Below are 57671 nucleotides of genomic sequence, written 5' to 3' on the forward strand. Positions count from 1 at the left end.
CTGCCGCGGCGTGGCGAGCCCGCACCCGCGGCGTCGGCCGAGTCGGCGCCTGCGGCGCCGCCGCGCGAGCCGGGTGCCAACCCGCCGCTGCCGCGTCGCGGCGAGAGCGGTCTGCCCCAACGTCGTGGTGTCGACGGCGACGCGGGCGCCCCGCCGCTCCCGCGTCGTGACACCGGATTGCCGCAGCGTGAGCCGGGGCTCTCGCAGCGTGACAGTGGCTTGCCGCAGCGCGAGAGTGGCTTGCCGCAGCGTGAGCCGACGCGAGATCGCGAGCAGCACGAGCCGCAGGACGCTCCGGCGGCGGAGGTGTCGTCCACCGGTCTGCCCAAGCGCAGGCCCGGTGCCAGCGGGATCTCGTCGTACATGCCGTCCGAGGCCCCGGCTGCGCCTGCCGAGCCGGCACCGAGTGATCCACTCACCGACGAGTGGGTGCTGCCGGAGTCCGCGGACACGCCTGCGCGGCCGCCCGAGCAGAAGGAGCCGCGCCACCGGTACCGGTCGAACGCCGCGAAGACGGCGTCGTTCTTCCAGTCCCGCACCGAGGTGCCGCCGGTCGACGGCTCGGCCGATCCCACGCCGATCTTCGCCGACATGATGTCGAACTGGCTCACCGATCCCACGGCGAGCGACACCACGATGGGCGAGTGGCACTCGGCAGGCGACGAGGCGTGGGCCGCGGTCGACCGGGTGATCGCCAAGCCGGTCGAGGTCGATCCCGAGATCGGTCTGCCCAAGCGCAGGCCGGGCGAGCGGCTGCTGCCGGGTGCGGTCGACGACGCCAGCGACACGGGCACGTTCCGCAAGGTCCGCGACCCCGACGCCATCCGCGCCAAGCTCAGTCGGCACCAGCAGGGTGTCCGCAACGGTCGCGCCGGCCGCTCGTTCGGTGCGAACCAGGCGGACCGCGATCACGCACCCGCCGGTACCGGCTCGGCCCCGGCAGGATCCAGTACGTACAGCACCGGCAGCCACAGCACCGAGGGAGAACGATGACCAGCCCAGGATCCGACGTCACCAGGCCACTCGACTGGTTGGTGTCCAACTTCGCGACCGATGTTCCCGGCGTCGCGCACGCCGTCCTGGTGTCGGCCGACGGCCTGCTGATGGCCGCGAGCGCGCACCTGCCGCTCGATCGCGCCGAGCAGCTCGCTGCGGTCACGTCCGGTCTCGCGAGTCTGTCCGCGGGTGTCGCCCGGTTGTTCGACGGCGGCGGCGTGCTGCAGTCGGTCGTCGAGATGCAGAACGGCTACCTGCTGCTCATGAGCGTCGGCGACGGCTCGTACCTCGCGACGCTGACCGATTCCGAATGCGACATCGGGCAGGTCGGTTACGAGATGGCGGTCCTCGTCGACCGCGTCGGCCAGTCCGTGCAGGCCACGGCCCGCACAGCGCAGGGATCCTGACCGAGACCATGTCCAGGGAAGACGACTATCAGGAGCGGACGGAGGGTGGCGGACCGAACATCGTGCGGCCGTACTCCTTCACGTCCGGTCGGACGCGTCCGGCAGTCGAGCTCGCACTCGAAGCGCTGATCCGAGCGCTTCCGCAGTCCGCGGACCGACAGTGGGAGCTCGACGACGTCAACGCCGCGATCGTGACGCTGTGCCAGGAGTCGCCGTCGGTCGCCGAGATCGCCGCGCGCGTGGGTCTGCCGTTGGGCGTGGCCCGGGTCCTGGTGGCCGACCTGGTCGAATCCGGCCACCTGCAGATACTTGCCACGCTGCAGGAGGATTCGACCGATTCCGAACGTCGCGAACTCATCGAAAGGGTCCTCAGTGGACTTCGTGAAATCTGACAACGCGGGCCCGGGTACCGGGCGGGTCACCTCTGCCAAGATCGTCGTCGCCGGCGGCTTCGGTGTCGGCAAGACGACGCTGGTGGGCGCGGTTTCGGAGATCGTGCCGCTGCGTACCGAGGCGCTGGTCACCGACCAGAGCGACGGTATCGACAACCTCTCGAACGTTCCGCAGAAGGCGACCACGACGGTCGCGATGGACTTCGGCCGTATCAGCCTGGCCGAGGATCTCGTGCTCTACCTGTTCGGCACGCCCGGCCAGCACCGCTTCTGGTTCATGTGGGACGACCTGATCCGCGGCGCGATCGGCGCGATCGTCCTGATCGACACGCGGCGTCTCGACGAGAGCTTCGCGGCGGTCGACTTCTTCGAGGCGCGCAACCTGCCGTTCCTGGTGGCCATCAACCAGTTCGACGACGCGCCGCAGTATCCGTTCGAGGACATCCGCGAGGCGCTCGCGGTGTCGCACGACGTCCCGATCATCGCGGTCGACGCGCGCGAGCGGGAGTCGGCCAAGCAGGCGCTGGTCGAGATCACGCAGTACGCGCTGCGCAAGCTGCAGTCGGTCGCCTACTAGACACCCGAGGGGGAGCCGACGGTTCCCGCGGGTTTTCAGGAGTTGGGATGTCAGTCGGAATCGAACAGTTCGGCATGGGCTACTGGGTCGCCGCGCTCGCGGCGGTCACGTCGTTCATCGGCGTCTTCGTCGGTGTCGCGTCGAGCCGCATGGCCTCGGTCACGCGGGCTCCGCGACTGCGCGTCACGTGGATGTTCTGGTCCGCGCTGTCGTTCGGCCTGGTGGGGGCGTGGCTGCCGCACTTCATCGCGATGGCCGGCTTCGGCGTCGACGGCAGCCGGGTGCGCTTCGATCTCGTCTGGGTGCTGTTGTCGCTGATCGTGCCGGTCGTGGGGTCGGGTGCCGCGATCGTGGTGCTCACGCCCACGCCGACGCGGCACAGCCGCTCGTCGGGCGGCGTCGACATCGCCCGCGCCGTCCCGGCGATCCTGCTCGTGTGGCTGGGCCTGGTGGGCATGCACGCGGCGCTCGTGCACGCCGCCCGCATCCAGGGCTCGCTGGACTACACGGTGCCCTTCACGGCGGCGGCGCTCGTCCTTGCTCTCGCGATCTCCGCAGGCATCGTGTTCACGGCGCTGTTGATGGAACGCCGCATCGGTCGGATGGCCGCCGCCCTGGTGCTGGCCGTCGCGATCACCGCGATGCACTATCTCGGTTTCGCGGGCCTCGAGGCGACGCTCGACGACACGCTGCCGGTGCCGGACGGTACCGAGGTCTTCTCGGTCATGTTCCCGGCGTTCGTGCTGGCGATGCTCGTGTCGACGGTGCCGATCACGGCGCTGCTCATGGCGCCCGACCGGGTGTCCGCCCGCCTCGACCGTGAGGCCGACCGGCTCGCGGACGAAGCGAACGACCTCGAGGTACTGCACACCCGCGGTTGAGAGCGTCGAGCTCCCGGTTTACTCGGTTCCGGCGCGCCCCCGAGTCGTGCGGGCGTCAGCTGACCTGCACCTATAGACTCGAGTGGTTGCGCGATGTTCTTCGCGAGCGGTCGCCCGCCCCGGAACGTCAAGGCGAGAGAAGAAGGAGCTCATGACTGACACCACGTTGCCGCCGGAGGGACCGGGCGATCGCGTCGAGCCCGTAGACCTCCAGCAGGAGATGCAGAGCAGCTACATCGATTACGCGATGAGCGTCATCGTGGGGCGTGCACTGCCCGACGTGCGCGACGGGCTCAAACCGGTTCACCGGCGCGTCCTCTACGCGATGTACGACAACGGGTTCCGGCCCGACCGCGGTTACGTCAAGTCGGCTCGCGCGGTCGCCGAGACGATGGGCAACTATCACCCGCACGGCGATTCGTCGATCTACGACACCCTGGTGCGTCTGGCTCAGCCGTGGTCGATGCGTTACCCGCTCGTCGACGGTCAGGGCAACTTCGGTTCGCGGGGCAACGACGGCGCGGCCGCAATGCGATACACCGAGTGCCGGCTCACGCCGCTCGCGATGGAGATGCTGCGCGAGATCGATCACGAGACGGTCGATTTCCAGCCCAATTACGACGGCCGGACACAAGAACCTGTGGTTCTCCCCAGCCGTATCCCCAACCTGTTGATCAACGGGTCCGGCGGCATCGCCGTCGGTATGGCGACGAACATCCCGCCGCACAACCTTCGTGAGGTCGCCGAGGCGGTCTACTGGGCGCTCGACAATCACGAGGCCGACGAGGAAGCCACGCTCGCGGCGTGCATGGAGCGCGTCAAGGGCCCCGACTTCCCGACACACGGGCTCATCGTCGGGTCGCAGGGCATCCAGGACGCGTACACCACGGGCCGCGGCTCGATCCGGATGCGCGGTGTCGTCGAGATCGAGGAGGACGCCAAGGGGCGCACCACGATCGTCGTCACCGAGCTCCCGTACCAGGTCAACCCCGACAACATGATCACGTCGATCGCCGAGCAGGTGCGCGACGGCAAGATCGCCGGCATCTCCGACATCCACGACGAGTCGTCGGACCGCGTCGGCATGCGCATCGTCATCACGGTCAAGCGCGACGCCGTCGCGAAGGTCGTGCTCAACAACCTGTACAAGCACACGCAGCTGCAGACGAGCTTCGGTGCCAACATGCTGTCGATCGTCGACGGCGTGCCGCGCACGCTGCGGCTCGACCAGATGATCCGGCTGTACACGACGCACCAGATCGAGGTCATCCGCAGGCGCACCGAGTACCTGCTCCGCAAGGCCGAGGAACGCGCCCACATCCTGCGCGGCCTGGTCAAGGCGCTCGACGCGCTCGACGAGGTGATCGCTCTCATCCGCCGCTCGGCCGACACGGACACCGCGCGCACGGGCCTGATGGACCTGCTCGACATCGACGAGATCCAGGCCACCGCGATCCTCGACATGCAGCTGCGTCGCCTGTCGGCGCTCGAGCGGCAGAAGATCGTGGAGCAGTTGGCCGAGCTCGAACGCGAGATCGAGGACTACCGCGACATCCTCGCCAAGCCTGAGCGGCAGCGTGCCATCGTGCGCGACGAGCTCGCCGAGATCGTCGAGAAGTACGGCGACGACCGCCGCACGCGCATCATCGCCGCCGACGGCGATGTGGCCGACGAGGACCTCATCGCGCGCGAGGACGTCGTCGTCACGATCACCGAGACGGGCTACGCGAAGCGCACGCGCACCGACCTGTACCGATCGCAGAAGCGCGGCGGCAAGGGCGTCAAGGGCGCCGACCTCAAGCAGGACGACATCGTCAAGCACTTCTTCGTCACGTCGACGCACGACTGGCTGTTGTTCTTCACGACGAAGGGCCGGGTGTACCGCGCCAAGGCGTACGAGCTACCCGAGGCCAACCGCACCGCCCGTGGTCAGCACGTCGCGAACCTGCTCGCCTTCCAGCCCGACGAGCGCATCCAGGGCGTCATCCGCATCAAGTCGTACGAGGACGCGCCGTATCTCGTACTCGCGACGCGCAACGGCCTGGTCAAGAAGTCGAAGCTCACCGACTTCGACTCGAACCGCTCGGGCGGGATCGTCGCGATCAACCTGCGCGGCGAGGACGAACTGGTCGGCGCGGTGCTGTGCTCGTCGGACGACGACCTGCTGCTCGTGTCCGCGAAGGGCCAGTCGATCCGTTTCCACGCCACCGACGACGTGCTGCGGCCGATGGGCCGCGCGACGTCCGGCGTGCAGGGCATGCGGTTCAACGAGGACGACGTCCTGTTGTCGCTCAACGTCGTCAAGGACGGTGTCGGCAACTTCCTGCTGGTCGCGACGTCCGGCGGTTACGCCAAGCGCACGCCGATCGAGGACTACATGCCGCAGGGACGCGGCGGCAAGGGCGTGCTTACCATCCAGTACGACCCCAAGCGTGGCACCCTTGTCGGTGCGGTCATCGTGGACGACGAGGACGAGCTGTACGCGATCACGTCGGGCGGCGGCGTCATCCGCACGCCCGCCAAGCAGGTGCGCAAGGCCGGTCGCCAGACCAAGGGTGTGCGCCTGATGAACCTCGCGGACGGTGTCGATCTGCTGGCGATCGCCCGCAACGCCGACGAACCGGAAGAGCCCGCCGACACCGGAGCTAAGGAGTCCTAGTGAGCACTCCCCACCAGCCAGGCCGTCCCGACGAGCCGACAGGTGCCGAGTCGAAACCAGATCCTTCCGGTGCGAAGGGTGCGGGGGCCAAGGGGAACGGTGCTCCGCAGGGGGCAGGCAAGCCACCCCAGGCCCCTGGCGCCAAGCCACCCCAAGCCCCTGGCGCCAAGCCTCAGCAGGCACCTCCTGCCAAGCAACAGCAGGCCCCGGCCGCCAAGCCTCAGCAGGGTCCGCCCGCCACATCGGCGCAGGCTCCGACAGACGCGAAGAAGGCCGCACCTGCCGCCGACCGGCCGCCGACGAATGGGTCGGCAGTGCGCCCCGAGGCCGCGGCGGGGCCGACGGAGAGTCGCTCGGCCGAGAACAAGGCCGACAATCCGGCGCCGAATGCCGGTCAGCGCCCTGACACGGTGCGCGGCAGCCAGCAGCCGCCGTGGCAGCGCGGCGTGCAGCGCGAGCCGCAGACCAACATCCGTCCTGGTTCGCAGCCTGTCACGGGGGCGTCGTCGACGCGCAAAATGCCCGTCGTCACCGGCACCGCGGCGCCGCAGAACCAGGCGCAGGGTCAGAACCAGACCCAGCCTGCGCCGAACCGGGAGGCCGCCAAGGCGAAGGCGGCGGGCATCGACGGACCGACGCGTCACATCAGTCGGAGCACGTTGCCCACCGACATGCCGGATCTGTCGGAGGCGAAGCACCCGACACCGGCCGAGCGGGCCGCCGAGCAGCGGCCGGCCACCGGGGCCGTCGCGGCACCTACCCGAGTCGCAGAGGCCGACGCACTGCGCGCGACGGTGCAGCTGCGGCGCATCGATCCGTGGTCGACGCTCAAGATCTCGTCGATCCTGTCGGTGTCGTTGTTCTTCGTGTGGATGGTCGCGGTGGGCCTGCTCTACCTCGTGCTCGAGGGCATGGGCGTGTGGGACCGGCTGAACAACGCGTTCACCGACATCGTCGCCGACAGCGGTTCCGGCGGGCTCGTCACGGCGGGGCAGGTGTTCGGGTACTCGGCGGTGGTCGGGCTTGCGAACATGGTGTTGTTCACGGCGCTCGCGACGATCGGCGCGTTCATCTACAACATGTGCGCGGACCTCGTCGGTGGTCTCGAGGTCACTCTCGCGGACCGCGACTGAGTAGGTCCGCGAGCTGCGGAGATGTAGCCGCACCGGGCCCGTTTTGGAATCCCGGGGTCCGGTGCGGTAATCTTCCCACTCGGTTCAGGACGTACTCTGGATATGTCCGAGAACTCGATCGAGGGCCTATAGCTCAGGCGGTTAGAGCGCTTCGCTGATAACGAAGAGGTCGGAGGTTCAAGTCCTCCTAGGCCCACTCCTGGTGTCGAACAAGGAGACCACCCGATGCGTGTTCTGCTCATCATCGGAACCGGCATCGCCGTAGGTCTCGGATTGACCAAGCTGCTCGAGAGCAGGGAGGTCTGGCACGAGGTCACGGGGCCTTAGCTCAGTTGGTAGAGCGCTGCCTTTGCAAGGCAGATGTCAGGAGTTCGAATCTCCTAGGCTCCACATTCACGAAGGGCGCCTCCACGACGGAGGCGCCTTTTTCGTCTGTGGCACGGCTGTGGCCGGCGGGAATGTGCGGCCACTGTTTCACGTGGAACCAGGTGAGGGCCGCTCCAACGTCGAGATCTTGTCGAGAAGGACCGCGCGCTCACGTTCGTTTTCGGTGAGCTGTGCCGCGGCGGCAAGTTCGGCCCGTGCCTCGTCGGTGCGGCCGATCTGCAGGAGAAGTTCCGCGCGCGTGGCGGGCAGGAGCCGGTACCGAGCGAGCCGTCCGCTCGCCGCCAGCTCGTCGACGATCCGCAGCGCCGATTCGGGGCCGTCGGCCATCGCGATGGCGGCTGCGCGATTGAGCTCGACGACGGGGGACGGCGAGACGCGACCGAGCTCGTCGTAGAGATCCACGATGCGATGCCAGTCCGTGGTGTCGACCGAGCTCGCGAGCGCGTGGCATTCGGCGATCGCCGCCTGCACCGCGTACGGACCGCGGGAGTCCTCGAGTTCGTCGGCGCGGGCGAGCGCGGCGCGGCCGCGCGCGATGCGGCCCCGATCCCACAGCCGTCGATCCTGATCGGCGAGCAGGATCGGCTTGCCGTCTGCGTCCAGGCGCGCGGGGAAGCGGGCTGCCGTCAGTTCCATGAGTGCCGACAGTGCGTGCGCCTCGGCGACGCGTGGCAGGCGCGCGGTGAGAACCCGGCCGAGACGCAGCGCCTCGAGGCTCAGGTCGGTGCGCATCCACGAGTCACCCGAGCTTGCGGAGTGGCCTTCGCTGAACAAGAGATACACGACGTTCAGCACCGACCCGACACGTCGCGCGTACTCGCGGCCGGCCGGCATCTCGAAGCGCACCTGTGCGGCGCCGAGAGTCTTCTTGGCACGCACGATCCGTTGCTGAACTGTTGTGGTCGGGACGAGGAAGGCCTTGCCGATCGCATCGGTGGTCAACCCGCACACCACTCGGAGAGTGAGCGCGACCCGCGCCTCTCGGGGCAGCACGGGGTGGCAGGCGACGAAGATCAGCCTCAGGACGTCGTCGGGGTCGTCGGGGTCGACATCCGGGTCCCACGGCATGTCGTTCGCGGCGTCTCGTTGCGATGCTTCGAGGTCGTGGGCGAAACCGGCCATCCGATCGTCGTAGCGCTCGCGCCTGCGCCAATGGTCGATCGCTTTGCGTTCGGCGACCGTCGTGAGCCACGCGGCAGGGTTGCGCGGCACCCCGGTGGCGGGCCATTGCGCGAGTGCGTCGGTGAGGGCTTCCTGCGTCAGGTCTTCGGCGAGCGCGAAGTCACCGACTCGCCGGGTGAGGGCGCCGACGATGCGGGCCGACTCGATACGCCACACGGCCTCGACCGACCGTCGCGCCGACTCGGGGTCGACGCGGCGGTGGCTCGGTGGGCGCTCGGGCACGTGCTCTCTTCTGCTCAGGCGCGGCTCTTTCCTTCGAGTTCCTCGCGCCAGCCGACTTCCTTCTGGATCCACTCGTTGTCCTGAGGGAAATCTTCGACGCCGCTCACCCGGCGGACCTCGATCTTCGATCCGGGACCGAGCGGCACTCGCTTGGCCCACTCGGCGGCCTCTTCCTTCGAGGACACTTCGAGCATCCAGAAGCCGTTGAACAGCTCCTTCGTCTCACCGTACGGACCGTCGGTGACGATCGGCGGATCCTCGTCGAAATCGACGACGAACCCTTCTTCTGCGGGGGTGAGTCCTTCGCCTGCGGCCAGCACTCCGGCCTCGACCAGTTGCTCGTTGAACTTGCCCATCCGGGCGATGATCTCCTCGAACGGGACCTCCTTGGCCGCCTCGATCGCCGCATCGCTGTCGCGCATGATCAGCATGTACTTCATCGTCAGCTCCCAGATCTCTCGTTGTTCGGTCGGTACGTGACATACGTCGAACGAGATCAACAGAAATCGACACATTCTGTACGGAACTTTCGTGAGCGCCGAACAGATCTCCCGGACTATGAGAAATCGCAGGTAGAGCGCACCGGCTCGGTCAGCCCCTTCTGCCCGGGAGGTCCATGCGCGCCAGACGCCCGGGGTCGACAAGCGATTCGACGGCGACGATCTTGCCGTCGGCGACCGTGCACGACATGAGTGCGATCGGGCGGCCGGTCGGGCCCCACGCGAGGATGCCGGGTTCTCCGTCGACGCTGACGCGGCGTGCCTCGACGCGAGCGACGTCGCCGCGCTGGACGGCGGCGAGGACCTCGTTGGGACCGATCACGACCTTGCTGCCGTGCGCGGTGCGGCGCACCCAGATCACCTCGGGATCGAGAAGTTTCATCAGCGCGTCGAAGTCGCCCTCGCGGGAGGCCGCGAGAAATGCGTCGACGACCTCGCGTCGCTGCCGCTTCTCCCCGGTGGGGAGTGGACGATCCTGCACCTTGCGCCTGGCGCGGCTCGCGAGCATCTTCGCGGCGTCGGGCGATTTCCCGACGATCGGTCCGATCTCGGCGAACGGGACGGCGAACATGTCGTGCAACACGAACGCGAGACGTTCCTCCGCCTTCAGGGATTCGAGCACGACCATCATCGCGAGACCGACCGTGTCGGCGCGGCCACCACGTCGTCCGTGCCTTCGACGTCGTCGGCGACGATCGGGTCGCCGTCCGCCCACGGGTCGAGCATCGACTCGGCCCTCGCGGTGCGACTGCGCAACATGTCGATGCAGATGCGTCCGACGACCCGGGTGAGCCAGCCGGCCAGGTTCTCGATCGGTTCCCCGGAGTACCGGGTGAGCCGAAGCCATGTTTCCTGCACCGCGTCGTCCGCATCGGCGCGTGAACCGAGCGCTCGCATGGCGACCGCGAACAGGCGGGGTCGTTGCCGCTCGAATTCGGCGGCCAGGAGTTGCTCGTCCATGGTGTTCGCTCCCTTCGCTGTTACGTCCGCGCTCGCCGGTTCGTCATGAACATGACGCGCCCGGACGGGCGAACGTAACGAGGAGGGCTACCGTCATGAACACCGCATTGTGGATTGTCACCGCCGTACTCGCCATCGCGTACGCGATCGGCGGTGCCACCCAGATTCTGCTCCCACGGGACCGTTATCGGGCGCTTGCGGCGAGTCAGCATTGGGTGGACGAGTTCAGTGCCGCACATATCAAGGCGATCGGCACGATCAAGTTCATCGGGGCTGTCGGGCTCGTGTTGCCCCCGCTGGTCGGCGTCGCGACCGTACTGTCGCCGCTCGCAGCCTGTGGACTGATGCTGTTCATGGCCGGGGCGGCCACCATCCGGTTCATGCGCAGCGAGTGGGGATACATGGTCGGCGACGTGCTGTTCCTGGCGGCGTTCGCCTTCGTCGCGTGGGGTCGATTCGATCTGGCTCCGTACGGCAGCTGACCGCGCCCCTCGTGAGTGAAACCGGCGTGCCTGGACTCGCAAAGTGCTCACGAGGGGTGAGGGGGGCCCGCCGGGTTAGGTCGCAGCGGTGAAAACGCTTGTGGCCGCATCCGTGGTCTCGGTGCTGTGTTTCGTCTCGGTGTGGCTGTTCGTGCTCCCTCAACTGGTGGGTTCTGGGTTGATCGAGCCGGGCCCGCTCGTCGGGGTGATGGTGGTGCTCCCTACACCGATCGGCTGGGTTGCCGCCTCGGTCGGCGCGGTGGCGGGTGTCGTCGTCCTCGCGCGCCGCACTCGCCGACGGGCATGGCTGCCGTTGCTGCTGATGACTATCGGGCACTGCGCGACGCTCCTGCTGGTCTTGGCGATCGTCGTGTGGGCGTTCGCGTTCGCCTCGACAGGATGGGAACTGATCACACTGCCGGCTTCGCTGATGCTGGGCCAGCTGCCGGTTGCGCTCGGCCTGGTGTGGGACGTGATACTTCGGCGTCGTGGTGTCCGGGCGCACGTCATGCCACGCGACGTCGGCAGATGACGACGGCGGCGATGAATTCCGGGTATGCCTCGAGTCGGAACCGTAGAGGCGTTCGTCCAGCGTCTTTGGAGGCATCATGACCGAGCAGAGCGCTCTTCCCCCGATCGTCGACCGGCAGACATGGCGGCAGGCTCTCGACGACCTGCGCACGCGCGAGAAAGCTGCGACGCGCGAACTCGACGCCATCGCCGCGCAGCGGCGGAGGCTTCCGATGGTCGAATTGCCCGACTACACGCTGATCGGTCCGGACGGTCCGATCCGACTGGTCGACGTGTTCGGCGGTCACTCGCAACTCATCGTCTACAACCACATGTGGGTATACGGCGCCGAGTGGCAGTGCGGCGGGTGCACCAGCCTCACGATGCAGTGGACGCGCCTCGGCATCCTCGACAACTACGACGCGCGCTTCGTGATCGTCACCAACGGGCCGATCGACGAGGCGCTTGCGTACAAGGCCAAGGTCGGCAACATGATGGACTGGTACTCGTCGTCGGAGAGCTCCTTCGGAGCCGACGTCGACTCGCCGCCGGGTGGCGTTTTCGCGATCAACGTCTTCCTCCGCGACGGGAACCGCGTGTTCCGTACCTGGCACACCAGCGGTCGGGGTGCGGAACAACTCACCTACACATTCCCTCTGGTCGATCTGCTTCCGTGGGGCCGCCAGGAGGAATGGCAGGACTCGCCCGACGGCTGGCCCCAGTCGCCCACCTACTCGAAGTGGCTCGATTCTCCCGACGTCGCGCGTCTGTACGGGCCGTAAACCTGTTGCGGCCGGAGGCCGGGGCGGGAGAGGCTTCGTTGCATGCCTGCCTCCGCCGGTTACGGCCGTCGTGCCGACGCCTACCCCGATCTGGACTACGTCTACGCCCAGTGCAGCGGACCCGGCGGGTTGCGGCTCGCCGAGCACATGGCCGACGCCATGGAGCTACGGGAGGGTGCAACGCTGGTCGACATCGGCGCCAATCGAGGGTTGCAGACGTGCTTCCTCGCCAAGGAATACGGGGTCACGGCACTCGCGCTCGATCCGTGGAACGATCGCGAGGACGGCCGTCCGATGGTCGACCACGTCGTCGACAATGCCCGCGAGTGGGGCGTCGGCCACCGGGTCCTTGCCCTCGGCGCCGGGGTTCCCGATACCAAGCTGGCGACCGGATCGTTCGACTTCGCCTACTCGACGACCGCATTGGAGATGATCCGCGCCGTCGAGGGACAGCAGGGCTACCAGGCCGCGCTCCGGGAGATCCACCGGATCCTCGCGCCGGGCGGCGTGTTCGGTCTCGGCGAGCCGATGCACCTCGACGTCCCTCTGCCCGACGATCTCCGCCCGTACGTCACGCGCGGCGAATTCTCGTGGGCCGACTGTTTCAGTGACCTCGGAAGCACAGTCGCGGCCGTCGCCGCGGCGGGTTTCGACATCGTGCAGGCGGAATATGCCACCGATGCCACCGACTGGTGGGACGAGTTCGCGCGTCACGACCCTTTCGCCAAGGCCGATCCGGAGGGGGATCCCGCCACCCTTCGCGTCGACGCCGGGCGGTGGACGAGCTTCGGCGTCGTCGTCGCACGCAAGCTGTGACGGGCTCGGGCAGGCGCAGACTCACAGGAACGACGACGCACGTTCGGCGAGATCGAGCAGCGGTTGCGGCAGGATGCCGAGTACGAGCGTGGCGCCGCTGCACGCACCGATCGTGATCGCGACGCCCGCGCCCGGGATCCGGACGGTGGGGGCGTCGTCGGGGGCGTCGGTGAAGTACATCGCGGCGATCACGCGCATGTAGAACACCGCGGCGACGGCGCTGCTCAGCACGCCGACCACGACGAGCACCCATGCGCCGCTGCCGGAGGCGGCACCGAACACCGCGAGCTTCGCGACGAAACCGCTCGTGAGCGGGATGCCTGCCATCGACAACAGCATGAGCGCGAACACGCCTGCCGCGACGGGTGAGCGACGGCCGAGGCCGGCCCACCGGTCGAGTCCGGTCGCTTCGCTGCCGTCGGTCTCGCGGACGAGGGTGACGACCGCGAACGCACCGAGCGTCGACAGCGCGTAGGCGAGGAGATAGAACATCGTGGCCGCGGTGCCCGCGTCGTCGTATGCGACGACGCCGGTGAGAAGGAAGCCGGCATGGGCGATCGACGAGTACGCGAGCATGCGTTTGACGTCGCGCTGCGTGACGGCCGCGACGGCGCCGACCACCATGCTGAGGATCGCGACCGCCCACAGCACCGGTTCGAGGTCGAGGTGGGCAGGGGGCAGCGCGGTGTGGAACACGCGCAGCAGCGCACCGAACGCGGCGACCTTCGTCGCTGCCGCCATGAACCCGGTGACCGGGGTGGGTGCACCCTGGTAGACGTCGGGAACCCACGAATGGAAGGGCACGGCACCGACTTTGAACAGCAGCCCGACGGTCAGGAGTCCGCCGCCGAGCATCGCGAGCGTCGTGTCGTCGCCGCGGGCGGCCGCCTCGCCGATGCCTGCATACGACAGCGTGCCCGCGAATCCGTACAGCAGTGCGACGCCGTAGAGGAACACGGCGGACGAGAACGCGCCGAGCAGAAAGTATTTGAGCGCAGCTTCCTGCGAGAGCAGACGCCGGTGCCGTGCCATGCCGCACAGCAGGTAGAGCGGCAGCGAGAACACCTCGAGCGCGACGAACAACGTGAGCAGGTCGTCGGACGCCGGGAACAGCATCATGCCGCCGACCGCGAACAGGGTCAGCGGAAAGACTTCCGTCTGTACGACACCGGTTTTGGTGGCTTCGCGCTCGGCGACGCTGCCCGGTGCCGTGGAGGCCTGCGACGTGAACGCCTCCGAGCCACGCGCACCGACTCGCTCGGACACGGCCCCGGCGACTGCGGCAGGCAACCGCGCCGACATCAGCAGCACACCTGCCGCGGCGGCGACCAGAATCGTGCCCTGCAGAAACAGTGCGGGACCGTCGACGACGACGGAACCGGCGGCGGTGCGTTCGCGGGTACCGGCCAGTGCGACGACCGCGGCGAACGCGCAGGCGATTCCCGCGAGCGACAGCGTGAGCTGCACGCCGTACCGGTACCGCCGCGGGGCGAACGCTTCGACGAGCACGCCGACGACGGCGACACCGAACACGACGAGCATCGGCGCGAGCGCGGCGTAGTCGATCTGCGGGGACGGCAGGGCGTCCTGAGCGAACACGGTCATCGGTCACCTCTTTCCGCAACGGCGGACGCCGGGCCCCCGACGTCGGGCGCCGGATCGTGTTCTCCGATCGTGACGAGCGTGCCCTCGACGGCGGGGGTCACGACATCGAGGACGGGCCTCGGGAAGAAGCCGAGGACGAGCAGCAGAGCGACGAGCGGTGCGACGACCGCGATCTCGCGTTTGCCGAGGTCGGTGATCGACTCGTTGCCGTCCTTGACGGGGCCGGTCATGAGCCGCTGGTAGAGCCACAGCACGTACACCGCGGCGAGCACGAGCGCGGTGGACGCGACGACGGCGGCTACCGGATAGCGCGTGAACGTGCCGATCAGCACGAGGAATTCACTCACGAACGGCGCGAGCCCCGGTAGCGAAAGGGTCGCGAGTCCGGCGATCAGGAAGGTGCCTGCGAGTACGGGGGCGACCTTGCGTACGCCGCCGAACGCCTCGATCGCGCGGGTTCCGCGCCGCGACACCAGGAATCCGGCGATCAGCATGAGCGCCGCCGTGGAGATGCCGTGGTTGACCATGTACAGCGTCGACCCGGCCTGGCCCTGACTGGTGAGCGCGAAGATGCCGAGCACGATGAACCCGAAGTGCGACAGCGACGTGTAGGCGATCAGGCGCATGACGTCGGTCTGGCCGATCGCGAGGATCGCGCCGTACACGATGCTCACGACGGCGAGCGTGAGGATCAACGGCGTGAAGGTGCGGGTCGCGTCCGGGAACAGGTGCAGGCAGTAGCGCAGCATCGCGAACGTACCGACCTTGTCGACGACGGCCATCATGAGCACGGCGCTCGCCGGCGTCGCTTCGGCGGCGGCGCCGGGCAGCCACGTGTGCAGCGGCCACAGCGGTGCCTTGACGGCGAACGCGAACATGAAACCCAGGAACAGTGCGTTCGCGACGGCGGGGTCGAGGTCGAGGGCACCCGACGAGATCGCGGTCGACAGTGCCCGCAGATCGAATGTGCCGCTGTCGAACGGGCTCGACTCGCCCGCGCTCGCGACGTACAGGCCGATGACGGCGGCGAGCATCACGAGACCGCCTGCGAGGTTGTACAGCAGGAACTTCGCGGCTGCACGGGCGCGTGGTGCGGCGCCCGCGGCGGGACCGAACCCGCCCAGCAGGAAGTACATCGGGATGAGCATCGCCTCGAAGAACACGTAGAACAGCAGGACGTCGAGCGCGAGGAAGGACATCAGGACCATCGACTCGACGGCGAGGAACAGCGCGACGTACGTGTGGGTCCGCCGGGGCCGCGACGCGTCCTGCTCGGCGGGCACGTCGCGCCACGCCGCGAGCAGCAGGATCGGGACGAGTACGACGGTGAGCAGGACCAGCGCGAGCGCGATGCCGTCGAGGCCGAGTGTGTATCCGGTGCCGAACGCCGGTATCCACGAATGCGATTCGACGAACTGGTACTGCTCCGCTCCCGCCGTGGTGTCGAAGGAGACGGCGAGTCCGGCACCGACGCCGAGGGTCGCGAGGGCGGCCACCAGCGCGACGACCCGCGCGGCCTGCGGGGCGCGTGCGGGCACGACCGCGGTCGCGACGGCACCCACGAGTGGCAGCACCCACAGGACGGTCAACCAGGGGAAACTCATCACCAGGTCCTTCCCACGAGCGCGAACGCCAACACGAGTGCGCTGCCGGTGAGCATGTAGAGCGCGTACGAGCGCACGAACCCGTTCTGCAGCCCGCGCAGCGCGCGCGACACCGCGGCCACGGCCGTCCCGATGCCCTCGACGAGGCCGTCGACGCCGCGGCGGTCGGCCGCCGTGAGGACCTGGACTCCGGCGCGTCCGGGAGCCTCGATCGCGCGTTCGTTGAATGCGTCGCCGTAGAGGTCGGCGCGCGCCGCGGTGGTGAGCGCCGAGACGGCGGTCGGCGCGGTCTCCGGAATCGGCGCGGTGCCGTACTGCCGATAGGCGAGTGCGACGCCCGCGAGGACGACGACGAGGGTGCCGACCGTGAGCGTCCACACGGGGACGCCGAGTTCGCCGTGGTGCGCCCCGACGACCGGCTCCAGCCAGTGTTCGAGGGAGCCGCCGAACGCGAGGACACCGCCCGAGGCGACCGACCCGACCGCGACGAGGATCATCGGCCACGTCATGACCGCGGGCGATTCGTGCGGGTGTGCGTCGGGCCGCCAACGCCTTTCACCGAAGAACGTCATGAGCACGACGCGGGTCATGTAGAACGCGGTGATGCCTGCGCCGAGAAGTGCGGCGCCGCCGAGGATCAGCCCTTTCGCACCGCCTTCCGCGAACGCGGCCTCGATGATCTTGTCCTTCGAGAAGAAGCCGGCGAAGGGCGGGATGCCGAGGATCGCGAGGTAGCCGACGCCGAAGGTGACGAAGGTGACCGGCATGACGGCGCGCAGTCCACCGAACCGGCGCATGTCGGTCTCGTCGTTCATCGCGTGCATCACCGAGCCCGCGCCGAGGAACAGCCCTGCCTTGAAGAATCCGTGCGTCAGCAGGTGCATGATCGCGAACGCGTAGCCCGCGGGCCCGAGGCCCACCGCGAGCATCATGTAGCCGATCTGGCTCATCGTCGACGCCGCGAGCGCCTTCTTGATGTCGTCCTTCGCGCAGCCGATGATCGCGCCGAACAGCAGCGTGACGGTGCCGACCACGACGACGGCGAGCTGCGCGGTGGGTGCGAGGTCGAAGATCGGGTTGGCGCGGGCGATGAGGTACACACCCGCGGTGACCATCGTGGCCGCGTGGATGAGCGCCGACACCGGCGTCGGGCCTTCCATCGCGTCGCCGAGCCACGACTGCAGCGGCACCTGAGCGGACTTACCGCACGCGGCGAGCAGCAGCAACAGTCCGAGGGCGGTGACGATGCCGTCGCTCGCGGCGCCTGCCGAGCCGAACACGTCGGCGAACGACACCGACCCGAAGGTCGCGAACATGATCATGAGCGCGACCGCGAGTCCGACGTCGCCGACCCGGTTGACCACGAATGCCTTCTTCGCGGCCGTCGCGGCGGACGGGCGGTCCTGCCAGAAGCCGATCAGCAGGTACGACGCGAGCCCGACGCCTTCCCAGCCGAGGTAGAGGCCGAGGAAGTTGTCGGCGAGCACGAGCATCAGCATCGCGGCGAGGAACAGGTTGAGATAGGCGAAGAACCGGCGCCTGCCGGGGTCTGCCTTCATGTACCCGACCGAGTACACGTGGATGAGCGTGCCGACGCCGGTGACGAGCAGCGCGAAGCACATCGACAGCTGGTCGAGTTGGAGTCCGAAGTCGACGCGCAGTTCGCCGACGGGGATCCACGTGAACAGCCGCTCGTGCACGGCCCGGTCGGCGGTGGGCCGACCGAGCATCGCGACGAACAGCGCGGCCGCGACGACGAACGACGCGGCTGCGGCCGCGACGCCCACGAGGTGGCCCCACCGGTCGGCGCGTCTGCCGGTGAGCAGCAGCAGCGCGGCCCCGGCGAGCGGAAGGGCGGGAAGCAACCAGACGGCCGTCATGTTCCCCCGATCTTGGTCAGTGCCGCAGCAGGTCGGCGTCGTCGATCGAGGCCGATCGGCGGGAGCGGAAGAGGGTCATGATGATCGCGAGGCCGACGACCACCTCGGCGGCCGCGACGACCATCGTGAAGAACGCGATGACCTGGCCGTCGAGGTCGGTGTGCATGCGCGCGAACGTGACGAACGCGAGGTTCGTGGCGTTGAGCATGAGCTCGACGCACATGAACACGACGATCGCGTTGCGCCGCAACAGCACTCCTGCGGCACCGATCGTGAACAGCACCGCCGACAGGTACAGGTAGTTCTCGGGGTTCATCTCCGCTCGACCTCCCCGAGGGGCAGTTCCGGATTGCCCGAGCCGCCGGTGCGTAGGGTGCGGCTGACCGAGTCGCGCGCGTAGGAGCCGTCGGGGAGCAGCGCGGGCATGTCGACCGAGTTGTGCCGCGCGTACACGCCGGGGCTCGGCAGCGGTGTCGGACGGCCCGCGCCGCGGAAACGTGCACGGGACAGCTCGCGTTGGGTCGGTTTGCGTTCGAAACGTTCGCGATGCGCCAGCAGCATCGCACCGAGTGTCGCGGTGATGAGCAACGCGCCGGTGAGCTCGAAGGCCCACACGTACTGCAGGAACAGGATCTCCGCGAGCCCCTCGACGTTGCCCGCACCTGCGGCGGGCATGCCCGCACCGGTGTCGGTGACGGTCGCGGCGCCGATACCGCCCGCGAGGAGAAGGCCGAAACCGATCCCGACGACGACGGCACCGACACGTTGCCCGCGTACGGTTTCCACGAGCGATTCGGCCGAGTCGACGCCGACGAGCATCAGCACGAACAGGAAGAGCATCATGACGGCGCCCGTGTACACGACGATCTGGGCGACACCGAGGAACAGTGCGCCCTGCGCGATGTAGAACACGGCCAGCACGATCATCGTGGTCGCGAGGAACAGCGCCGAGTAGACGGCCTTGCGCGCGAACACGACTCCGAGCGCGCCCAGGGTCGCGACGACCGCGAGGATCCAGAACTGGACGGCCTCCGCGTTCACGATCGTTCCCCCGTCTCGCCGCCGTCGCCGCAGACGCGTCCGGCGTAGTAGTCCTCGTCGGACGCGCCGTCGGCCATCGGGTGCGGTGCCGGCGTCATGCCCGGTTCGAGCGGGGCGAGCAGTTGCTGTTTGTCGTAGATGAGGTCGGCGCGGTTGTCGTCGGCCATCTCGTAGTCGTTGGTCATGGTGAGCGCGCGGGTGGGGCACGCCTCGATGCACAGGCCGCAGCCGATGCAGCGCAGGTAGTTGATCTGGTAGACGCGGCCGTAGCGTTCACCGGGTGAGTAGCGTTCGTCGTCGGTGTTGTCGGCGCCCTCGACGTAGATCGCGTCGGCCGGGCACGCCCAGGCGCACAGCTCGCAGCCGATGCATTTCTCGAGGCCGTCGTCGTAACGGTTGAGTTGGTGCCGCCCGTGGTAGCGCGGCGCCGTCGGCGTCTTGTGCTCGGGATACGACTCGGTGAGCGGCTTCTTGAACATCGTGCCGAGAGTGACGCCGAAACCGGCTATCGGAGCGAAGAAGTCAGGCATCGCTGCCCTCCTGGGACGTGGAGACGGTGGTACGTGCGGGAAGCGGCGGAACGGGATAGCCGCCCGCGAGCGGGTCGAACGGCACCTCGGCGCGCGGCGGCGGCTCGGCGGGCGCGCCGCGCAGTACCCGCCCGGTGGCGACGAGCAGCACCGCCGACACGACGATCCCGCACACCACGAGCGCGGTGACCGCGGGCGCCGAACGCGGGCCGTCGGTGACGGCGCGGATGGTCGCGACGACCATGATCCACACGAGCGACGTGGGGATGAGGACCTTCCAGCCGAGGTTCATGAACTGGTCGTAGCGCAGGCGGGGGAGTGTCGCGCGCAGCCAGATGAACACGAACAGGAACGCCCACACCTTCGCGACGAACCACACGAGCGGCCACCAGCCGGAGTTCGCGCCGTCCCACATGTTCAGCGGCCACGGTGCGTGCCAGCCGCCGAAGAACAGCGTGGTCGCGAGGGCCGAGACGGTGATCATGTTGATGTACTCCGCCGCCATGAACATCGCGAATCGCAGTGACGAGTACTCGGTGTGGAAGCCGCCGACGAGTTCGCCTTCGGCTTCCGGGAGGTCGAAAGGCGCGCGATTGGTTTCGCCGACCATCGACGTGAGGTAGATCAGGAACGACGGCAGCAGTACGAACACGTACCACAGCCGGTCCTGGGCGGTGACGATCCCGGATGTCGACATGGTGGACGACAGCACGAACACGCTCGCGAAGGTCAGGCCCATCGCGATCTCGTACGAGATGACCTGCGCGGACGAGCGCAGCCCGCCGAGCAGCGGGTACGTCGAGCCCGACGACCAGCCGGCGAGCACGATGCCGTACACACCGACGGAGGTGACCGCGAGTACGTACAGCACGGCGACGGGAAGGTCGGTGAGCTGCAACGGGGTTCGGGTTCCGAAGATCGACACGACGGGTCCGAACGGGATGACGGCGAACGCGAGGATCGCGGCGGCGATCGAGATGCCCGGTGCGAGCAGGTAGACCGGCTTGTCGACCGCGGCCGGGATGATGCCTTCCTTGAGCGCGAGTTTCACGCCGTCGGCGACGGTCTGCAGCATGCCCCGAGGGCCGACGCGGTTGGGCCCGACGCGATGCTGCATCCAGCCGAGCACCTTGCGTTCGACGTAGATCATGACGACGGTCGTGCCCATCAGGAATGCGAAGATCACGATGGCCTTGACCACCACCAGCCACCACGGGTCGTGGCCGAATACCGACAGGTCCGTCATGAGTCCGCCCCTTCGCCCGTGATCGCGACGGTCTCGCCCCAGGTGGCGCCGAGCTGCTCGTACACCTCGCTGCCGAGCGAGCGCAGCGGCAGCCACACGACGCGCTCCGGCAGATCGGCGATGCGCAGTGGCACGGTGATCGCGCCGCGCGCCGTCGACACGGTGACGGGTTCGCCGTCGGCGACACCGATCTCGGCCGCGGTACCCGCCGACAGGTGGGCGACGACGGGGTGCGCGGTGCCCGCGAGATTGCGTTCGCCGTCCTGCATGCGGCCCAGGTCGAGCAGCATCCGCCAGGTCGCGAGTACGGCATGCCCTCGGTCGGGGCGCGCATGCTCTCGGGGCGCGCCGCCGTCGCTCGACGGCCGCGGCCCGTCCCAGCGGCTTGCGCGGGTGAGTTCGGCGCGCGCCGAGGCCGGGTCGGCGAGACCGAGCGAGACCCCCATCTCCGACGCGAGGGCGGTGAGCACGCGGTGATCGGGCAGCGTGCCGCTCTCGCGCAGTGCGGTGTCGAATGCGCGGGGCCTGCCTTCCCAGTCGAGGAAGGTGCCGCTCTTCTCCGCGACGGCCGCGACGGGGAACACGACGTCCGCACGGTCGGTGACCTCGCTGCTGCGCAGTTCGAGGCTCACGACGAATGGTGCCGTGTCGAGCGCGGCGCGTGCCGCGTGCGGGTCCGGCAGGTCGGCGAGCTCGACGCCACCGACGACGAGGGCGCCGAGTGTGCCGTCGGCGGCCGCGGCGAGGATCGCGCCGGTGTCGCGGCCCGGCGCCTCGGGCAGCTCGGTGACATTCCACAGGTTCGCGATGCGCCGCCTGGCGTCGGGTTCGGTGAGCGGGTGACCGCCGGGCAGCAGGCCCGGCAGGGCGCCCGCCTCGACGGCACCGCGGTCGCCCGCACGCCGCGGCACCCACGCGAGCCGGGCGCCGGTCGTGTCGGCGAGCCGCACCGCTGCGCGCAATCCACCGGGTGTGCCCGCGAGCCGTTCGCCGGCCAGCACGATCGACCCGGCTGGTAGCAGGTCGGAATCGAGCAATGACTCGAGCGCGGCTGCCTCGTCACCCGGCGGCGTGCGTAGCAGCCTGCCGGACAGTTTCGTGAGGCCTCGCGTCGTGAACGGGGCGATCGAGTGGATCGCGGTGCCGCGCCGCGCCGCTTTGCGCAAGCGCAGGAACACGATCGGCGATTCCTCTTCGGGCTCGAATCCGACGAGCAGCACGACCGGCGCGGTCTCGAGCGCATGATAGGTGACGGGCATCCCGGGACCCGCGACGTGCTCGGCCAGGAACGCCGTTTCCTCGGACGACGATGCGCGCGACCGGAAGTCGACGTCGTCGGTGCGGAGCACGGTGCGGGCGAACTTCGCGTACGCGTACGCGTCCTCGACGGTCGCGCGGCCGCCCACCAGGACGCCCGCACTGCCGCGTGCCGCGGCGAGCCCGCGCGCTGCGACGGCGAGTGCCGCGGGCCACGAGGCGGGTGCGAGGACGCCGTCCTCGCCGCGCACGAGCGGCGTCTCGATGCGGTCGCCCTCCGTCGCGTAGGTGAACGCCCAGCGGCCCTTGTCGCAATTCCATTCCTCGTTGACCTGCGGGTCGTCGCCTGCGAGACGGCGCAGGACCGTTCCTCGCCGATGGTCGGTGCGCTGCGCGCAGCCGCTCGCGCAGTGCTCGCACGTGCTCGGCGTCGAGACGAGGTCGAACGGGCGGGCCCGGAACCGGTAGGTCTCGCTCGTGAGCGCGCCGACGGGGCAGATCTGCACGGTGTTGCCCGAGAAGTACGACTCGAACGGTTCCTCGCCGTACACCCCGACCTGTTCGTTCGCGCCGCGTTCGAGCAGGTCGACGAAGGGATCGCCGGCGATCTGCTGCGAGAAGCGGGTGCACCGCGCGCACAGGACGCATCGCTCGCGGTCGAGCAGCACCTCGGTCGAGAGCGGAATGGGTTTGGGGAACGTGCGTTTGGTGCCGTCGAACCGCGTCTCGACACGGCCCGACGACATCGCCTGGTTCTGCAGCGGGCACTCGCCACCCTTGTCGCACACCGGGCAGTCGAGCGGGTGGTTGATGAGCAGCAGTTCCATCACGCCACGTTGCGCCTGCTCCGCCTCGTCGGAGGTGTACTGCGTGCGTACGACCATGCCGTCGGTGACGGTGGTGGTGCACGACGCGAGGGGTTTGCGTTGTCCCTCGACGGTGACGAGGCACTGGCGGCACGCGCCCACCGGATCGAGCAGCGGGTGGTCGCAGAAGCGTGGGATCTGCACGCCGATCAGCTCGGCCGCGCGAATGACCAAGGTGCCCTTGGGGACCGTCAGTTCGTGATCGTCGATCGTGACGGTCACGAGGTCGGTGGCCACGGCGGCGTCGTGCTCCGCGCGGTTCGCCGGATCGGTGTGCGTCATATGCTGTCCACCCCCGCCATGAGTGTCGATCGGACCGGGTCGAACGGGCACCCGCCGTGGTCGAGGTGCGCGGCGTACTCGTCGCGGAAGTACCGGATCGACGACGTGATCGGGCTGCCCGCGCCGTCACCCAAGGCGCAGAAGGACTTTCCGACGACGCTCGCGGTGACGTCGAGCAGTTTGTCGACGTCACCCGGGTCGGCGGTGCCGTTCTCGAGCCCGCGCAGCAGTTGCACGAGCCAGTAGGTGCCTTCGCGGCACGGCGTGCACTTCCCGCACGATTCGTGCGCGTAGAACTCCGTCCACCGCAGCACCGCGCGCACTACGCATGTCGTCTCGTCGAAGATCTGCAGTGCTTTGGTGCCGAGCATCGATCCGGCCGCGCCGACACCCTCGTAGTCGAGTGGTACGTCGAGGTGTTCGTCGGTGAACATCGGCGTCGACGAGCCGCCGGGTGTCCAGAACTTGAGCTCGTGCCCGGCCCGCACGCCGCCCGCGTAGTCGAGCAGTTCGCGCAGCGTGATGCCGAGCGGCGCCTCGTACTGGCCCGGCTTCTCGACGTGCCCCGACAGCGAGTACAGCGTGAAGCCGGGGGACTTCTCGGTGCCCATCGAGCGGAACCAGTCGGGTCCGTGCGCCAGGACCGACGGCACGCTCGCGATCGACTCGACGTTGTTGACCACGGTGGGGCACGCGTACAGGCCCGCGACCGCGGGGAAGGGCGGTCGCAGCCGAGGTTGGCCGCGTCGGCCCTCGAGCGAGTCGAGCAGCGCGGTCTCCTCGCCGCAGATGTAGGCGCCTGCGCCGGCGTGCACCGTGAGTTCGAGGTCGAAACCGGAACCGAGGACGTCGGAGCCGAGCAGGCCCGCGTCGTACGCCTCCGCGACCGCGCGGTGCAGCCGGCGCAGCACCGGCACCACCTCGCCGCGCACGTACACGAACGCGTGGTGCGCGCGGATGGCGTACGACGCGATGATCGCGCCCTCGATCAGGCTGTGCGGCGACCCGAGCAGCAGCGGCATGTCCTTGCACGTGCCGGGTTCGGACTCGTCGGCATTGACGACCAGGTAGTGCGGGGTGGTGGGGTCGTCCTGCGGGATGAACGACCACTTGGTGCCCACCGAGAAGCCTGCGCCGCCGCGGCCGCGGAGCCCGGACGCCTTGACGGTCTCGATCACGTCGTCGGGTGGCATCGCGAGTGCCGCCCGCAGCCCGTCGTAGCCGCCGTGTTCGCGATAGTTGTCGATCGTCCACGACTGTGGTTCGTCCCAGTGTCGACTCAGAACCGGGGTGAGCCCCGTGCGGGGCGCGGCGGTGTCCATGTGCTCACTCCCTGTTTCCGGGAAGCTCGGGATCGGGTGCGTACATGCCCTTTTCGTGTGCGACGCGGAGTCCGGCGAGGCTCGCGTCGCCCGCGCTCGGGGCGTCGTCGACGCCGTCGCGGGGGTCGGGGAATCCGGCGAGGATGCGTTCGGTCTCCCGGAACGTGCAGGGCGCGACCCCGCGTGCGGGAGTGGGCACGTCGCCCCGGCGCAGGGCGTCGACGAGGGCGCGCGCCGACTCGGGAGTCTGGTTGTCGAAGAACTCCCAGTTGACCATGATCACCGGTGCGTAATCGCACGCCGCATTGCACTCGACGTGCTCGAGCGTGACGGCCCCGTCGTCGGTGGTGCCGCCCGACTCGACGCCCAGGTGCTCCTGCAACGCCGATTCGATCGCGTCGCCGCCCATGATCGCGCACAGCGTGTTGGTGCACACCCCGACGAGGTAGTCGCCGGTGGGGCCGCGCCGGTACATCGAGTAGAAGGTCGCCACCGCGGTGACCTCGGCGCCGGTGAGTCCGACCACGTCCGCGCAGAAGTCGATGCCCGCGGGCGTGATGTAGCCGTCCTCGGCCTGCACGAGATGCAGGAGCGGCAGCAGCGCCGAACGCGGCTGCGGGTAACGCGCGAGGATCGCCGTCGCGTCGGCGTCGAGGCGGGCGAGCACGTCGGTCGGATAGCTGGTGCGGGCGCCGGGCCGCACCAGCTGCACCTGCTCGTCGGGGCCCGCCCCGAAGGCCGTGCCGAGCGCGCCCGGCCCGAAGGACAGCAACACGGGTTCGCGTGCCGTGAGATCGTCGGTCATCGGTCGACACCTCCCATCACGGGGTCGATGCTCGCGACCGAGGCGATCACGTCGGACACCATGCCGCCCTCGCACATCGCCGCGACCGCTTGCAGGTTCGTGAACGACGGGTCGCGAAAGTGCACGCGGTACGGACGCGTGCCGCCGTCGCTCACCATGTGCACACCCAGCTCGCCGCGCGGCGACTCGACCGACGTGAACACCTGCCCGGGCGGGACGCGGAAGCCCTCCGTCACGAGCTTGAAGTGGTGGATGAGCCCCTCCATCGAGTTGCCCATGATGTGGTCGATGTGCTCGGGCGAGTTGCCGAGACCGTCGGGCCCGACGGTGAGATCGGCAGGCCACGCGAGCTTCTTGTCCTCGAGCATCACCGGGCCCGGGCGCAGCCGGTCGAGGCACTGCTCGACGATCTTCAGAGACTCGGCCATCTCGCGCACGCGGATCCGGTAACGCCCGTAGCAGTCGCAGCCGTCGTCGGTGACGACGTCGAATTCGTAGTTCTCGTAGCCGCAGTAGGGCTCCGAACGGCGCAGATCGTGTGGCAGGCCGGTCGAGCGCAGTACCGGCCCGGTGATGCCGAGCGCCATGCACCCGGTGAGATCGAGATAGCCGATGCCCTGGGTGCGGGCGCGCCAGATCGGGTTCTCGTCGAGCATCGCACCGAGATCGGCGATGCGCTTCGGCAGGAACCGCAGCAACTCGCGCACCTTGTCGACGGTGCCGTCCGGCAGATCCTGCGCGAGCCCGCCCGGGCGGATGTACGCGTGGTTCATCCGCAGTCCGGTGATCGACTCGAACACGTCGAGGATCGGTTCGCGATCGCGGAATCCGAACAGCATCGCGCTGACGGCACCGAGTTCCATGCCGCCCGTCGCGAGCGCGACGAGGTGCGACGAGACCCGGTTGAGCTCCATCAGCATGACGCGCACGACGTTCGCGCGCTCGGGTACGTCGTCCTCGACGCCGAGCAGCCGTTCGACGCCGAGGCAGTACGCGACCTCGTTGAAGAACGGCGCCAGGTAGTCCATGCGCGTGACGAAGGTGACGCCCTGTGTCCAGTTGCGGTACTCGAGGTTCTTCTCGATCCCGGTGTGCAGGTAGCCGATTCCGCACCGTGCCTCGGTGACCGTCTCGCCCTCGAGTTCGAGGATCAGGCGCAGCACGCCGTGCGTCGACGGATGTTGCGGGCCCATGTTGACGACGATGCGTTCCTCGCCGATCTCGTGTGCCGCGTCCACGATGTCGTCCCAGTCCTGGCCCGAGGCCGTGTACACGGTTGCCGTGTCGTCGCTCATCAGCTGTAGGCCCTCCTCTCGTCGGGAGGTGGAATGCGTGCGCCCTTGTATTCGACGGGCACACCGCCGAGCGGGTAGTCGCGTCGCTGCGGGTGGCCCTGCCAGTCGTCGGGCATCTCGATCCGCGTGAGCGACGGGTGCCCGTCGAAGACGATGCCGAAGAAGTCGTAGGTCTCGCGTTCGTGCCAGTCCTCGGTGGGATACACGTCGAACAGCGACGGGACGTGCGGGTCGGCGTCCGGCACCGCGACCTCGAGCCGCACGCGCCGGTTCCACGTGATCGACAACAGCGGGTACACCGCGTGCAGTTCGCGGTCGGTGTCGTCGGGATAGTGCACGCCGCTCACGCCGAGGCACATCTCGAATCGCAGGTCGGGATGGTCGCGCAGGGTGCGCGCGACGACGGGCAGGAACTCGCGCCGCACGTGCAGCGTCAGCTCGCCGCGGTGCACGACGACCTTCTCCACCGCCGCGTCGAAGCCGCCGTGCTCGGCGAGCGCGTCGTGCAGGGTGTCGGCGAACTCGTCGAACCAGCCGCCGTACGGGCGAGGGGCGCTGCCGGGCAACATGACCGGATGTCGCAGCCTGCCGTAGCCAGACGTGTCGCCCGTGCCGTGGACGCCGAACATGCCCTGGCGCACACCGATGACGTCGTCGTGCGGCCGCTCGGGCGGTGGGGTGTCGCTCATCGCAGCAGCCCCTTCAACTCGATCGTGGGGCGGGTGTCGAGGGCCGCGGCTTCGGCCGCGCGGATCGCTTCGTCGCGGTGCACACCGAGCGGCATCTGCCCGATCTTCTCGTGCAGCTTCAGGATTGCGTGCAGCAGCATCTCGGGCCGCGGCGGACAGCCGGGCAGATAGATGTCGACGGGGACGACATGGTCGACTCCCTGCACGATCGCGTAGTTGTTGAACATGCCACCCGACGACGCGCAGACCCCCATCGACAGAACCCATTTCGGTTCCACCATCTGGTCGTACACCTGCCGCAGAACGGGCGCCATCTTCTGGCTCACGCGGCCCGCGACGATCATGAGGTCGGCCTGACGCGGCGACGCGCGGAACGGTTCCATACCGAATCGTGCGATGTCGAAACGCGGCCCGCTCGTGGCCATCATCTCGATGGCGCAGCACGCGAGACCGAACGTCGCCGGCCACAACGAGCCCTTACGCAGATAGCCTGCGAGGCTCTCCACGGTGCTCAGCAGGAAACCGCTGGGCACCTTCTCTTCGAGACCCATGGATTCTCACTTCCGAAACACTCTCGGTTCCAGATGGTTTCGCTTGTCCGGTCAACCCCAGGCGAGGCCACCGCGTCTCCACTCGTATGCATAGGCGACCGACACGTTGACGACGAACAACGCCATCGCCGCGAGGCCGAAGTAGCCGAGGGCGTCGAAGTGCACCGCCCACGGGTAGAGAAAGACGATTTCGATGTCGAAGACGATGAACAGCATCGCCGTCAGGTAGTACTTGACCGGAAAACGCTGACCACCGCGCCGGTCGCCCACCCGCTGACGCGCGGTGGGTTCGATACCGCACTCGTAGGCTTCGAGTTTGGCCCGGTTGTACCGGCTCGGACCCACGAACGACCCGATCGCGACGGACACGACGGCGAACGCGACCGCGACGGCTCCCAGCACGAGGATCGGTGTGTAGACGTTCATGCGACCGCCACCTCTCGCCTGTACATCTCGGGAGCCCCGCGACCCTCTCCCTTCGGGAGCCCCGGAATCACGGTGCCGAACCGGTGTGATACAAGACCGACCCTACACATTTTGTGACCGAGCGCACGCGATTGACCGGGCTGTGTCGCACCGAGTGCGAAAAACCAGCCCTCGACGCGTTGACCTGGGCTGATCGGCTTCGCCGACAGGGCGGTTTCTCGGAAATCCACTCGACCGACAGCCGCGAAACCGCCCGTTCGGTGCGCGGGCTAGGAGCGGACGGCGGCCTTGCGGAGCAGGGGGAGTGCCGCGGCCGCGAGATCGATCGGGTCGATGGGCTGCGGCACCGCGGCCTCGGCGCGCGACCAGTGGGCGAGCCACGCGTCGTCGGCGCGACCGGTGAGCACGAGGATCGGCGGGCAGTGCTCGAGCTCGTCCTTGAGTTGCTTCGCGAGGCCGAGGCCGCCGGAAGGGGTGGCTTCGCCGTCGAGGATCGCGAGGTCGATGGCACCCTCGTCCATGTGGTGCACGACCATCGGGGCGGTGGCGACCTCGGCGTACTCGAGGTCGGGAAGATCGGGATGCAGCCGCGTCCCCATCGCCTGCATCACCCGTTCGCGCGTGAGTGCGTCGTCGCTGTAGACGAGCACACGCAGCGGCGCCGACGGGGAGGTGTGATCCGAGGACACAGTGCCGATGTTAACGACACCTGGCGCATTCTGCCCGGCGGCACACCGGAATCATCGGTCGCCGAGCCCCCGACGGAGCGCGTCGACGGTCGTCTCGGGCGACGAGTTGAAGCACAACCGGCTCGACGGCGACAGCTCGACGACCGCGTTGACGATGCGCTCGAACAGAAGAGTGTTCTGCGGCATCATGCGGATTCCGCCGCCAACCATCACGAGCCCGACCTCGCCCTCGGTGCGGCCGGGCAGCGTGGAGTAGTCGAGGAAGTGCGGGTCGATGCCGATCGACAACACGCGCGTGTTCATGCCAGCTCCTTCCGGACAGGTCGGTGCCGTCGACGACGGGTGTCAGCGGCCTATCGCGCTCTCACACCAGGAAGTCGGCCACGAGCAGCGTCCCTGCCGATAATGCGGCGGCAGCGGGGAAGGTCGTGACCCACGCGGCCACCATGTTTCCCGCCACGGCCCAGCGCACCGCCGACGTGCGCTTCGTCGAACCGGCGCCCATGATCGCCGACGGGATGACGTGCGTCGTCGACACCGGCGCGCCCATTCCGGCCGACGCGACGTACAGCACCGACGCTGCGGTCGCTTCGGCCGCGAAGCCGTGCGGTGGGTCGAGCTCGATGATCTTGCGCCCGAGCGTGCGCATGATCCGCGTGCCGCCCGTTGCCGTGCCGAATGCCAGAACGGCCGCGGTCACGAGAAGGGTCCACATCGGGATCGAATAGTCATCCTGGTACCCCGCGACGACGAGTGCGAGCACGATGATCCCGACGGTCTTCGCGGCGTCCTGCATGCCGTGCCCGAATGCCATCGCCGCAGCCGACAGTGTCTGCGCGCGGCGGAATCCCCGGCCGGTGCCCGCCGGTGAGCGTTTACGGAACAGCCACAGGATCGCGATCATGACAGTCGCGCCCAGCACGAATCCGATGACGGGAGAGACGATCATCGGCACGAGGATCTTGTCGAAGACGCCGGTCCACAGCACGGTCATTCCGCCCGCGAGGGCCGCGCCGACCATGCCGCCGACGAGTGCATGCGACGACGACGACGGCAAGCCGAACCACCACGTGACGAGGTTCCATCCGATCGCGCCGACGAGTGCACACGCGACGATTGCGAGTGCGTACGGCCCGACCTCGAGTTCGATGATCCCCTCACCGACCGTCGACGCGACCTTGGCGCCGAAAAAGAAGCCGACGAGATTGCCGATCGCTGCCATCGCGAGCGCCGCTCGCATCGTGAGTGCACGCGTCGAGACCGATGTGGCGATCGCATTCGCGGAATCGTGGAACCCGTTGGTAAAGGTGAACACCATCGCCAGACCGATCACCACGATCAGAAGGAACACGGTCGCTCACGACTCCTTGAGCACGATTGACTCGACGACATGCGACACCCGCTCGAATGCGTCGGCGGCGTCTTCGAGTTCGTCGGCGATGTCCTTGAGCTTCATGACCGTGAGCGCGTCGACGTTGCCGTCGAACAGTTCGGCGAGAAAAGACCGGTACATCTGGTCGGCACGGTTCTCGAGCGCGTTCATCTCGATCCAGTACGGCTCGAGGTTCTTCATCGTCGCCAGGCGCGGCATCGCATCCGACGTGACCTTTGCGCAGTTGTCGAGGACGCCGATGACGTCACACAGGTGCGGTGGGATCCGCGGTACGCGGTACAGCGTCGCGAGGTGTGTCGCGGCCTCCATGTGGTCCATGACGTCGTCGAGGCTCGACCCGAGCAGATAGATGTCCGAGCGGTCGAAAGGCGTCACGAAACTCGAATTGAGCGTGCGGAAGGGCTCGTCGGTGATCCGGTCGCACTCGTGCTCGAGCTCGACCATACGGGTGGCGATCGCAGCAATGTCCGCTTCGGGATCGAATAGTTCGGCCAGCACCTTCGTCGCCGTGGCCAGGGTGTGGGCGGATGACGAGAAGAGGTCGTAGAACAGGTCGTTCTTGGGTTTGAATCGGGAGAACGCGAAAGCTCCTTTACGCGTGCGTGTTCGCGGTGCGTGCCGAATGGGCAGAAGGGTCGGGATGCCGACACGTGAGGGGGCGTGCCGGCATCCCGAGTTCATTGGTCGCGGGCCGCGTCGAGCGCGGTGCGACGTTGGTCGATCCACGACTGCATCGTGTCGACGCTCGAGCGCAGGTCCTCATCGGTGAGGCCGTCGCTGGTCGGCACGGATTCCGCGATGTCGTCGAGAATCGCGCTCGCCGTACCGCTGCCGTACATCTGGTCGTAGAGCTTCCAGTACTGCTCGTCGTAGACCTTGCGCAGCTCGTCCGACGCGAGGAAGCGAGTCTTGAGTTCGTTTCCACCAAGAGAATGCCCACCGGCACCGCCAGGCATTCCCTGCTGCTGCGCGTCACCGCCGGTCTCGCCGTCGGCGGGCGGCTGCATGCCTTGCGGCATTTCTCCCTGGGGCATGTTCCCCTGCGGGCGCATCCCGCCTTGGGGTGGCTGCATACCATTCGCCGGGCGCTGCATGCTGCCCTGCTGACCCGTGTCTTCGCCTGTCTGCGCGGCATCGGGAGCCTGGTCCTGGCGGCCGCCGCCCATGCCGCCTCCCATAGCACCGGGACCCATCGAGACGGCCTCGTCGGGCCCCGTGGTGGCGTCGCCCTGCATCGCCATGTTGAGATCCCACGAGACGACAGACAGCTTCTCGGTCTCGAGGTCGTACCACAGGTAGTAGTTCTGTCCCGGTCCCGCCATGTCGTCGGCGTTGACGATCAGGTTCTGCGTGGCAAGGTATTTCGCGAACGACTCGACGTCGACCCAGTCGCCCAGATGCTGTTCGAACTCCTCGTCGCTCGCCGAGTCCATCCACTCGAGGAAGTTGACGATCGGCTGCAGGTTGCCGGAATCGGCCGCGTTGATCTGTGTGAACTGCTCCGAGTAGTCGGACTGGTCGCGTCCCACGTACTCGAACCGTGACGACGCGTCCGCCTTGTACAGGTAGCCGTCCGAGTCGAACAGTTCGTTCGCGTACGTGTCGTCGGGATGTGCGAGCAAAAGGCGGGTCGCGGTGGCACCGCCGTTGATCGAGTACACGGCGTACGCATACTGCTGCGTCGGCTGATCCGTCGTGTCGGTGAGCGACAGCGCCATCGCCTCGTTGAGCACCGGGCTGCCCGGGCGTACCGAGATCTCCGTCATCCCTTGGTACGCACGGCCGTCCGCATTCTCGTCGAAGCTGAGCAGCAACGGCAGCGACGTCGGGTCGTCGGCGGAGGCCTGCGAGACCGTGCCCATACCGCCCATGCCTTCACCCATCGCGGCGGGGTCGAACCCTTCCGGCAGCTCCATCCCTTCCGGAGGCTGGAAGCCTTCGCCGCCAGGTCCGGCGCCGTCGCCGCGCACGCCCATCAACGTCGAGTTGCCCTTGAGTCGCACCGCGACATCGGTGACGACGGTGCCGTCGATCGTGACGGTCGCGTTGACCCACTTCTTCTCGCCGGTCGACTGGAACGACGTGATCATGTCGTCGTACTCGGCGTCGGTCATGTCGATCGAGAGCTCGTGGTCGACGGACGTGTCGAACAGGTCGACCGTGCCGGTGATGTTGTCGGTGATCGGCGACGCGATGACGGTCGCGTCCCCCGTGATGTAAGGCCGGATGGACACGCTGCCGAAGACGCCGCCGAGCACGGCCAGGACCGCGGCCAGCGCCACCACGAGCTTCCAGTGCTGTCGTACCGACTTCGGAATACGATGCCGAAAAAGTGTTCTCGGTTGCGGTGGGCCGCCACCGTGCGGCGCGGTCATCAGATGTCCGTCTGGTCGTATCCGGTCAGGACCGTGACACGCTGGCCGGTGTTGATGTCGCTGAGTGCCGCGATGAGATCGGCCGGTTTCTTGCTCTTCTTCAGTTGCGCCGTGTAGTACAGCTCGTTGAGCGCACCGGAACGGACGGACTCGGTGGACACGAGTTCGTAGTCGGTGCAGTAGTCGATCATGATGTCCTCGACGAGATTGGTGTAGCCCGGCTCCGGCGGCACCTGCACCTTCACCACCTGGCGCTGCACGTCCAGCTTGAACCAGCTGAACTTGTACATCAGCAGCAGCACGAGGCAGATCACAGCCGTCGCGACGATCGCGAGCAGGTAGAAACGGGTGCCCGTCGTCATACCGATGGCCATCACGAAGAAGATGAACCCGACATCGCGGGTTTCCTTGACGGCGTTGCGGAATCGGACCACCGACAGCGCACCGACGAGTGCGAACGCGCGGGCGATGTTGGAGCCGACCACCAGCATGATGATCGACACGATCATGCCGACCATCACGAGGGTCTGCACGTACGACTGGCTGTACGAGACGTTCTTGTGCGTGTAGCGGTAGACCCAGCCGATGATCGCCGAGAGGACGAAGGACAGTACGAGCGAGGCCACGATATCGAACGTCGTGAACGTCCCACTGAGGTCTTGGATGTCGAGGTTCATGAGTTCCTGTATCTGGTTTCGGGGTATCCGGTTGTGGTGGAGCGCCGGGTTCAGCCGGCGAGCGACGAGTCGAAGACGCGCGAGTCGACTCGACCGTCGAAGTCCGCGGGGAGGACGAGTTCGGGAGCGCCTGTGCGTGAGCGCGGTGCGAGGCCGAATGCCTCGACGGACTGGCAGTACTTCGACACGCGGATCACCGACATGTTCAGGCGCGCCGTCAGATCCGTCGCCCAGTAGGGCACCCGCTCGTTCGCCTTGAGCTCGACGATCGCGAGTTTCGGCGGGATGATGTAGCGGTTCTCGGCGCCCGAGGCGAAGTGGAAGTCGCGGTCGCGGCCGTGCACCTTGTGGTCGATCGTCATGCGCAATCCCAGGTCCGAATCGCGGCCGACGAATGCCTCGCGCAGGTAGCCGGTGGTCACGATCGGGCGCAGGTCGAGGTTGCCCACGAGTGTCGTCACCTCGTTCACGAACCCACGCTGCGACGCGTCGTGCTCGATCTCTTCCCGGCCGTTGAGCCAACGCTGCGCGAGTCCGTACGGCATTGCGGTGCGGCGCTTCTGTGTCACGCGGTTGACGCGCTGCTTGATCTCGACCTGGACGGGGGTGTCGTCGGTGCACTCGGCAGGCGGGCCGTACAGCCGCAGCCGTACCTTGCGGCGAAACTTGAGGCCCTCGATCTTCTCCCAGTAGAAGCGCAGGTCCGCGGTGTCGTAGTACAGCGACGTCACGGGGTAGCCGCCGTGGGGCGAGAACGGATCGCTGTCCATGCGGGCCGTGAGTTCTTCACGCAGCTCCGGGACACGCAACTCGTCGACCAGGTACTTGATCTCGTACCGGTTGAACGAGTGCAGCTTGCTCGCGGTCTGCTGGTACCCGGTGGGGCCGACCGGCGCGTCCTCGACCCGGAGGTCGTCGGTTCCCACGCCGTCGCCGGACGCGGACGTGCGGAATCGGTCGAACATCCCCATACATACCAGCCTCTTTCCCACACGCTGTGGCGGTCGAAATCGAACTTCACCAGTACAGCGGGCGGTACTCACGGGAACGTTGGGGAAAGCTGGCAGTTTCCTGGGAAGGCGTGGGCCGACCTGTCACACGCCCGCGAGTTCGGCGTCGGCCCGGCCGTGCTCGGACAGCGGCCGCAGGTGCGTGCACCGGCGGCGCAGCGCGATCAGGTGCCGTGCGTGTTCGTCGAGCGCCAGGTCCTCGGCCGACACCGGAATCCACGGCGGCACCGGAACCGGCGTGCCGTCGGGCCCGACGGCCGCGCACACCGCGAGGCAGTGCGTCGTGAGTTCGAGGGCGCCGGTGCACGGATCGCCCGCGCGGACGTGCACCGACACGTGCATGGTCTGTTTCCCGGTGTGGACGAGCCGCGCCGACACCTCGACGACGTGCCCGATGTGGATCGGCCGGTAGAACCGCACGCCGCCCGCGTACACGCTGGTCGTGGGCGTCCCCGCCCACCCGGTCGCGCAGGCGTTCGCGGCCTCGTCGATCCATCTCATCGCCGTGCCGCCGTGGACCTTGCCGCCCCAGTTGACGTCGGACGGCGACGCGAGGAAACGCATCGTGCATTCGGGTGCCGTGCCCGCCGACGAGTAGATCTGCTCGGCCATCGCCTGTTCGATGTCCTTGCGGAGGCCGATGCGGGTGATCGCGCGGTCCTGCTGGAAGCGGTCGACCGTGGACTGCGGCGTCCACGCGGGTACCGCCGCGGGTCTTCCGTCGGCCATCGAGATGAACACGACGAGGCACTCGCAACACTGCACGAACTCGCGGTCGACGGGATCGGCGGCACGCACCTCGCAGTGGATGTGCATGCTGGTCGACCCGGTGTGCACGAGCCGCGTCTCCACCTCGACGAGCTGACCCGAGTGCACCGGGCGGTGGAAGCGGACGTTGCCGACGTACGCGGTGACGCAGTACGTGCCGCTCCACCCCGTGGCCTGCGCGTACGCGGCCTTGTCGATCCATTCGAGGATGCGGCCCGAATGGACGGCGTCGTCGCCGAGCGAACCGACGTCGCCGGGGGCGGCGAGAAAGCGGAGCGTGGTGTGGCGCGGTCGTGCGGGCACGGAACCTCCTGCTGCGGGAACGGGGCGACCACCGTGACGCTAGGCACAGAGCGTTTCCGGTCCGCTACGGCGATGTGAGGAACTGTTCTCCTTCGCGTCGTCGCGGGCGTGAGGGGCGTCTCATGCCCGCGGCTCGTCGTCCCGAGTTTCCGCCTCCACCGCGTCTTCGGCGACCGCAAGCGGGCTGGCCGCCGGGGGGAGCAGCGGCTCCGGTTCGGGTTCACGCATGTCGCTGACGAGGACGTTGGCCCAGCGTGTGGCCGGGTCGATGTCGAGGAGCATCGACTTCGCGAACAGTGTGAGCGGGATCGCGAGGATCGCGCCCAGCGGGCCGAGCACCCAGGACCAGAACACCAGCGCGAGGAAGGTCATCGTGACGGTGATCCCGACGGCGTCGCCGACGAACTTGGGCTGGATGATCGACTGGATGACGAAGTTGATGACGCTGTAGACGACGATCACCCACACCATCAGCGACGGCCCGCCCTCGAGCAGCGCCAGCAGCGCGGGCGGGATGACGCCCAGCACGAAGCCGATGTTCGGGATGTAGTTGGTGATGAACGACAGCACCGCCCACGCGAGCGGAAGCGGAACACCCATGATCCACAGCGCCGTTCCGTCGAACACCGCGACGATCAACCCGAATGTTGTCGACACCGTCAGGTACCGGCGGGTGCCGAGGGTGAAGGTGGTCAACGCGAACCGGATGTCGGGGCGGAGCCGGCCGATGATGTCGAGTTTGCGACCGATGTTCATGCCGTCGACCGCCATGAACAGCAGCAGCGCGAGGACGAACAGCAGATTGGACACGACCGACAGGATTCCGCGCAGTGCCGATTCGAGGAATGCCACCGCGTGCGCGAGGTCTACGTCCCGCAGGAGGTTCTGGATCTGGAAGTCGTTCACGCCCGCTGCGGCGAGCGACGACCGCACGCCGGAAAGGAGGTCGTCGAAATCCTCGGCGTAGTCGGGAAGCACCGACGCGAGCTGGGCGGTCGTGACGACCAGCGCGACGACCAGGGCGAGCAGGAAGGTGTACACGGCGAGGACGGCGGCGAGCATGCCTGCCCACGTCGGCCAGCGCTTGCGAGCGGCCCACTCCTGGACGGGATGCATCGAGATGGTCAGCATCAACGCGAGGAATGTGGGTGCGACGATGCCCGCGAGGGATCGGATACCCGCGATCGTGACGACGGCCGCGGCGGCGGTCAGCAGCACGATCGAACCGCGGGGAATGGACCATGCGCGCCTTTCGGCCTGCCCCGACGCGGTCTCGGCGTCGTGTGGCACCGGGGTGTGGTCGGTGGATTCCACGGCCGGCTCCTCTCGTCGGGGTGCTGCCACGCCTGCGGCCACGACTCAGCTTCCCCCACGGTGTGTTTCGCCGCACCGGAAATCGAATACCGGGAATGCCGTGGTCCGCTCGCGTAACGTGCCCGGCACCAAGCAGGCTCGCGAGAGGACTTCGGAGATGGCGTCGACGTCGGTTCGCCCACCGAGGTGGCGGGATCCGGCGAGGAAGCTGTTGCTTCGCTCGCGAGCGCATCCGCTCGGCCGCGCCTTCGTGCGCACCGTGCGGACCCTCGCGCGTATCGAACTGGTCGACCGCGCGACGACCCTTGCGGCGCAGATGTTCACGAGTGTGCTTCCGGTGCTGATGGTCGCCCGCACGATGCTCGATTCCACTCTGCTCGAGTCGACCGCTCTCGGCGCCAGCCTCCGGCACCGCTTCGGCATCGACACCACGGTCCTGCCGTTGCCGGACTTGCAGGACGGCACGCAGGCCGCAGCTTTCGGCATCGTCGGCGTCCTGATGGTCCTGATCGGCGGCACGTCCTTCGCGCGTGCGCTCGGCCGGATGTACGGCAGGGTGTGGCGGACGACGAGCCCCGGGCTCGCCCACGCATGGCGTTGGTTCGCGGTGCTGTTCGTCGTCGCGGCGTCGACCGTGCTCATCGGTGCGGCGCAGCTGATCGCCGTTCCGGCGCTGCTGGTGGCGTGTCAGTGGTGCGTGTGGGCGTCCGCGTGGACGCTGTGTCCCTACCTGCTGGTGTCGGACCGGGTTCCCACCCGCGTCGTGCTGGGCACCGGCGCGCTGACCGCGACTCTGCTCAGTGCACTCGACGGCGTGAGCCGGGTCGTGATGCCGAGCGTGATCGCCGAGTCGTCCGCCCACTTCGGGACGCTCGGCCTCGTCTTCACCGCGATCGGCTGGTTGTTCGCGGTCGCACTGGTCCTGGTCGTCGCGCCGGTGCTCGTGGAGGCCACGCTCAGGGCGTGACGATCGCGAAGTCCGGGTCGGGCCGGTCGAGGTGGGAGACCAGCTTCTCGAACGAACCCTGCGTGCCCTCCGCGAGGATCGTGCCGTCCGCGACGAGCGGACCCGGGTCGGCGCCGCCGAGAACGACGTCGATGAGCACCGGGCGGGTGAGCGTGATCGTGGTGTCCGGCGCCGGCAGCGAGCCGTCGGTGTCGAAGTGCACGAGCAGGCCGTTGCGCAGTTCGGTGCGGTGGAGGACGTTCTCGTCGGTGATGCGCCAGTCGATCGTGAGTTTTGCCGACCATGCTTTCGGCCCGTCGACCAGCAGTGCGACGGCGTCGAAGACCTGTTCGACGGTGAGTGCGCCCTGGATGTCGGGGGCTGCGGCGACCGTGGGGGTGCCGACTCCGCCGTGGCGGAGTTCGTACGCGCCCATCAGGAAGAAGTTGCGCCACGTGCCGTTCTCCGAGCCGTAGCCGAGTTGGTCGAGGGTGTCGGCCTGCAGTTCCCTCGCGTCGGTGTTGCCGGGGTCGGCGAAGATCACGTAGTCGAGTACCTGCGCGACCCATCGGAAGTCGCCTTCGTCGAACGACTTTCTGGCCTTCTCGAGCACAGCGCCGGCACCGCCCATGAACTCGACGTGCCGTTTCGCCGACTCGACCGGTGTGTGCTCCCACAGCCGGGCAGGATTGCCGTCGAACCAGCCCATGTAGCGCTGATAGATCGCCTTCACGTTGTGGCTCACGCTGCCGTAGTAGCCGTGCGTGTGCCACACGTTCTCCACGGCGGGCGGCAGCTGGAAGGACTCGGCGATCTCGATGCCGGTCGCGCCCTTGTTGATTGCCCGCAGCGTCTGATCGTGCAGGTAGCCGTAGAGATCGCGCTGAACGGAGAGGAATTCGGTGAGCCGGTCGGTGTCCCATGTCGGCCAGTGGTGCGACGCGAACAGCACGTCGGACCGGCGGGCGTAGCGGTTGATCGACTCGGTGAGGTACTGCGACCACACGTGCGGATCGCGCACCAGCGCGCCGCGGAGGGTCAGCAGATTGTGCAGTGTGTGCGTGGCGTTCTCGGCCATGCACAGGGCCCGCAGGTCGGGGAAGTAGAAGTTCATCTCCGACGGTGCTTCGGTGCCGGGCGTGAGCTGGAACTCCACCACGACGCCGTCGACGGTTTCGGTCTGCCCCGTGTGGTCGACGTCGATGGTCGGTGGAATCAGCGTCGGCGTGCCGGTCGACGTCGTGGGCCCGAGCCCGGCGCCCACCGCGCCGCGCGGACCGCGGGGCAGTGCAGCGCCGTACATGTAGGCGGCGCGCCTGCCCATCGCGGTGCCGGCGTAGACGTTCTCGGCGACCGCATGCTCGACGAACCCGGTGGGCGCGAGGACGGGGCACCGTCCGGCGGCGACGTCCTCCTCGGTGGTGACCCCCTTGACGCCGCCGAAGTGGTCGATGTGGCAATGCGAGTAGATGACTCCGGTGACCGGACGGTCGCCGCGATGCTTCCGGTACAACGCGAGCCCCGCTGCCGCCGTCTCGGCGGAGATCAGCGGGTCGATGACGATGACGCCGGTGTCCCCTTCGACGAGTGTCATGTTCGACAAGTCGAGACCACGGATCTGGTAGATCCGGTCGGTGACCTCGAACAGACCTTGCCGCGCACACAGTCGCGACTGTCGCCACAGGCTCGGGTTGACGGTGGGCGGGCACTGTTCGTCGAGGAAAGCGTACGAATCGCTGTCCCACACGACGTCGCCGTTCGCATCCTTCACGATGCCGGGCTCGAGTGCGGCGACAAACCCGCGTTCGGAGTCCGCGAGGTCCTGCTCGTCGGAGAACGGCAGCGCCTTCACGGCATCGGCGTTCTGGGTCGAGATCTGCGTGCTGACGTCTGTGTCGGTCATGAAAGTCCTTCTACTCGTGCGAAGAAGATGATCTCGAAATCTGCGAGACAGCTAGATCTCTCGGCTGTCCCAGGTCGCGATGGCCCAGATGACGACGATGTCGAGGGCGATGACGAGGATCGCCCACAGCGGGTAGTAGGGCAGCCACAGGAAGTTCGCGATGATCGACAGTCCGGCGAGGGTGACGGCCGCGATGCGCGCCCACGTTGCGCCGGTGAGCAGGGCGAACGCGGTGACGACGACGAGGGCGCCGACGATCAGGTGTACCCAGCCCCAGCCGGTGACGTCGAAGGCGTAGGTGTACTCGAGGCCGGTGACGAACAACTCGTCGGCGGCGATCGCGGCGATACCCTGCAGGACCGAGATGACGCCCGCAACACCGAGAATGACGGCGGCAGCGACGGTGGTGCCCGCCGCGAAGCCCTGCTTCACCGGGCTGGACTCGGGTTGCGCCTCGTGCCGCGCTTCGTGCCGGGGCTGGTCGGAAGTGGTGCTCATCGTGGCGTCCTTTCGGGTGGTCCGGATGTCGTGCGTCTTGTGACTACGGTTGTGACGCCGTTGAATTCGTCTCGAAAGGCGAGATCATGCAGGTATTCTGACAGCGCCGAGTGTGCCGCGTGCGGCTTTCGGCGAATCCGCCGTGCGATCTTCGTCCCCCGCCTCAGCTCGTGAGGTCGACGACACCGCGGATCGTGAACAGCAACCCGAATCCGAAGAGAACGGACAGCGTGAGGGCGTGGCCGTGCGCGAGCATCCACGTCTGCACCCTGTGCAGGAAGGCTTGGCCGCGGCCGCCCGTCACGACGACGAGGCCGACCGGAATCAGCAGATCCGCGACCGCGGCGACGAGCAGGACGAGTGTCGCGAGCAGCGCTCCGAACACCGAGGTGTCGGCCGCCGCCACCGTGCTCACCGCGGAAGCCATGATGAAGATGTTCGGATTGAAGACGCCCAGTGCGCCGCCGATCAGCAGGGCTCGTCGCGGGCCGACGTCGTCGGAGTCGAGGAGCCCGGGGCGACCACCCGCCGCAGGCCGCCGCGTCGCCGTCCAGATGCCGATGAGCAGCAACAGGATGCCGACCACGAGGCCGACACCGTGCGATGTCTCGGGTGTCGTGGACTCGGGATCGCCTGCGCCGCCGAGCAAGGCGGCGACGACGATCATGACGTACACGGTCATGAAGCCCGACGTGAACGCGAGCGCATTGCGGATCGGCGCCGCCGACTGCAACAGGATGATCGAGCCGACAACGGCCCCGGGCGTGACGAGCAGCCCGACGATCTCTGGTGCGAGATCGAGGAGAAGGGAACTCGTCACCCTCGACGGCCCCGGCGCCACCTGACGAGGACGCCTGCGAGCCAGCCGGCGACGAACATCACCAGCAGCACGAGCCACATCGGGGAGCCGACCTCGATCTGCAAGAGGTGGATCGTCACACGGTCGCGATTCTGCAGCACGAAGACCAGCGCGAGGACGGTGACGACGAGCGCGACCCACTGCGCGACCGACACTCGCGAGAGCCAAGAGGTTTTCGAACGGGCCGGCTCGGTGGGCGAGTGGCCTGTGGTGGACTCGGACATCGTGCGTCCCTTCGCCGAGAGATACCTGCCCGGACTGTAACTCTGCGACCGCGCCGGGATGCCGGAACGCGCAAACCTGTCGCACCGTCGTGCTGCAGTCTCGGTCGTTCGCCCTTGCGTCCGGCCTGCGAGTGAGATGCTGGCGGGCATACGCAGGCGGGAGTGCACGACAAGAAAGGGAACACCCGATGGCGGGAACACTGACCGTGTGGAAGTTCCCCACGGCGAGCGGTGCGGACACCGCCGTGGCGACACTCGAAGACCTGCAGAAGCATCGGCTCATCACGGTGCACGATGCCGCGGTGGTCAGCTGGCCGGCCGACGCCAAGAAGCCGAAGACCCGCCAATTGCACAGCCTGGCCGGGGCGGGTGCACTGGGCGGTGCATTCTGGGGCCTGCTTTTCGGCTTCGTGTTCTTCGTTCCGTTGATCGGCGCCGCGGTCGGTGCCGGAATCGGGGCGGTCACCGGCGCACTCACCGACGTCGGCATCGACGACGACTTCATCGACGGGCTGAAGGAGAAGATCACTCCGGGCACGTCGGCACTGTTCGTGCTCACGTCCGATGCGACACTCGACCGGGTGCACGAGGAGTTCCACGGGCAGAGTCTCGAACTGATCACCACCAACCTTTCGCATGACGAGGAAGCCCGGCTACGCGACGTGTTCTCGGAGTGACGGCGTGCCGGCTCCGAACCCCGTGAGGCGGCTGCTGCGCTCGTGCGGTGGATGGGTGCGGTCCCGGCTGCCCGGACGTCGTACGTGGAAAACCGATCTGTTGGCGGGTATTCCGGGTGCGATCGCGAGCGTCCCCGACGGCATGGCATCGGGCGTACTCGCAGGGGTGAGCCCGATCCACGGCTTGTACGCGGGTATGGCAGGCCGCGTGTTCGGTGGCCTCCAGACGAGCACCAAGTTGATGGTGATCACCACGACCGGGGCGTCCGCACTCGCCGCGGGCTCGGCCGTGGCAACGGTCCCGGAGGCCGACCGCCCCGCGGCACTGGTGATGATGACGCTGGTGGTCGGGGTGATCATGATCGTCGCGGCAGTGCTCCGGCTCGGCCGCTACACGCATTTCGTGTCGCACTCGGTCATGACGGGCTTCCTCACCGGAGTCGCGGTCAACATCCTGCTCGGCCAGCTCACCGACCTCACGGGGGCGTCGGCCGACGGCGCCGTCGCGCTCACCGAGGCGGTCGATCTCGCACTGCACCTGGGAACGGTCGACGTGCCGTCGCTGCTGATCGGGCTCACGGCCGCGGCGATACTGGTCGCCTTGGGGCGTCTGCGCCGGTTGGCGCTGGTGTCCGCGCTGCTCGCGTTGATCGTCACCACGACGCTGGTCGCGGTGCTCGGGCTCGACAGTGTGGCGGTGGTGTCCGACGTGGGCTCGATCCCGGCCGGATTCGTCGTCCCGGGCGTGCCGGACATCACCCTGCTGACGCCGTCGCTCGTCGGCGGCGCGGCGTCGGTCGCCGTGCTGATCCTCGTGCAGGGCGCGGGCGTGGCCGAGGCGACGCCGAATCCGGACCGGAGCCGTTCGGACGTCGACACGGATTTCACCGCGCAGGGGGTCGGCAATGTCGCCGCGGCGGCCTTCTCGGGCATGCCGGTGGGCGGGTCGCTCGGCCAGACCGCGGTCAACGTCGCGGCAGGCGCACGCACCCGGTGGGCCTCGGTCTTCTCGGGCATCTGGGTGCTCGTGATCCTGGTGGCGTGCTCGTCGCTCGTGGCCCGCGTCCCGATGCCGACGCTCGCCGCGGTGCTCGTGGTGGCTGCGGTGGGCTCGCTGCACCCGGCCCAGATCGCGTCGGTCTGGCGCAGCGGCACGACGGCGAGGATCGCCCTCGTGGTCACTTTCGTTGCGACCCTCCTGCTTCCGGTGACGGCGGCGATCGGGATCGGCGTCATCGTGTCGCTGCTGTTGCAGCTCAACCGGGAAGCACTGGACCTGCGCGTCGTCCGGCTGCGAGTGGAAGGCGACCGGCTGGTGGAAGTGCCGGCGCCCGCGCGTCTGCGCGACCACGAGGTCCTGATCCTCGACGTCTACGGCAGCCTCTTCTACGCGGGTGCCCGCACCCTCCAGACACACCTGCCCGACCCGGCCGATGCCGTCGCACCGATGGTCGTGTTGCGTCTGCGCGGGCGAAGTACGTTCGGCGCCACGTTCTTCACTGTCGTCCGCGAATACGCCGCGCGCCTCGACGAGAACGGCGGCCACCTGTATCTCAGCGGTATCGCGCCGATGGCGCGCGCGTTCTGGAACGACGAGCGGCTCGCGGCACAGGGCGTCGCCCTCGACACCTTCACGGCTACCGCCACGGTCGGCGAATCGACTCTCGCCGCCTACGCCGACGCCCGGGTCCGGGTGGCCCGGGACGAGTCCCCGGACGAGGAAATGTGAAAGCACGAGCAGCGACGGTGAGCAAGTGCAATGGTGACGGAGTTGCCGATTGATCGGAGATTCGGATGTGCCAGGGAGCAAAGCCGCCGACACCCTCGACCGTATCGCTCAACCGAGACGCGGTGGCGCGGTACGACATGGCGGACCGCGAGGATTTCACCACCGCCCGGCGAGGTCTGATCGCCGAGTTGCCCGGCAACGTCACGGGCGCCGACGGGTCGGTGATCTTCGACCCGAGTGAATTCGACTTCATCCGCGACGACGTCGAGGCACCCGACTCGGTCGAACCCAGCCTCTGGAGACAGTCCCAGTTGCTGCGCGAGGGCGGTCTGTTCGAAGTGACCAAAGGTCTCTACCAGGTTCGCAACAACGACATCGCGAACCTGACGGTCGTCGAGGGCGAGGACGGGCTGATCGTCGTCGACTGCATGTCCGGCGTCGAGGCCGCGCGCCAGAGTATGGAGATGATCCGTACGCACGTGAGCGACAAGCCGGTGGCCGCCGTGATCTACACGCACACCCACGTCGACCACTACGGCGGCGTCAAGGGCGTGGTCGACGCCGACGACGTCGCGTCGGGCAAGGTGCCGATCATCGCGCCGGGCCATCAGTTCGACAAGTATGCCCTGGGCGAGAACGTGATTGCCGGCAACGCCATGGCGCGGCGCAGCTTCTACGCGTTCGGGCCGCTGCTCGATCACGGCCCGCGGGGTGCGATCACGTGCGGTATCGGGATCGCTGTCGGCAACGGTCCGTCGGTGTCCTACATTTCGCCGACCGACCTGATCACCGAGACCGGGGCGCGACGGGAGATCGCCGGCCTCGAGTTCGAGTTCCTCTACGCCCCGGACACCGAGGCCCCCGAGGAGATGCACATCTGGATCCCGCAGCTCGCGGCATTGACCTGCGCGGAGAACGCGAACCACACGCTGCACAACGTCCAGACCCTGCGCGGGGCGCGCACCCGCGACGCCCGCAACTTCGCCCGGTATCTCGACGAGACCCTCGAACGGTGGGGCGCCGAGGCGCAGGTGCACTACGGGCCGCACACGTGGCCGGTGTGGGGCAACGACGACATCGTGTCGTTCCTCGAGTCGCAACGCGACACCTACAAGTACGTCCACGATCAGGCTCTGCGGCTCGCCAACAAGGGCTACACGCCTCTCGAAGCCGCCGAGGTGGTCGAACTGCCCGACGAACTCGCGCGCAACTGGGCGAACCGCGGCTATCACGGCACTCTTCACCACGACGTGCGTGCGGTGTTCACCAAGGAACTCGGGATGTGGGACGGCGATCCGGTGTCTCTGCACCCGCATCCCCCGGTGGAGTCGGCGAAGCGATTCGTCGCGTTCGTGGGTGCCGACAAGATCCTCGACGAGGGCCGTCGTGCGTTCGAGTCGGGCGATTACCGTTGGGTGGCCGAGATCGTGCACCCACTGGTCTTCGCACAGCCGGACAACGCCGCGGCGCGAGAACTCCAGGCCGACGCATACGAACAGATGGGGTACCAGGCCGAGGGGCCGCAGTGGCGCGGCATCTTCCTCAGCGCCGCACTGGAACTCCGTGAGGGCATACGTCCCGCCCCGTACCGCGCTGCGGGCGCGGACACGGTCGCCGCGATGCCGATCGACATCCTGTTCGACTTCGTCGCCGTCCACATCGTGGGTGAGAAGGCGGCGAACGCGGACATCCGTATCGACTTCGACTTCGCCGACGAGGACGTCCGCTGGACGATGTGGGTCCGCCGAGGTGTGCTGCATGCCCGCAAGGGCACGTCGGATCGGGCACAGCTCACCGTCCGGGGCCCGAAACAGGCGCTCACCGGCGTACTCTTGAATCCTGCTCTCGCACAACAGTTACAGAATGCCGGTTCTGTCGAACTGGAAGGAGATCCGCAGGTGTTGGTCCGGCTGGGGGAGCTGCTCGATTCCTTCGATCCGCGCTTCCCCATCGTGACGCCGTGAGTGGGCTCTTCGCGTCGCTGCGCGGCTACGACCGCCGCTGGCTGCGCCCGGACGTCGTGGCCGGTCTCACGGTGTGGGCGGTGCTGGTCCCCGAGGCGCTCGCGTACGCGTCGATCGCAGGCGTCACTCCCGTCGTCGGTCTGTACGCGGCGGTGCCCTCGCTCGTGCTGTATGCCGCCGCGGGCAGCTCCCGGCACCTGGTCGTCGGTCCGATGTCGGCGACCGCCGCGTTGTCGGCGGCGATGGTCGCGCCACTCGCCGGTGGGGACGACGGACGCTATCTCGCGCTCACCACGGCTCTCGCGATCATGACCGGGCTCGTCGGACTGCTCGCGGGACTGCTGCGGCTCGGCTTCGTCGCATCGTTCATCTCCGAACCCGTCATGAAGGGATTCATCGTCGGTCTGGCGCTGACGATCATCATCGGCCAGGTGCCGAAGCTGTTCGGTGTCGAGAAGCACGACGGCGAGTTCTTCGAGCAGGCGTGGGGCGTCGTCACGAAACTCGGTGACACACAGGGGTGGACGCTCGGCGTCGGCGTGATCAGCCTCGTGGTCGTGCTCGGGCTGCGCCGGTGGCTGCCGCTCGTACCCGGGTCGCTGGTGGCGGTGTTGCTGGGTATCGGTGCCGTCGCGCTGTTCGGCCTCGACGACAAGGGCGTCGACATCGTCGGCACGATCGACTCCGGGCTGCCGCCGCTCGGCCTGCCCGACAACCTCGCGTTCGGCGACTACCTCGACCTCGCCGGTCCCGCCGTCGGCATCCTGCTCATCGGATTCGCCGAAGGCCTGGGCGCGGCGAAAACCTACGCCGCGAAGGCCGGCTACGAGATCGACGCCAACCGCGAGCTCGTCGGGCTCGGGGCAGCGAACATCGGGTCGGGTCTCGCGTCGGGGATGGTGGTCAACGGCAGCCTGTCCAAGACCGCCGTCAACGGCGGTGCCGGCGCCAAGTCGCAGGTCAGTGGCCTCGTGGTGGCGGCGATGACGGTGCTCACGCTGTTGCTGCTCACCGGCCTGTTCGAGCAACTGCCCGAGGCGACGCTCGCGGCTGTCGTGATCGCGGCGGTGATCGACCTCGTCGACTTCGCCGCGCTGCGGCGCCTGTACCGCGTGTGGACGCGGCGTCTCGGCAGCATCTACGGGTACGCCGCGCGCGCGGACTTCGCCGCGGCTGTGGCGGCTCTCCTCGGGGTGCTCGTGTTCGGCACTCTCCCGGGCCTGGTGATCGGCATCGGTGTGGCGATGCTGTTGCTGCTGTACCGGTCGTCGCGCCCGCACGTCGCGAGTCTCGGCAAGGACAACGGAATCTGGGTGGACACCGCCCGTGGACCCTCCGCGGACACACGGCCCGACGCGCTGGTGGTGCGCGTCGAAGCGGGCCTGTTCTTCGCCAACGCCGATCACGTCCGCGAGCAGATCGAAGCCCTCTGCACGGAGCGGACACGGGTCGTCGTGCTCGACGCCGAGACGTCGCCGTTCATCGACGTCAGTGCTGCCGAGATGCTGGGACAGTTGCGAAACACTCTGCAACAGCGTGGGATCGACCTGCGAATCGCACGTGACATCGGCCAGGTGCGCGACGTCCTCCGCGGGGTCGACGGCACCGCGCAACTGCGGGTGTTCGACACGATCGACGATGCCCTGTCCGGCAACACCGGTACGAATTGACATCCGATCGAGCAGAAGGGCTGAACATGGGTGCTGTCATCGGAGATCTGTTGCCGTTGGCGATCGGCGTCGCGGTCTCGCCGATCCCGATCATCGCCGCGATTCTGATGCTGCTCTCGACACATGCGGGAACCACGAGCGTCGGCTTCGCGGCGGGCTGGCTCGTGGGAATCGTGGTCGCCACGGTGGTCTTCGTTCTGCTCGGAGGCGTCGTGGACTCGTCCGGCGAGCCCTCGGCGGCGTCGTGGATCAGGATCGTCCTCGGCGTGCTCCTGCTGACGCTCGGCGTGCGCAAGTGGCTCGCTCGGAACGAACCACACGAGACGCCGAAATGGATGACGGCGATCGACGGCATGACGGCAGTGAAGGGCGCCGGACTCGGGTTCGGTCTCGCGGCCGTCAACCCGAAAAACCTGCTGATGTGCGCGGGTGCGGGCGTCACGATCGGGTCCGCCGCGCTGTCGGGCGGTGCCGTCGCGGTCGCAGTGGCGCTGTTCTCGGTGCTCGCGGCGATCACGGTCGTCGTCCCGGTGGTCGGCTACCTCGTCGCCGCCGATCGCTTGCGTCGCCCGTTGTCCGAGCTGAAGGAATGGCTGCAGGACAACAACACCGCCGTCATGGGAGTTCTCGTCCTGGTGATCGGCGTCATGCTCGTCGGCAAGGGCATCGGTGGGTTGAGTTGAGGCCGCATACGTGGCTCACCGTACGTTCGTGCGGTCGGTTAGGGTTACCTCCGAACAGGAGGTAGGTCGTGTCCATACGTGTGTTCGGCTTCGGAGCGGTCAGGTCGGCAGGAGCGCTTGCCGTGGCAGTGGGGGTGGCGTCGGCCGCGGGCTCGGGGGTGGCCGTCGCCGCGCCGACCGTGCCGAAGAGTACTGCGATTCAGGCTTACCTCGCCGACGGCACGCGCGCCGACGGCAAGTCGGTGCGTGCGGGCGACACCATCACCGTGCACGGCCAGGGCTTCGACCCCGGCGCGAACCGCGAAGGGCTTCCGCTGCCGGTGCTTCCGGGCACCCCGCACGGCGTGTTCGTCACCTTCGGTGCCTTCTCACCGCACTGGCGCCCGTCCGAGGGCGCACCGTCCGACGCGCGGGGTGAGCAGCGCTCGAACACGGCGTGGGTACTCGACGACGACGCGCTCGCCGCGGTCCCCGACGCCCCCTTCGACTTCCGTCGCACGATCCGGCAGCAGTGGGTGCCACTGAACGACGACGGCTCGTTCACCGCCGAGATCACGGTGTCCGAGGTGAAGGACGCGCCCGACGACGCGCGCTACGGCATCTACTCCTATGCGGGTGCGGGCGCTGTGAACGCCGCCGAAGAGCATTTCATCCCGGTCGACTTCGATCCGGCCCCCGGCCCGAACACGCCGCAGCCGCCCGCGCAGGATCTCGTGTGGGAGCTCGCGCCCGGCTACACGGACATCGTGAAAACCCGCCTGCAGGGCGGTATCTCCACCTCCGACGGCGCGTCGCTGCGCGGCGACGGCCGGCTCACCTTCGAACTCGACGAGGTGGCACTCGACGACGCGGGCTTCGGCACCGTCCGCTATCGGGGAACCGCGGTGTCGTACACCAAGTTCCATCTCGCCGAAGTCGCGCTCGTCGATCCGTGGATCGAGTTCACGCCCGACGGCACCTTCCTGTCGGCGGAGACGTCGACCACCGATCAGAACGGCACCGACGCGACGGCCCGCACCCGACTCGCGCGCCTCGACGCCGACGCCGACGCCGGCGCGCGCGACCGCAGCGACGTGCCCGCGCACTTCGAACAACTCGCACCCACGGTGCTGCGCCCGCTCGAACTCGGTCACGCCGCACCGGTCAGCTTCCGGTACTGAACCGACGGCCTCGTCGATACTGGCCGCGTGATCACGTCGACGAAGCGGCAACTGCACCGGTTCCACCCCGTCGGTCTCGTCCTGGGCCTCGCGTTCTTCGCGTGGTCGATGTCGCCGTCGCTGCTGCCGCGCCCGTGGTATCTGCAGGGTGTCGCGACGGGCCTGAGCTTCGCCACCGGGTATGCGGTGGGCTGTGTGCTCGCCTGGATCGTGCACCGCTGCGGGGTGCATCCCGACTGGTCGGCGAAGTGGCGCCGCATCGGCTGGTGGACGATCGCGGGTCTCGCGGTCGTCGTGGTCCCGACCTTCCTGGTCCTCGGCTCGTGGTGGCAGCAGATCGTGCGCGAACTCGTGGGCGCCGATCCGAACGCCCGCGCGAACTACCTGCTGGTGTTGCTGCTCGCCGCCGCACTGTTCGCGCTGCTCGTCGCGCTCGTGCGGTGCACGAGGTACCTGAGCAACCGGCTGACCGCGTTCGGTGGGCGCTGGGTGCCCGGTTCGGTCGCGCGCCTCGCGAGCGTGGTCGTCCTCGCCGCGGTGGTGCTGTTCTTCGTCACGGGAACGCCGTATCGCGCGGTCGTGTCGCGGCTCGACGACAGCTTCGCCGCCGCGGACCACGGCACGAAGGACGGCATCGTGGCGCCGACGGTGCCCGAACGCTCGGGCTCGCCCGCGTCGGGAGAGTCGTTCGCGAGTCTCGGCAGGGAGGGCCGCACCTTCGTCGGCAGCGGTCCGAGCGGTGCCGACATCGCCGCGCTCACCGGCAGGCCCGCACGCGAACCGGTCCGCGTGTACGCGGGCCGCGACTCCGGCGGAACCGTCGAGGAGATCGCGGACAATGTGGTCGCCGAACTCGATCGCACCGATGCGTGGAGCCGCGCGGAACTTGCCGTCGTCACCACCACGGGCCGTGGGTGGGTCAACGAGAATCTCGCACAGGGACTCGAATTCGTGTCCGGCGGCGATTCGGCGATCGCGTCGATGCAGTACTCGTATCTGCCGAGCCCGATGGCCTTCCTCGCCGACCGTGAGACCCCGCAACACGCGGGCCGCGCGCTGTTCGAGGCCGTGTTCGCACGCTGGAACGAGATGCCGCCCGACGCCCGCCCTCGGCTGCTCGTGTTCGGCGAGAGCCTCGGCTCGTTCGGCGGTCAGGCGGCGTTCGCGGGCGAACAGGACATGCTCGCGCGCACGCAGGGTGGGATCTGGACCGGCACACCGAATTTCACGGAGCAGTGGGCACGCATCACCGATGCACGCGACCCCGGTTCACCCGAACGGCTGCCCGTCGTCGACGGCGGCCGCGACGTCCGTTTCGTCGCCGACCCCACCGACCTCGCGCGTGGTGACCAGCCGTGGGGCCAGCGCCGAATCGTCTACTGGCAGCACGCCAGCGACCCGATCGTCTGGTGGTCGCCCGACCTGATCCTGCACGCGCCCGACTGGCTCCGCGAGCCGCTCGGTGCCGACGTCGACCCCGGTATGGAATGGATCCCGTTCGTCACCTTCTGGCAGGTGACCCTCGACATGGTGTTCTCGGCCGCGGTGCCTCCCGGGCACGGACACAACTACGGGCCCGACGCCGTCGACCTGTGGGCCGAGATCCTGCAGAACCCCGCGTGGACGGACGCGCAGACACAGGCCGTGCGCGACCATCTCGCGGGTGATCCGGAATGAGACCTCAGTCGTTCCGGGCGCGCTGACCGTTCCCGGACGTCTTGTCGTCGTCGGCCTTCTCCACCGGAGTGTCCTGCGTCGACTGCTCGGCACTCGACTCTTCGCCTGCCGCCTTGCGGTAGTCGGCGATGGTGGGCGGCGCGGGCGCGACCGGCGGCTGCTCGCTCTTGCGCGAGCGCACGAACGCACCGACGGCGACCGCGGCGAGCGTGAGTGCACCGAACACGACGAACCGGCGCCGCCGCGTCGACGACCGTTCCGCCTTGTCGCGTGCGGCGGAGGCCTCGGCGCGCGCCGACGGGACGGCCTTGGCGCGCTCGACTCCGCTCTTGCCCACCGCGAGCGCCTTGCGGCCGAGGTAGAGGCTCAGATCCGACAGGCCGACGCCCGTCGCCACGGCGCCCTTCCTCGCGAGCGACGTGACCTTCGCCGCGGCGTCGCTGTTCTTCGCGCGCGTCGCGGCGTCGTTCGCCAGCGCGGCGACCTCGCTCGCCCGGGCGGCGACGTCGTCCGCACGCTCGCGGGCGGTGTCGACCACGACGGGGGCCGCATCGCGGATCGCCGCAGGCACTTCGCGGACGTTCTTCACGGGAGTGGTGTCCTTCTTCTTCTGCGCGCGAATCATGTCTTCACTGTGTCACAGCACCGCGCGGACCGGGGGGAACGCGGCGGTCGGGTCATGCCCGAATCGCGTGAATGGCACGATGGAGGGGTGACTTCACCACACAAGACCGCAACCGCGACGCTCCACACCAACCGTGGCGACATCAAGATCGAGCTCTTCGGCAACCATGCCCCGAAGACCGTCGAGAACTTCGTCGGCCTCGCTGAAGGTACGAAGGACTACTCCACCGCCAACGCGTCGGGCGGCAACTCCGGCCCGTTCTACGACGGCGCGACGTTCCACCGCGTCATCGACGGCTTCATGATCCAGGGCGGCGACCCCACCGGCACCGGTGCAGGCGGCCCGGGCTACCAGTTCGGCGACGAGTTCCACCCCGAACTGCAGTTCGACCGTCCCTACCTGCTCGCGATGGCCAATGCGGGCCCGGGCACCAACGGTTCGCAGTTCTTCGTCACCGTCACCCAGACGCCGCATCTCAACCGTCGGCACACGATCTTCGGCGAGGTCACCGACGCCGAGTCGAAGAAGGTCGTCGACGCGATCGCGACCACCGCCACCGACCGCGGTGACCGCCCGACCGAGCCGGTCGTCATCAACAGCGTCAGCATCGAGAAGTAGCAGTAACAGCAGAACAGGATCTCCTGATGAGCAACCCCGGCTGGGGCGGAAACCCGAACGAGGGCGCTCTGCCCCAGCCGCGGTGCGTCCGCCACCCCGACCGTCCGACCGCGTTGGCGTGCACGCGCTGCGGCCGCCCCGCGTGTCCCGACTGCCTGCGGTCGGCGGCCGTCGGCTACCAGTGCGTGGACTGCGTCGCGGAAGGGCAGAAGTCCGTGCGGCAGGCACGCACGGTGTCGGGCGCCACGATGGCGTCGCAACAGAAGGTGCCGCTGGTCACCTACGTCCTGATGGCGCTCAACATCGGGGTGTTCCTCGTGACTGCCCTGCAGTCGCGCGACCTCATGCAGAACCAGCTCGGCTCGAAGCTGTTCGTCGACTGGGTGCTGTACGGGCCCGCGGTCGCGGACGGCCAGTGGATCCGTGTCCTCGGCAGCGGATTCCTGCACTTCGGGCTCATGCACCTCGCGGTCAACATGCTCGCGCTGTGGATCATCGGCCGCGACGTCGAGCTCGTCCTGGGCCGCTCGCGCTACACCGCGCTCTACCTCACCTCGCTGATCGGCGGATCTGCGTCGGTCATGGTGTTCGAGCCCTACGCCACCACGGCGGGCGCGTCGGGCGCGGTGTTCGGCCTGATGGGCGCGCTCGCGGTCATCCTGGTGCGGTTGCGCCGCAGCCCCGGCCCGATCATCGCGGTGATCGTCCTCAACATCGTCATCAGCGTCACCGTCCCCGGCATCTCGCTGTGGGGCCACATGGGCGGACTGGTCGCCGGTGCCCTCGCGGCCGTCGGGCTGCTGTACGTGCCGCAGTGGATGCGGGCGACGCAGCGCACCGCGGCCGTCATCGGGTGGGTGTCACTCGCCGTGGTCGCGGTGTTCGCGTTCGCGGTGGTCGGACTGCGCGTCGTGCAGTTGCGCGAGCAGTTCGGGCTCGGCTGAGCCGCTACTCCGCGGCCGGCCCGCTCCGGCTCGGGGGCACCAGCCCCTGCACCTTCAGCGCGTCGAACACCTCGTCCGGCGCCGCGCCGAGATCCCAGCGTCCGAACACGACGAGCCGCTCGTGATCGCCGTCGCGCAGGTCGAGTTCGAGCATCGGCACGCGACGGCCGATTCGCGCATAACGCACGACGCGGATGCGGTCGATCTGTTCGCGGGAGAACTCGAGCCGGCGGGTGAGCCGCTGCAGCACGAGCCGCGGGCCCGGCGCGACGGCCAGCCGCGGCCGCTGCCGTGCCGACAGCGCCGCGGTCACCAGCACGCCCACACCGGCGATGGCGACGAGCACGCGGCCGGGGCCGTCGAGCGGCACCGCGACGGACGCGCCCAGCAGCACGACGCCCAGCACGAACAGCGCGCCGGTCGCGGCGCGCGGGGTGGCCCACGCGACGAGCGGTTCGGACGGCGTCACGGGGTTATCCACAAGCCCTCTCCACAATGGGGATTAATGACACGCGTGTAATTGCCGCGGTGCCGGTCGACGTCACCGCCGGTCGACGCCACCGCCGGTCAGCGCCACCGCATAGTCATGATCAGGCCGACGACCATGAAGCCGAAGCCGATCAGGAAGTTCCACGCGCCGAGATCGTTCATCCATGTGATCGAGTCGGCAGCGAGGTAGTAGACGATGAGCCACGCGAGCCCGACGAGCATGAACCCGAGCATCACCGACACGTACAGCGTGCTCGACGGGCCTGCCTTGACCTTGACGGGCGTGCGGCTCGCGGGATTGATCGTGTAGTCGGTCTTCTTGCGGACCTTCGACTTCGGCATGACGTCCTCGGGGTGTCGCGTTCGGGGTTGTACGGTCGGCGCGGTCGTTTTCGCGGTGATCGCGCACTCGGCGGTAGATTCGCATCCACACGGCCTTTTCCAGTACACGCTAACGTAGAACCACGAGGTGAGGACACGGGTGAGTGCGCGCACAGTCGGCGGATCGCTCGTGTGGCGGGTTCTCGTCCTCGTCGTGTGCCTCGTCGCGGGCGTCCTGTTCGCCACCACACGTGAGGTGTCGTCGGGCGACGAGCTTCGAGCCCAGGACTCGACCCGGCTGTCCGATCTGGTGCGGCACGCGCAGGCACAGACCGACGACGCGGCCGCGACGCGCAGCTCCCTACAGGCCCGCGTCGACGAGCTGCAGCACCAGGCCGCCACCGACGATGCCGATGTCGCCGCCGCTCTCGACGGCATCGACGCCGTCGCCGCCGACGCGGGCCTCACCGAGCTCACCGGCCCTGGCGTCACGATCACGATGACCGACGCGCCGCGCGGAGCCGACGGCCGCTATCCCGTCGACGCCGCACCCAACGACCTCGTGGTGCACCAACAGGACATCCAGAGCGTGCTCAACGCGGTGTGGACCGGCGGTGCCGAAGCCGTCAGCATGCAGGGCGAGCGCATCGTCGAGACGTCCGCGCCGCGGTGCGTCGGCAACACGCTGCTGCTGCACGGACGCACCTACAGCCCGCCGTACGTCGTCGAGGCGATCGGCGACCCCGACCGAATCCGGGCGGCGCTCGCGAACGAACCCGGAATCAAGGTCTACAAGCAGTACGCCACGCGGTTCGGTCTCGGCTACGCCGAAGCCGCATCGGCGCAGATCACGGTGCCCGCATACACCGGAGGTTGACCGCAGCGCCTACCCTGTGGGCATGAAGATCCTGGTCGTCGACAACTACGACAGCTTCGTGTTCAACCTGGTCCAGTTCCTGGGTCAGCTCGGAACGCGGGCCGACGTGTGGCGCAACGACGACGACCGGCTCACCGCGCCCGGCGGTCTCGCCGCCGCGGCCCGCGACTACGACGGCATCCTGCTCAGCCCCGGTCCGGGCACCCCGAAGCGTGCGGGCGTCACGATGGACCTCGTGCGTGCGTGCGCCGACGCAGGCACACCCGCGCTCGGCGTGTGCCTCGGGCACCAGGCGATGGGCGAGGTGTTCGGCGCGACCGTCGACCGCGCACCCGAGTTGCTGCACGGCAAGACGAGCGTCGTGCACCACGACGGCGCGGGCGTGCTCGAGGGGCTGCCCGACCCGTTCGTCGCGACCCGCTACCACTCGCTCACGATCCTGCCCGAGACGATCCCGGACGAACTCGTCGTCACCGGCCGCACCGACACCGGCATCGTCATGGCGATGCACCACCGCGACCTGCCGTTGCACGGCGTGCAGTTCCACCCCGAGTCGGTCAAGACGCAGGGCGGCCACCGCATGCTCGCGAACTGGCTCGCGGTGTGCGGCGAGGCGCCCGCCGAGGGTCTCGTCCGTCGGCTCGAGAGCGAGATGGCGGACGCGCTCGGCGCCTGAGTCCGTTCAGCCCGGCTGCAGCACGGCGAAGTCACCGAGGTCGTGCGAGACCGTGAACGTCCGGGACGTCACGCGCCAGCCGTCCGGGGTGCGTGTCCAGCGGTCGTCGTACTCGCCGAAGCACTCGTAGAACGCGCCGTCGCCCGCCGCACCCACGTGGTGGACGCGCGCGTACGTGAGCGAGCGTGCGTGGTCGCCGTCGATCTCGACGCGGTGGTTCCCGAGCAGGTGCTGCGACGGCCCGCACCCGCCGAGGTGGGCGCGCACGCGCGCCACGATCCGGTCGCGTCCCGTCGCGCCGTACCCGCTCGCGTCCTCGGTGAACGCCGCCCCGAGGGCGTCCCAGTCGCGTCGGTCCAAGGCCGACGCGAGGTGCGCCAGCTGCTCGATCACCTGATCCCGTTCGCTGTGCATGCCACGGGTGTAGCAGGCGCGCGGTCGTCGACGCGCCTGTTCGTCCCGCTCAGCGAACGGTCCCGCCGGTCGCGGGTCAGCGCGGGATGCCGAGCGCTCCGACGCCGACGGTGATCGCCGCGTCCTTCGTGATCTCCGAGCCCGGCGGCTGCTGCTGCATCACGATCTTGCCGACCTTGTCGGGATCGAGCGTCGACGTCTGCGTCTGCTGCAGCTGCGTCGACGACCCCGTCCAGCCGGCCGACCGCAGCGCCGACAGGGCCTGCGAGATCGACATGTCCGACAGATCCGGCATCGTGATGTTGGCCCCGTTGGACACGCGGATCTCGATGGTCTCGCCCTTGTCGGCGTTCGAGCCGCCCGCCGGATTGGTCGACACCACGAGCCCGCGCTGCACACCCGAGTCGATCTGCAGCACCTGCGTCTTGAAGCCGGCGGCCTCGATGTTGTCGCGGGCCACCTCTTCCCGCTGGCCGCTCACGTCGGGCACGCGCACCTGTTCGGGTCCGGCGCCGAGCGTGATCGTCACCGCGCTGTCGACGGCGGCTTCGCTGTTGGTGCGCGGGCTCTGCTCGATCACCTTGTCGCGGTCGTCGGGGTCCGACGGCGCGCGTTCGACGCGGCTGTCGAGCCGCAGCCCGGCGGACGACAGCGCCTGCTGAGCCTCCTGCTGTGTCATGCCGGTGAGCGACGGCACCCGCACGTCCTCGGGGCCGGACGACACCTCGAGGGTCACGGTGCTGCCCTCGTCGACGCTCACGCCCGACACCGGGCGAGTGTTGACGACATTGCCGACCGCGATCACGTTGTCCGGCTTGTCCTGCCGCGACACGCGGAAGCCCGCGTTCTGCAGAGTCGTCTGGGCTTCGTCGGCGCTCTGGTTCGTGACGTCGGGAACGGTCACCTGGTCGGCGTTCGACCCGGGGCCCGCCGCCCACAGGAATGCGCCGACGACGACCACCACGATCGCCGCCGCGATCGACCACAGCGCGATCTTGAGCGGCTTGCGCTTCGACTCGTCGTCCGCGCTGTGACTCGCGCGCCCACCACGGTCGCCGCGGTCGCGGGGCTCCTCGTCGCGGTAGCCACCGCCGCCGACCGCACCGAGGATCGTCGTGCGGTCCTCGTCGTTCATCACCATCGGCGCGCTGGGGCGTTGCCCGCTGAGTACCCGCACGAGGTCGCTGCGCATCTCGGCCGCCGACTGGTAGCGATTGGCCGGGTTCTTGCTCATCGCCTTGAGCACGATCGAGTCGAGTTCGCGCGGCACGTCCGGGTTGAGCTGCGACGGCAGCCGCGGATCCTCGCGCACGTGCTGCACCGCCACGGCGACCGGCGAATCGCCCGAGAACGGCGGCTCGCCGGTGAGCACCTCGAACAGCACACAGCCGAGTGAGTACACGTCGGAACGCGCGTCGACCTGCTCGCCGCGCGCCTGCTCGGGCGACAGGTACTGCGCGGTGCCGATCACGGCCGCGGTCTGGGTCATCGACTGCGACGCGTCGGAGATGGCGCGGGCGATGCCGAAGTCCATCACCTTGACCGCGCCGCCGCGCGTGATCATGACGTTCGCCGGCTTGACGTCGCGGTGCACGATGCCGTTGCGGTGCGAGAAGTCGAGTGCGGCGCACACGTCCGACACCACTTCCATCGCGCGACGCGGCGCGAGCGGCCCGGAGCTGCGGACGATGTCGCGCAGCGTGTCGCCCTCGACGTACTCCATCACGATGTACGGCAGCGGGCCCGCGTCGGTCTCGGCTTCGCCGGTGTCGTAGACCGCGACGATCGCGGGATGGTTGAGCGCCGCCGCGTTCTGGGCTTCGCGGCGGAACCGCAGGTAGAACGTGGGGTCGCGCGCGAGATCGGCGCGGAGCACCTTGATCGCGACGTCGCGGCCGAGCCG

58 protein-coding genes, 2 tRNA genes and 1 pseudogene (1 of these 61 running past the window's edge) are annotated in these 57671 nt (G+C 68.4%); 25 read left to right on the plus strand and 36 right to left on the minus strand.

From position 1 onward, the window contains the following. The 9 genes and pseudogenes from HCA44_RS17900 to HCA44_RS17940 all read left to right on the plus strand — a co-directional run. A pseudogene (locus tag HCA44_RS17900) lies at positions 1-993 on the plus strand (hypothetical protein); the annotation flags it as partial. Next, on the plus strand, positions 990-1403 hold the full coding sequence (locus HCA44_RS17905; protein WP_169650687.1) for a roadblock/LC7 domain-containing protein: 414 nt from the start codon (positions 990-992) through the stop codon (positions 1401-1403). The pseudogene HCA44_RS17900 and the gene HCA44_RS17905, both read left to right, overlap by 4 nt. Before the next feature lie 8 nt (positions 1404-1411). After that, positions 1412-1795, plus strand: coding sequence for a DUF742 domain-containing protein (locus HCA44_RS17910; RefSeq protein WP_169650688.1), 384 nt, complete (start codon positions 1412-1414; stop codon positions 1793-1795). Next, positions 1785-2372, plus strand: a complete 588-nt coding sequence (locus HCA44_RS17915) for an ATP/GTP-binding protein (RefSeq protein WP_346764778.1) — start codon at positions 1785-1787, stop codon at positions 2370-2372. Before HCA44_RS17910 ends, HCA44_RS17915 begins: the two co-directional genes overlap by 11 nt. 47 nt (positions 2373-2419) lie before the next feature. Further along, positions 2420-3253 carry an MHYT domain-containing protein gene (locus HCA44_RS17920; protein WP_169650690.1) on the plus strand — a complete coding sequence of 278 codons (834 nt, stop codon included), beginning with the start codon at positions 2420-2422 and terminating at the stop codon, positions 3251-3253. Between the two features lie 151 nt (positions 3254-3404). After that, a complete protein-coding gene (gene gyrA / locus HCA44_RS17925) occupies positions 3405-5912 on the plus strand; it encodes a DNA gyrase subunit A (protein WP_169650691.1) in 2508 nt (835 codons plus the stop codon). Continuing rightward, positions 5912-7045 carry a DUF3566 domain-containing protein gene (locus HCA44_RS21285; RefSeq protein WP_169650692.1) on the plus strand — a complete coding sequence of 378 codons (1134 nt, stop codon included), beginning with the start codon at positions 5912-5914 and terminating at the stop codon, positions 7043-7045. The genes gyrA and HCA44_RS21285 overlap by 1 nt, the downstream gene beginning before the upstream one ends. A 122-nt stretch (positions 7046-7167) precedes the next feature. Further along, positions 7168-7241 (plus strand) — tRNA-Ile (locus HCA44_RS17935). 121 nt (positions 7242-7362) lie between these two features. Next, a tRNA-Ala gene (locus tag HCA44_RS17940) sits at positions 7363-7435 on the plus strand. An 84-nt stretch (positions 7436-7519) separates the two neighbouring features. Here HCA44_RS17940 and HCA44_RS17945 read toward each other — a convergent pair. From HCA44_RS17945 to HCA44_RS21080, 4 genes are all read right to left on the minus strand, one after another. Next, complete coding sequence (locus HCA44_RS17945; protein WP_169650693.1) at positions 7520-8836, minus strand: DUF6596 domain-containing protein; 1317 nt, start codon at positions 8834-8836, stop codon at positions 7520-7522. Between the two features lie 14 nt (positions 8837-8850). Further along, positions 8851-9276: a YciI family protein gene (locus tag HCA44_RS17950; RefSeq protein ID WP_169650694.1), complete on the minus strand. Its 426-nt coding sequence runs from the start codon at positions 9274-9276 to the stop codon at positions 8851-8853. Positions 9277-9427: 151 nt separating this feature from the next. Next, positions 9428-9958 (minus strand): nuclear transport factor 2 family protein, encoded by a 531-nt coding sequence (locus HCA44_RS21290; protein WP_346764779.1) that lies wholly within the window; start codon positions 9956-9958, stop codon positions 9428-9430. A gap of 5 nt (positions 9959-9963) precedes the next feature. Beyond that, on the minus strand, positions 9964-10296 hold the full coding sequence (locus HCA44_RS21080) for a sigma factor (RefSeq protein ID WP_240945614.1): 333 nt from the start codon (positions 10294-10296) through the stop codon (positions 9964-9966). Between the two features lie 95 nt (positions 10297-10391). Between HCA44_RS21080 and HCA44_RS17960 the strand changes: the two genes are divergently transcribed. The 4 genes from HCA44_RS17960 to HCA44_RS17975 all read left to right on the plus strand — a co-directional run bounded on the left by HCA44_RS17960 (position 10392) and on the right by HCA44_RS17975 (position 12886). Next, complete coding sequence (locus tag HCA44_RS17960) at positions 10392-10778, plus strand: DoxX family protein (protein ID WP_169650695.1); 387 nt, start codon at positions 10392-10394, stop codon at positions 10776-10778. Between the two features lie 88 nt (positions 10779-10866). Next, positions 10867-11310 carry a hypothetical protein gene (locus tag HCA44_RS17965; RefSeq protein ID WP_169650696.1) on the plus strand — a complete coding sequence of 148 codons (444 nt, stop codon included), beginning with the start codon at positions 10867-10869 and terminating at the stop codon, positions 11308-11310. Between the two features lie 76 nt (positions 11311-11386). After that, positions 11387-12070 (plus strand): DUF899 family protein, encoded by a 684-nt coding sequence (locus HCA44_RS17970; protein ID WP_169650697.1) that lies wholly within the window; start codon positions 11387-11389, stop codon positions 12068-12070. 42 nt (positions 12071-12112) lie between these two features. Next, entirely contained in the window at positions 12113-12886 is a 774-nt protein-coding gene (locus HCA44_RS17975) for a methyltransferase domain-containing protein (RefSeq protein ID WP_169650698.1), read from the plus strand. Positions 12887-12907: 21 nt separating this feature from the next. Here HCA44_RS17975 and nuoN read toward each other — a convergent pair whose 3' ends face one another. The 23 genes from nuoN to HCA44_RS18090 all read right to left on the minus strand — a co-directional run bounded on the left by nuoN (position 12908) and on the right by HCA44_RS18090 (position 36790). Further along, a complete protein-coding gene (nuoN, locus tag HCA44_RS17980; RefSeq protein WP_169650699.1) occupies positions 12908-14491 on the minus strand; it encodes an NADH-quinone oxidoreductase subunit NuoN in 1584 nt (527 codons plus the stop codon). Further along, entirely contained in the window at positions 14488-16095 is a 1608-nt protein-coding gene (locus HCA44_RS17985) for an NADH-quinone oxidoreductase subunit M (RefSeq protein WP_206038327.1), read from the minus strand. Before HCA44_RS17985 ends, nuoN begins: the two co-directional genes overlap by 4 nt. Further along, complete coding sequence (gene nuoL, locus HCA44_RS17990; RefSeq protein WP_169650700.1) at positions 16095-17975, minus strand: NADH-quinone oxidoreductase subunit L; 1881 nt, start codon at positions 17973-17975, stop codon at positions 16095-16097. Before nuoL ends, HCA44_RS17985 begins: the two co-directional genes overlap by 1 nt. 16 nt (positions 17976-17991) lie before the next feature. Further along, on the minus strand, positions 17992-18291 hold the full coding sequence (nuoK, locus tag HCA44_RS17995; protein ID WP_169650701.1) for an NADH-quinone oxidoreductase subunit NuoK: 300 nt from the start codon (positions 18289-18291) through the stop codon (positions 17992-17994). Beyond that, positions 18288-19016: an NADH-quinone oxidoreductase subunit J gene (locus tag HCA44_RS18000; RefSeq protein WP_346764780.1), complete on the minus strand. Its 729-nt coding sequence runs from the start codon at positions 19014-19016 to the stop codon at positions 18288-18290. Before HCA44_RS18000 ends, nuoK begins: the two co-directional genes overlap by 4 nt. Continuing rightward, positions 19013-19546 carry an NADH-quinone oxidoreductase subunit NuoI gene (nuoI, locus tag HCA44_RS18005; protein ID WP_206038328.1) on the minus strand — a complete coding sequence of 178 codons (534 nt, stop codon included), beginning with the start codon at positions 19544-19546 and terminating at the stop codon, positions 19013-19015. Before nuoI ends, HCA44_RS18000 begins: the two co-directional genes overlap by 4 nt. Then, entirely contained in the window at positions 19539-20792 is a 1254-nt protein-coding gene (gene nuoH, locus HCA44_RS18010) for an NADH-quinone oxidoreductase subunit NuoH (RefSeq protein ID WP_169650702.1), read from the minus strand. The genes nuoI and nuoH overlap by 8 nt, the downstream gene beginning before the upstream one ends. Next, complete coding sequence (locus HCA44_RS18015; RefSeq protein ID WP_169650703.1) at positions 20789-23197, minus strand: NADH-quinone oxidoreductase subunit G; 2409 nt, start codon at positions 23195-23197, stop codon at positions 20789-20791. Before HCA44_RS18015 ends, nuoH begins: the two co-directional genes overlap by 4 nt. Then, positions 23194-24519, minus strand: coding sequence for an NADH-quinone oxidoreductase subunit NuoF (nuoF, locus tag HCA44_RS18020; RefSeq protein ID WP_169650704.1), 1326 nt, complete (start codon positions 24517-24519; stop codon positions 23194-23196). The genes HCA44_RS18015 and nuoF overlap by 4 nt, the downstream gene beginning before the upstream one ends. A 4-nt stretch (positions 24520-24523) precedes the next feature. Then, entirely contained in the window at positions 24524-25324 is an 801-nt protein-coding gene (gene nuoE / locus HCA44_RS18025; protein WP_169650705.1) for an NADH-quinone oxidoreductase subunit NuoE, read from the minus strand. After that, positions 25321-26619 carry an NADH dehydrogenase (quinone) subunit D gene (nuoD, locus tag HCA44_RS18030; RefSeq protein ID WP_169650706.1) on the minus strand — a complete coding sequence of 433 codons (1299 nt, stop codon included), beginning with the start codon at positions 26617-26619 and terminating at the stop codon, positions 25321-25323. Before nuoD ends, nuoE begins: the two co-directional genes overlap by 4 nt. Continuing rightward, a complete protein-coding gene (locus tag HCA44_RS18035; protein WP_169650707.1) occupies positions 26619-27308 on the minus strand; it encodes an NADH-quinone oxidoreductase subunit C in 690 nt (229 codons plus the stop codon). The genes nuoD and HCA44_RS18035 overlap by 1 nt, the downstream gene beginning before the upstream one ends. Then, positions 27305-27859: an NADH-quinone oxidoreductase subunit B gene (locus HCA44_RS18040; RefSeq protein ID WP_169650708.1), complete on the minus strand. Its 555-nt coding sequence runs from the start codon at positions 27857-27859 to the stop codon at positions 27305-27307. Before HCA44_RS18040 ends, HCA44_RS18035 begins: the two co-directional genes overlap by 4 nt. A gap of 51 nt (positions 27860-27910) precedes the next feature. Continuing rightward, positions 27911-28285, minus strand: coding sequence for an NADH-quinone oxidoreductase subunit A (locus HCA44_RS18045; protein ID WP_169650709.1), 375 nt, complete (start codon positions 28283-28285; stop codon positions 27911-27913). A gap of 269 nt (positions 28286-28554) precedes the next feature. After that, positions 28555-28941 (minus strand): response regulator transcription factor, encoded by a 387-nt coding sequence (locus HCA44_RS18050; protein WP_169650757.1) that lies wholly within the window; start codon positions 28939-28941, stop codon positions 28555-28557. 84 nt (positions 28942-29025) lie between these two features. Beyond that, the gene (locus HCA44_RS18055) at positions 29026-29277 is read right to left on the minus strand and encodes a hypothetical protein (RefSeq protein WP_169650710.1); all 252 of its coding nucleotides are present in this window, start codon (positions 29275-29277) and stop codon (positions 29026-29028) included. Positions 29278-29338: 61 nt separating this feature from the next. Beyond that, positions 29339-30325 (minus strand): inorganic phosphate transporter, encoded by a 987-nt coding sequence (locus tag HCA44_RS18060; RefSeq protein WP_346764781.1) that lies wholly within the window; start codon positions 30323-30325, stop codon positions 29339-29341. 6 nt (positions 30326-30331) lie between these two features. Next, entirely contained in the window at positions 30332-30997 is a 666-nt protein-coding gene (locus HCA44_RS18065) for a DUF47 family protein (protein WP_277350842.1), read from the minus strand. Positions 30998-31044: 47 nt separating this feature from the next. Further along, positions 31045-32742, minus strand: coding sequence for a CotH kinase family protein (locus HCA44_RS18070; protein WP_169650712.1), 1698 nt, complete (start codon positions 32740-32742; stop codon positions 31045-31047). Further along, positions 32742-33419, minus strand: coding sequence for a DUF4956 domain-containing protein (locus HCA44_RS18075; RefSeq protein WP_169650713.1), 678 nt, complete (start codon positions 33417-33419; stop codon positions 32742-32744). The genes HCA44_RS18070 and HCA44_RS18075 overlap by 1 nt, the downstream gene beginning before the upstream one ends. A gap of 50 nt (positions 33420-33469) precedes the next feature. Next, positions 33470-34390, minus strand: coding sequence for a polyphosphate polymerase domain-containing protein (locus HCA44_RS18080; protein WP_169650714.1), 921 nt, complete (start codon positions 34388-34390; stop codon positions 33470-33472). 123 nt (positions 34391-34513) lie between these two features. Then, a complete protein-coding gene (locus HCA44_RS18085) occupies positions 34514-35500 on the minus strand; it encodes an acyl-CoA thioesterase (RefSeq protein WP_169650715.1) in 987 nt (328 codons plus the stop codon). A gap of 120 nt (positions 35501-35620) precedes the next feature. After that, positions 35621-36790, minus strand: a complete 1170-nt coding sequence (locus HCA44_RS18090; protein WP_346764785.1) for an AI-2E family transporter — start codon at positions 36788-36790, stop codon at positions 35621-35623. A 235-nt stretch (positions 36791-37025) separates the two neighbouring features. Between HCA44_RS18090 and HCA44_RS18095 the strand changes: the two genes are divergently transcribed. Then, the gene (locus tag HCA44_RS18095) at positions 37026-37781 is read left to right on the plus strand and encodes a hypothetical protein (RefSeq protein ID WP_169650716.1); all 756 of its coding nucleotides are present in this window, start codon (positions 37026-37028) and stop codon (positions 37779-37781) included. On the opposite strand, the gene HCA44_RS18100 is transcribed toward HCA44_RS18095, so the two are convergent. The 4 genes from HCA44_RS18100 to HCA44_RS18115 form a co-directional block, all read right to left on the minus strand. Continuing rightward, entirely contained in the window at positions 37771-39663 is a 1893-nt protein-coding gene (locus HCA44_RS18100) for an alkyl sulfatase dimerization domain-containing protein (protein ID WP_169650717.1), read from the minus strand. The two genes, HCA44_RS18095 and HCA44_RS18100, sit on opposite strands and share 11 nt — an antisense overlap. Before the next feature lie 51 nt (positions 39664-39714). Continuing rightward, positions 39715-40161 carry a hypothetical protein gene (locus HCA44_RS18105; RefSeq protein WP_169650718.1) on the minus strand — a complete coding sequence of 149 codons (447 nt, stop codon included), beginning with the start codon at positions 40159-40161 and terminating at the stop codon, positions 39715-39717. Positions 40162-40324: 163 nt separating this feature from the next. Continuing rightward, entirely contained in the window at positions 40325-40981 is a 657-nt protein-coding gene (locus HCA44_RS18110; RefSeq protein ID WP_169650719.1) for a GAP family protein, read from the minus strand. Continuing rightward, entirely contained in the window at positions 40978-41175 is a 198-nt protein-coding gene (locus HCA44_RS18115; RefSeq protein WP_169650720.1) for a lipopolysaccharide assembly protein LapA domain-containing protein, read from the minus strand. The genes HCA44_RS18110 and HCA44_RS18115 overlap by 4 nt, the downstream gene beginning before the upstream one ends. 257 nt (positions 41176-41432) lie before the next feature. On the opposite strand from HCA44_RS18115, the gene HCA44_RS18120 reads away from it, so the two are divergent. The 7 genes from HCA44_RS18120 (at position 41433) to HCA44_RS18150 (ending at position 50804) form a co-directional block, all read left to right on the plus strand. Then, positions 41433-41921 carry a DUF1269 domain-containing protein gene (locus tag HCA44_RS18120; protein WP_169650721.1) on the plus strand — a complete coding sequence of 163 codons (489 nt, stop codon included), beginning with the start codon at positions 41433-41435 and terminating at the stop codon, positions 41919-41921. A 100-nt stretch (positions 41922-42021) separates the two neighbouring features. Further along, a complete protein-coding gene (locus HCA44_RS18125) occupies positions 42022-43650 on the plus strand; it encodes a SulP family inorganic anion transporter (protein ID WP_240945615.1) in 1629 nt (542 codons plus the stop codon). Between the two features lie 122 nt (positions 43651-43772). Further along, positions 43773-45614, plus strand: coding sequence for an alkyl sulfatase dimerization domain-containing protein (locus tag HCA44_RS18130; protein WP_346764782.1), 1842 nt, complete (start codon positions 43773-43775; stop codon positions 45612-45614). Beyond that, positions 45611-47284, plus strand: coding sequence for a SulP family inorganic anion transporter (locus HCA44_RS18135; protein ID WP_169650724.1), 1674 nt, complete (start codon positions 45611-45613; stop codon positions 47282-47284). The genes HCA44_RS18130 and HCA44_RS18135 overlap by 4 nt, the downstream gene beginning before the upstream one ends. Before the next feature lie 26 nt (positions 47285-47310). Then, complete coding sequence (locus tag HCA44_RS18140) at positions 47311-47967, plus strand: GAP family protein (protein WP_169650725.1); 657 nt, start codon at positions 47311-47313, stop codon at positions 47965-47967. Positions 47968-48089: 122 nt separating this feature from the next. Beyond that, complete coding sequence (locus tag HCA44_RS21295) at positions 48090-49127, plus strand: HtaA domain-containing protein (RefSeq protein WP_346764783.1); 1038 nt, start codon at positions 48090-48092, stop codon at positions 49125-49127. Between the two features lie 27 nt (positions 49128-49154). Next, positions 49155-50804 carry an alpha/beta hydrolase gene (locus HCA44_RS18150; RefSeq protein WP_346764784.1) on the plus strand — a complete coding sequence of 550 codons (1650 nt, stop codon included), beginning with the start codon at positions 49155-49157 and terminating at the stop codon, positions 50802-50804. A 4-nt stretch (positions 50805-50808) separates the two neighbouring features. Here the strand turns inward: HCA44_RS18150 and HCA44_RS18155 are convergent, their stop codons facing one another. Then, positions 50809-51429 (minus strand): hypothetical protein, encoded by a 621-nt coding sequence (locus HCA44_RS18155; RefSeq protein ID WP_169650726.1) that lies wholly within the window; start codon positions 51427-51429, stop codon positions 50809-50811. 54 nt (positions 51430-51483) lie between these two features. Here HCA44_RS18155 and HCA44_RS18160 point away from each other — a divergent pair, with 54 nt between their 5' ends. After that, on the plus strand, positions 51484-52047 hold the full coding sequence (locus HCA44_RS18160; protein WP_206038330.1) for a peptidylprolyl isomerase: 564 nt from the start codon (positions 51484-51486) through the stop codon (positions 52045-52047). 26 nt (positions 52048-52073) lie between these two features. Continuing rightward, positions 52074-52991, plus strand: a complete 918-nt coding sequence (locus HCA44_RS18165; protein ID WP_169650728.1) for a rhomboid family intramembrane serine protease — start codon at positions 52074-52076, stop codon at positions 52989-52991. Between the two features lie 4 nt (positions 52992-52995). On the opposite strand, the gene HCA44_RS18170 is transcribed toward HCA44_RS18165, so the two are convergent. Both HCA44_RS18170 and crgA read right to left on the minus strand, forming a co-directional pair. After that, positions 52996-53460 carry a PH domain-containing protein gene (locus tag HCA44_RS18170; protein WP_169650729.1) on the minus strand — a complete coding sequence of 155 codons (465 nt, stop codon included), beginning with the start codon at positions 53458-53460 and terminating at the stop codon, positions 52996-52998. Positions 53461-53558: 98 nt separating this feature from the next. Continuing rightward, entirely contained in the window at positions 53559-53822 is a 264-nt protein-coding gene (gene crgA / locus HCA44_RS18175) for a cell division protein CrgA (RefSeq protein ID WP_169650730.1), read from the minus strand. Between the two features lie 139 nt (positions 53823-53961). Between crgA and HCA44_RS18180 the strand changes: the two genes are divergently transcribed. Both HCA44_RS18180 and HCA44_RS18185 read left to right on the plus strand, forming a co-directional pair. Further along, the gene (locus tag HCA44_RS18180; protein ID WP_169650731.1) at positions 53962-54678 is read left to right on the plus strand and encodes a DUF881 domain-containing protein; all 717 of its coding nucleotides are present in this window, start codon (positions 53962-53964) and stop codon (positions 54676-54678) included. 22 nt (positions 54679-54700) lie between these two features. Then, positions 54701-55354 (plus strand): aminodeoxychorismate/anthranilate synthase component II, encoded by a 654-nt coding sequence (locus HCA44_RS18185; protein WP_169650732.1) that lies wholly within the window; start codon positions 54701-54703, stop codon positions 55352-55354. A 6-nt stretch (positions 55355-55360) separates the two neighbouring features. Here HCA44_RS18185 and HCA44_RS18190 read toward each other — a convergent pair whose 3' ends face one another. Together HCA44_RS18190 and pknB are read right to left on the minus strand one after the other, a co-directional pair. Further along, entirely contained in the window at positions 55361-55768 is a 408-nt protein-coding gene (locus HCA44_RS18190; RefSeq protein WP_169650733.1) for a nuclear transport factor 2 family protein, read from the minus strand. Positions 55769-55844: 76 nt separating this feature from the next. Continuing rightward, positions 55845-57671: the 3' portion of a Stk1 family PASTA domain-containing Ser/Thr kinase gene (gene pknB / locus HCA44_RS18195; RefSeq protein ID WP_169650734.1), read on the minus strand. The gene runs 93 nt beyond the window's last position; 1827 of the gene's 1920 nt are visible here — the last part of the coding sequence; the start codon falls outside the window, past its right edge; the stop codon is at positions 55845-55847.

The organism is Rhodococcus sp. HNM0569 (genome assembly GCF_012726205.1).
Classification (GTDB): domain Bacteria; phylum Actinomycetota; class Actinomycetes; order Mycobacteriales; family Mycobacteriaceae; genus Rhodococcus_F.

Coding starts and splice junctions, on each gene's coding strand:
- HCA44_RS17905 (WP_169650687.1), top strand. CDS start 990: ATGACCAGCCCAGGATCCGACGTCACCAGGCCACTCGACTGGTTGGTG.
- HCA44_RS17910 (WP_169650688.1), top strand. CDS start 1,412: ATGTCCAGGGAAGACGACTATCAGGAGCGGACGGAGGGTGGCGGACCG.
- HCA44_RS17920 (WP_169650690.1), top strand. CDS start 2,420: ATGTCAGTCGGAATCGAACAGTTCGGCATGGGCTACTGGGTCGCCGCG.
- gyrA (WP_169650691.1), top strand. CDS start 3,405: ATGACTGACACCACGTTGCCGCCGGAGGGACCGGGCGATCGCGTCGAG.
- HCA44_RS17950 (WP_169650694.1), bottom strand. CDS start 9,276: ATGAAGTACATGCTGATCATGCGCGACAGCGATGCGGCGATCGAGGCG.
- HCA44_RS21080 (WP_240945614.1), bottom strand. CDS start 10,296: ATGGACGAGCAACTCCTGGCCGCCGAATTCGAGCGGCAACGACCCCGC.
- HCA44_RS17960 (WP_169650695.1), top strand. CDS start 10,392: ATGAACACCGCATTGTGGATTGTCACCGCCGTACTCGCCATCGCGTAC.
- HCA44_RS17970 (WP_169650697.1), top strand. CDS start 11,387: ATGACCGAGCAGAGCGCTCTTCCCCCGATCGTCGACCGGCAGACATGG.
- HCA44_RS17975 (WP_169650698.1), top strand. CDS start 12,113: ATGCCTGCCTCCGCCGGTTACGGCCGTCGTGCCGACGCCTACCCCGAT.
- nuoN (WP_169650699.1), bottom strand. CDS start 14,491: ATGACCGTGTTCGCTCAGGACGCCCTGCCGTCCCCGCAGATCGACTAC.
- HCA44_RS17985 (WP_206038327.1), bottom strand. CDS start 16,095: ATGAGTTTCCCCTGGTTGACCGTCCTGTGGGTGCTGCCACTCGTGGGT.
- nuoL (WP_169650700.1), bottom strand. CDS start 17,975: ATGACGGCCGTCTGGTTGCTTCCCGCCCTTCCGCTCGCCGGGGCCGCG.
- nuoK (WP_169650701.1), bottom strand. CDS start 18,291: ATGAACCCCGAGAACTACCTGTACCTGTCGGCGGTGCTGTTCACGATC.
- nuoI (WP_206038328.1), bottom strand. CDS start 19,546: ATGCCTGACTTCTTCGCTCCGATAGCCGGTTTCGGCGTCACTCTCGGC.
- nuoH (WP_169650702.1), bottom strand. CDS start 20,792: ATGACGGACCTGTCGGTATTCGGCCACGACCCGTGGTGGCTGGTGGTG.
- HCA44_RS18015 (WP_169650703.1), bottom strand. CDS start 23,197: ATGACGCACACCGATCCGGCGAACCGCGCGGAGCACGACGCCGCCGTG.
- nuoF (WP_169650704.1), bottom strand. CDS start 24,519: ATGGACACCGCCGCGCCCCGCACGGGGCTCACCCCGGTTCTGAGTCGA.
- nuoE (WP_169650705.1), bottom strand. CDS start 25,324: ATGACCGACGATCTCACGGCACGCGAACCCGTGTTGCTGTCCTTCGGG.
- nuoD (WP_169650706.1), bottom strand. CDS start 26,619: ATGAGCGACGACACGGCAACCGTGTACACGGCCTCGGGCCAGGACTGG.
- HCA44_RS18035 (WP_169650707.1), bottom strand. CDS start 27,308: ATGAGCGACACCCCACCGCCCGAGCGGCCGCACGACGACGTCATCGGT.
- HCA44_RS18040 (WP_169650708.1), bottom strand. CDS start 27,859: ATGGGTCTCGAAGAGAAGGTGCCCAGCGGTTTCCTGCTGAGCACCGTG.
- HCA44_RS18045 (WP_169650709.1), bottom strand. CDS start 28,285: ATGAACGTCTACACACCGATCCTCGTGCTGGGAGCCGTCGCGGTCGCG.
- HCA44_RS18055 (WP_169650710.1), bottom strand. CDS start 29,277: ATGAACACGCGCGTGTTGTCGATCGGCATCGACCCGCACTTCCTCGAC.
- HCA44_RS18070 (WP_169650712.1), bottom strand. CDS start 32,742: ATGACCGCGCCGCACGGTGGCGGCCCACCGCAACCGAGAACACTTTTT.
- HCA44_RS18075 (WP_169650713.1), bottom strand. CDS start 33,419: ATGAACCTCGACATCCAAGACCTCAGTGGGACGTTCACGACGTTCGAT.
- HCA44_RS18080 (WP_169650714.1), bottom strand. CDS start 34,390: ATGGGGATGTTCGACCGATTCCGCACGTCCGCGTCCGGCGACGGCGTG.
- HCA44_RS18100 (WP_169650717.1), bottom strand. CDS start 39,663: ATGACCGACACAGACGTCAGCACGCAGATCTCGACCCAGAACGCCGAT.
- HCA44_RS18105 (WP_169650718.1), bottom strand. CDS start 40,161: ATGAGCACCACTTCCGACCAGCCCCGGCACGAAGCGCGGCACGAGGCG.
- HCA44_RS18120 (WP_169650721.1), top strand. CDS start 41,433: ATGGCGGGAACACTGACCGTGTGGAAGTTCCCCACGGCGAGCGGTGCG.
- HCA44_RS18140 (WP_169650725.1), top strand. CDS start 47,311: ATGGGTGCTGTCATCGGAGATCTGTTGCCGTTGGCGATCGGCGTCGCG.
- HCA44_RS18155 (WP_169650726.1), bottom strand. CDS start 51,429: ATGATTCGCGCGCAGAAGAAGAAGGACACCACTCCCGTGAAGAACGTC.
- HCA44_RS18160 (WP_206038330.1), top strand. CDS start 51,484: ATGCCCGAATCGCGTGAATGGCACGATGGAGGGGTGACTTCACCACAC.
- HCA44_RS18165 (WP_169650728.1), top strand. CDS start 52,074: ATGAGCAACCCCGGCTGGGGCGGAAACCCGAACGAGGGCGCTCTGCCC.
- crgA (WP_169650730.1), bottom strand. CDS start 53,822: ATGCCGAAGTCGAAGGTCCGCAAGAAGACCGACTACACGATCAATCCC.
- HCA44_RS18185 (WP_169650732.1), top strand. CDS start 54,701: ATGAAGATCCTGGTCGTCGACAACTACGACAGCTTCGTGTTCAACCTG.
- HCA44_RS18190 (WP_169650733.1), bottom strand. CDS start 55,768: ATGCACAGCGAACGGGATCAGGTGATCGAGCAGCTGGCGCACCTCGCG.